The sequence below is a fragment of the Zoogloea dura genome, assembly GCF_012927165.1.
In the GTDB taxonomy this organism is placed as follows: Bacteria; Pseudomonadota; Gammaproteobacteria; order Burkholderiales; family Rhodocyclaceae; genus Zoogloea; species Zoogloea dura.
Map to the genome: position 1 here is coordinate 57,672 of NZ_JABBGA010000004.1, position 57,671 is coordinate 115,342.

The window sequence follows — 57,671 nt, forward strand, 5'->3', positions numbered from 1 at the left end:
ACCTTTCCCCCCCGGGCCGCCGCACTGCCGCGGCGGCCCGCCGATCCGGGCCGCCCGATGATCATCGACAAGCTCTTTGCCCTGATGGCCGAGAAAAAGGCCTCGGACATCTTCATTACCGTTGGCACCCCGATCCACATCAAGATCGACGGCAACACCCTGCCCATCAACCAGCAGGCCATGGATCCGACAATGATCCATCGCATGGCCTACGAGATGATGACGCCCGAGCAGACCGAGCGCTTCGAGAAGCTCAAGGAGATGAACCTCTCCTTCGGCCGGCGCGACATGGGCAACTTCCGGATCAACATCTTCTGGCAGCGCAACAGCATCGCCATCGTGGTGCGCTACATCCTCGGCGAGATTCCGCGGCTCGACTCCCTTGGCCTGCCACCCATCCTCGGCGACGTCATCATGGAGAAGCGCGGCCTCGTGCTGGTGGTCGGTGCCACCGGCTCCGGCAAGTCCACCACCATCGCCTCGATGCTGGACCACCGCAACGAGAACCGCTCCGGCCACATCCTCACCATCGAGGATCCGATCGAGTACCTGTTCAAGCACAAGATGTCGCTGGTCAACCAGCGGGAGATCGGTGCCGACACGCTCGACTGGCAGAATGCCCTGCGCAACGCCATGCGCCAGGCCCCCGACTGCATCCTGATCGGCGAGATCCGCGACCGGGAGACCATGCAGGCGGCCCTCGCCTACGCCCAGACCGGCCACCTGTGCCTGGCCACCCTGCACGCCAACAACGCTTACCACGCGCTCAACCGGATCTTCAGCTTCTTCCCGATGGACGGGCGCGCCCTGCTGTCCCTCGACCTCGCCGCAACGCTCAAGTGCATCATCTCCCAGCGCCTGGTCAAGCGGCCGGATGGCGGTCGCACGCCGACCGTCGAGATCCTGCTGAACACCCGCCAGGTAGCCGAGCTGATCGAGCGCGGTGAGATCTCCAACATCCGCGAAGCCATGGAGCAGAGCCTGGCCCAGGGCTCTCGCACCTTCGAGCAGGATCTCTTCCGCCTCTACAAGGAAAAGGTCATCAGCCTCGACGAGGCCCTAGCCAACGCCGACTCGCCGACCAATCTATCCTGGCTGATCAACAACGCCCAGTTCAGCAACGGCAACAGCGAAAAAACCAACACCCGCACGCCGTCCACCATCGATTTCGAGCAGACCGATCCGGAGGGAGCCTCCTTCCGCGAATTCACCCTCGAACTCGACGACGACTGACAACACGACCCCGACATGACCGCACCCCAGACTACAGGGAACCCCACCCTGGCCCTCGCCTGTGAACTGATCGCCCGCCCCTCCGTCACGCCGGAGGATGCCGGCTGCCTCGAACTCATCGCTACCCGCCTCGCCCCGCTTGGCTTTGTCTGCGAACGTATCGACGGTGGCGGCGTGGCCAACTTGTGGGCCCGCCGTGGTACGGCCCGCCCCCTCGTGGTGTTTGCCGGCCATACCGACGTTGTCCCCACCGGCCCCGTCGAGTCCTGGCACTCCGATCCCTTCACCCCCGACGTGCGTGACGGGCTGCTCTACGGGCGCGGCGCCGCCGACATGAAGTCGTCCCTGGCCGGCTTCGTCACGGCCATCGAGGCCTTTGTCGCCGCCCACCCGGACCACCCAGGATCCATCGCCCTGCTCCTCACCTCCGACGAGGAAGGCGACGCCACCCACGGCACCACGCTGGTGGTCAATACCCTCAAGGCGCGGGGCGAAACCCTCGACTACTGCATCGTCGGCGAGCCCACATCGGTGGACACCCTGGGCGACATGATCAAGAACGGCCGCCGCGGCAGCCTGTCCGGCAAGCTCACCGTGAAGGGTGTGCAGGGCCATATCGCCTACCCCCACCTGGCGAAGAACCCAATCCATCTGGCAGCCCCCGCCCTGGCCGAACTGGCCGCCGTGAAGTGGGACGAGGGCAACGAGTACTTCCCCCCCACCTCCTGGCAGATGTCCAACATCAAGGCCGGCACCGGTGCCACCAACGTCATTCCCGGCACCCTCGAAGTCCTGTTCAACTTCCGCTTCGCCACGGTGCACACCGCCGACGAACTCAAGGCCAGGGTGCATGCCATCCTGGATGACCATGGCCTCGACTACGACCTGGCCTGGACGCTCGGCGGCAAACCCTTCCTGACCCCCCGTGGCACCCTGGTGGCCGCCATGGAGGCCGCCGTGGGCGACACCTTGGGCCTGAAACCCGAGCTATCCACCACCGGCGGCACCTCGGACGGCCGCTTCATCGCCGAGATCTGCCCGCAGGTCGCCGAGTTCGGGCCCGTTAATGCAACGATCCACAAGCTCAACGAATGCATCGCCGTGGACGCCGTTGCCCCCCTGTCGGACATTTACCGACGCATCCTCGAAAACCTGCTGACCCGATCGGAAACGGCATGACCCACGACGCTCACGACGACCACCTCGACGACGACCATCACGAGCACGAACACGGCCCCCTGGCCGAACTCGTCACCGTTCGCGACTGGATCCGCTACGCCGTGACCCGTTTCAACCGGGCCGGCTGCTTCTACGGCCACGGCCTGCAGGATGCCTACGACGAAGCCGTCTACCTGGTCCTCCACACCCTCGCCCTGCCCCTTGATCGCCTCGACCCCTTCCTCGATGCCTGCATCCCCAGCGACGAGCGCGAAGCCATCTACGAAGTCATTGAGAAGCGTGCGGTCGACCGCCTGCCCGCCGCCTACATCACCGGCGAAGCCTGGCTGGGTGACTTCCGCTTCCAGGTGGATCCACGGGTCATCATTCCCCGCTCCTACTTCGCCGAGCTGCTGCAGGACGGCTTCAGCCCCTGGATCCAGGATCCCGAAGCCGTGAGCCTGGCCATGGACATGTGCACCGGCTCCGGCTGCCTGGCCATCCTGATGGCCCATGCGTTCCCCAACGCCGACATCGTCGCGGTGGACATCTCCGAGGACGCCCTCGAGGTGGCCCGTGCCAACATCGCCGCCTACGGCCTCGAAGACCGCATCACCCTGGTGCTTTCCGATGGCTTCTCGGCGGTTCCCGAACAGGCTTTCGACTTCATCCTGAGCAACCCGCCCTATGTGACTCAGGACGCCATGGACGCCCTGCCCCCCGAATACCTGCACGAACCCGGGCTGGCCCTGGGCTCTGGTGAAGACGGGCTCGACCTGGTGCGCAAGCTGCTCGCCGATGCGCCGCGCTTCCTCAAGCCAGAGGGGCTTCTGGCCGTAGAAGTGGGCCATAACCGTCCCATCATGGAAGAAGCCTTCCCGCAGCTGGCACCGACCTGGCTCTCAGCCCCCAGCGGGGATGACAAAGTATTTTTGCTGAATGCCGGTCAATTGTTGTAAAAGTCACCAAATTTGCTAATTTGATCAAGACTTTTCCAGCCGTGCCGTACTTATGATCTTGCTTGGGGCCAAATCAGAAATTCGGCCCCTCAACTGATAGAAATCGACAAAAACACAAAAGCAAGATCAAGGAGTCTATATGGCGACCGATCGCCCCATCCTCCTCGTGGAGGACAACCCCGACGACGAGGCCCTGACACTCAGGGCCTTCAGCAAAAACAAGATCGCCAACCAGGTCGTGGTGGCCCGGGATGGCGTGGAAGCCCTGGACTACCTGTTCTGCAGCGGGCAATACTCGAACCGGGACAGCCTCATCATGCCCGCCTTCGTGCTGCTCGACCTGAAGCTGCCCCGCATCGACGGGCTTGAGGTGTTGCGCCGCATCCGTGCCGACGAAAGGACTGCGCTACTGCCCGTGGTGGTGCTGACGACCTCGAAGGAGCATCAGGACATCTTCGAGGCCTATCGGTTGGGCGCCAACAGCTATATCCGCAAGCCGGTGGACTTCGAGAGATTCCTGCAGGCGGTGGGGCAGCTGGGACTCTACTGGCTGTCCCTCAATGAACCCTCCGACCCGGGCTCACGCTGAACCGCAGGTGCTACAACAGGCTTTCGATGTCTTCACCCAGAGCGGCGGGTGAAGTCGTCGGGGCATAACGACGCACGGGCCGACCCTCGCGATCGACCAGGAACTTGGTGAAATTCCACTTGATGGCCTGACTGCCCAGCACACCGGGACAGGCTGCCTTCAGGTATTTGAACAACGGATGCGCTTCATCCCCGTTCACGTCCACCTTGTCGGCCATCAGAAAGCCGACACCAAAATTGCGCTGGCAGAAGCGCTCGATCTCCCCTGCCCCGGCCGGCTCCTGGGCCCCGAATTGATTACACGGAAAGCCCACCACGACCAGCCCCCGGTCGGCATAGGCTTCATGCAGCGCCTGCAGGCCCGCGTACTGGGGCGTAAAGCCGCAGTGGCTGGCTGTATTCACGATCAGGATGACCCGCCCCCTGAAATCCTCGAACCGGATCAGGCCACCGGAAAGGCTGCGGGCTTCAAAGCCCGAAACCCCCTCCGCCGGCGGGTCAGGATTCACTCCACTTCCTCGATCCAGGCCTGCTGAATCGCCTCCAGCACGCGCTCTCCGCAATGCTTGGGGTCATCATCAAACTCGGGCAAGGCCATGACCCACTGCATGAGATCAACGAAGTTGATCTTCAGCGGGTCGACGTCCGGATGGGTCTCGGACAACTGGATCGCAATTTCCTGCACCTCGGTCCACTTCATCCCCGTTTACCTTCCTTGACCATGTTGATGGAGTACTTCGGAATCTCGACCGTCAGCGGCGTATCACCGACGATGGCCTGACAGGACAGACGGGAAGTCGGCTCCAGGCCCCAGGCCTTGTCGAGCAGGTCTTCCTCCAGCTCCTCGGCCGCTTCCAGGCTGTTGAAGCCATCCCGCACCACCACATGACAAGTGGTACAGGCGCAGGACTTCTCGCAGGCGTGATCGATCAGGACGTCATTGTTCAGAAGCGCATCGCAGATCGATTGGCCGGGTTCGGCCTCGATGACAGCCCCTTCGGGGCATAGCTCCACGTGGGGGAGCACAATCAGTGTGGTCATTTTGTCTTCTTCAATCCGTCCGGATCAGATCCGGAGGTCTTCTATTTTGTGGCCCGCGAGGGCCCCGCGGATGCTCTTGTCCATGCGCCGGGAGGCGAACTCGTTGGAGGCCCGGTTGAAGCTCTCCAGCTGGATCTTGATGGTGCGCACGTCCTGGCCTGCCGCTGCGTCGCGAAGCGCCGCCATTGCCGAATCGAGGGCCGCTCTCTCGGCTGCATCGAGGAGCCCGCTGTCTGCCAGCAAGGCTCTCTCGGTCGCCTCAAGCACCCTCTCCGCCTCAACCTGCTGCTCCTTGAGCGAGCGGACTTCCATATCGTCGCGGGCATGTTCGAACCCGGATTTCAGCATGTCGGCAATCTCGTGGTCGGCCAGCCCGTAGGAAGGCTTGACCTCGACCCGTGCCTCGACGCCGGTGCCCTGCTCCCGGGCCGACACGGACAACAGACCGTCCGCATCCACCTGGAAAGTTACGCGGATCCGGGCTGCACCCGCCACCATGGGTGGAATGCCGCGCAACTCGAATCGGGCCAGAGAGCGACAGGCGGAAACCAGTTCACGTTCGCCCTGCACTACATGGCAGACCATCGCCGTCTGGCCATCCTTGAAAGTGGTGAAGTCCTGGGCGCGAGCCGTCGGAATGGTCGCATTGCGCGGGATGATCTTCTCGACCAGGCCGCCCATCGTCTCAATGCCGAGCGACAGGGGAATCACGTCGAGGAGCAGCCACTCCTCTTCCGCGGCCCGGTTGCCGGCCAGCACATTGGCCTGCATGGCCGCGCCGATCGCCACCACGGTATCAGGATCAAGGTTGGTGAGCGGCGGCTGGCCAAAGAACTCGCCGACCATCTGCTGGACATGGGGCATGCGCGTGGCACCGCCCACCATGACAACCCCCTTCACGTCAGCAGGCTCAAGGCCCGCATCTCGCAGGGCCTTGCGCACCGGCTTGAGGGTCTTGCTCACCAGGTTGCGGGTGATGTCGACAAACACATCCCGGTGCACCACCAGGTCCACCTCGTCGCCGCTTTCGAGGGTCATCCGGACCGGGACCGACTCATCAAGGGTCAGACGCTCCTTGACCTCGCGGGCCTTGATCAGCAGGCGACGGGAATCCCGGTCGGAAGGCAGCGAGATGCTGGCGTTCTCGAGCATCCAGCAGAACAGGCGATGATCGAAGTCGTCGCCTCCCAGCGACGCATCGCCATTGGTCGCCACCACTTCGAAGACACCGCGCGAAAGACGCAGGATAGAGATGTCGAAAGTCCCGCCACCCAGGTCATACACGGCGTACACGCCTTCCGAGGCATTCTCGAGGCCGTAGGCGATGGCCGCCGCGGTCGGCTCGTTGAGCAGGCGCAGTACATTGAGCCCCGCCAGCCGGGCCGCATCCTTGGTGGCCTGACGCTGGGCGTCATCGAAATAGGCAGGCACCGTAATGACCACGCCCGTCAGTTCGCCCCCGAGGCTGCGCTCTGCCCTGATGCGCAGATCCCGCAGGATTTCAGCCGACACCTCGACGGGACTCTTGACGCCCTGCACCGTACGCAGGCGCACCATGCCTTCGGCGTCGACGAAGTCATAAGGCATCGTCTCCACATGGGAGACATCCTTGAGGCCGCGCCCCATGAAGCGCTTGACCGATGCAATGGTGTTGCGGGGATCGATCGCCAGGGCGGCCTGGGCCTTGCGGCCGACCGCAATGTGCCCATCGGGCAGATAGTGCACGACGGACGGCAGCAGGGTCTTGCCTTCATCGTCCTGCAGGCACTGGGGCACGCCATTGCGCACCGTCGCGACCAGCGAATTGGTGGTCCCCAGGTCGATGCCCACCGCCAGCCGATGCTGGTGCGGTTCGGTGGACATCCCCGGTTCGGAAATTTGCAGCAGGGCCATCAGGATTCCAGCGCCGTCAAGGCGTCGTTGATTTCGTGTTGCAGCTTCTCGAGAAACTTCAGGCGGCGCACCGTATCCGCGGCGACCGCCAGGTCCTTGTGCTCATCCAGCGCCACCGCCAGCCGGGCGATCAGGTCACGGCTGCTGGCACGCAGGCGCTGGGCCAGTTCTTCAAGCGTGTCCTCGTCCGCCGCCTCGCGGGCCTCACCCAGGGCTTCCCGCCATTCCATCTGCTCCATCAGGAAGTCGGGCGACATGGCGGTGTTGGTCTCGAAGGCCGGATCGACGCCCTGCATCTCGAGCAGGTACTGCCCCCGCGCCAGCGGCGTCTTGAGCGTCCGGAAGGCTTCGTTGGCATGGGTCGCCCACTGCATCGACAGGCGCTTGTCCGTGTCGGGCATGTGGGCGAAACGGTCCGGATGGACCCGCGCCTGGATATCCAGGTAAGCCTGCTCCAGACGCGTCATGTCAATGGCGAAACTCACCGGCAAGCCAAAAAGGGCGAAATAGTCCTGCTTCAGATCCAGCATGTCAAACCTTCCGCCCGAATGGCCGGGCTAGCGGAAAACGCGGGGGGAGAAAGATCAGACGGTGAAGCTCTCGCCGCAACCGCACTCACCCTTCACGTTCGGATTATTGAACTTGAACCCTTCGTTGAGCCCCTCGCGGACAAAATCCAGCTCGGTGCCGTCCATGTAGGGCAGGCTCTTGGGGTCGATCAGCACCTTCAGGCCGTGACTTTCGAAGACAACATCGTCAGCCGTGACCTCGTCGGCAAACTCCAGCTTGTAAGCCATGCCGGAGCACCCCGAGGTACGGACGCCGAGACGGATCCCGACGCCCTTGCCGCGCTTGGCGAGGAAGTTGCCGATGTGGTTTGCAGCCTTCTCGGACAGGGTCACTGCCATGATCGTGTTTCCTTTCAGCCGTTGTGCTTCTTTTTATAGTCTTCCACAGCCGCCTTGATGGCGTCCTCGGCCAGGATCGAGCAGTGGATCTTGACCGGCGGCAGGGCCAGTTCCTCGGCGATGGCGGTGTTCTTGATCTCCAGGGCCTGATCGAGGGACTTGCCCTTGACCCACTCGGTGACCAGGGAGCTTGAGGCGATCGCGGAACCGCAGCCATAGGTCTTGAACTTGGCGTCCTCGATGATGCCGTCCTTGCCCACCTTGATCTGCAGCTTCATCACGTCGCCGCAGGCCGGTGCGCCGACCATGCCGGTCCCGACGTCCTCGTCTTCCTTGCCGAAGGCGCCGACGTTGCGGGGGTTTTCGTAGTGGTCCAGGACCTTTTCGCTATATGCCATTTTCGTTCTCCTGTCAGTGCGCAGCCCACTGCACGGTGTTCAGATCGACGCCATCCTTGAACATGTCCCACAGGGGGGACAGCTCGCGGAGCTTGCCGATCTTGCGTCGCAGCAGGTCGATGGTGTAATCGACTTCCTCGACCGTCGTGAAGCGGCCGATGGTGAAACGGATCGAGCTGTGGGCCAGCTCATCGTTGCGGCCCAGGGCACGCAACACGTAGGACGGCTCCAGGCTGGCCGAGGTGCAGGCCGAGCCACTGGACACCGCGATGTCCTTGATTGCCATGATCAGCGACTCGCCTTCGACATAGGCGAAGCTGATGTTGAGGTTGTGCGGAACCCGGTGGGTCACGTCGCCATTGACGAAGGTTTCCTCAATGGTGGTCAGGCCTTCCAGCAGGCGATCACGCAGCGCGCCGACGCGCCGGTTTTCCTCGGCCATCTCGAGGCGGGCCAGGCGGAAGGCCTCGCCCATGCCGACGATCTGGTGGGTGGCCAGCGTGCCGGAACGCAGGCCGCGCTCGTGGCCACCGCCGTGCATCTGGGCCTCCAGGCGCACACGCGGCTTGCGGCGCACATAGAGGGCACCCACGCCCTTCGGGCCGTAGGTCTTGTGGGCGCTGAAGGACATCAGGTCGACCTTCAGCTTGCTCAGGTCGATCTCCACCTTGCCCGTGGCCTGCGCGGCATCCACGTGGAAGATGATGCCCCTCTCGCGGCAGATCTCGCCAATCTCGGCGATCGGCTGGATGACACCGACTTCGTTGTTCACGAACATCACCGAGATCACGGTGGTGTCGGGACGGATCGCCGCCTTGAGCACCTCAAGATCAAGCAGACCATCCTCACGCACATCGAGATAGGTCGCCTCGAAGCCCTGGCGTTCCAGCTCGCGCACGGTGTCGAGCACGGCCTTGTGCTCGGTCTTGAGCGTGATGACGTGCTTGCCCTTGCCGGAGTAGAAGTGGGCCGCGCCCTTGATCGCCAGGTTGTTGGATTCGGTCGCGCCGGAGGTCCAGATGATCTCCTTGGAATCGGCACCGACCAGCGCAGCAACCTCCTCACGTGCATCCTCGACCGCCTTTTCAGCCGTCCAGCCATAGGAATGGCTGCGGGACGCCGGGTTGCCGTACAGCTCGGTGAGGTACGGAATCATCTTCTCGGCCACGCGGGGATCCACCGGCGTGGTAGCCGAGTAATCGAGGTAGATCGGGAACTTGAGCATCTTCATCTTCTCCGTACTGCAAAAAATTGGTGTCATTCCAGGAACTTAGACCGCTATGGCAGTCAGGGTTCGAAGCTTGGCGAGATTCTCGCCGAGTGCTGCCAAAAATCCATCCACGTCCTGCCGCGTATTGCCGGCCCCCAGGCTGACCCGGACCGCGGAGCGCGCCAGCTCCGGCTCCACCCCCATGGCCAACAGGGTATGGGACGGCTCGGGGTTGGCGCTGGAACAGGCCGAGCCGCTGGCCACCGCGTAACCGGCCCGGTCCAGCTTGGCCACCAGGGTTTCCCCGTCGATGCCGGCCAGCCCGAAGAAGCTGGTGTTCGGCAGGCGCGGAGCCGACGCCGAAAAGATCTGCGCGCCCAGTGCCGACAAGCCTTCCTCCAGGTGCAGGCGCAAAGCCTCAAGCCGCCCTGCCCGCTCCGCCAGCCCTACCGCAGCCTGCTCGCAGGCCACGCCGAAGCCGACGATCGCCATGACGTTCTCGGTGCCGGAACGCAGGTTGCGCTCCTGACCTCCACCCGCCACCAGCGGCGCCAGTTCGACCCGCTTGTCCAGCACCAGTGCACCGGCCCCGATGGGCCCGCCAAGCTTGTGCGACGACAGGGTCAGCCCATGCACCGCCAGGCTCCGGAAATCCACCGCAACCTTGCCCAGCGCTTGCACCGCATCGCAGTGCATCCAGCCCCTGGCCACCCTGACTTCTGCAGCCAGGGCCGGAATATCCTGAAGCACACCGGTCTCGTTGTTGGCCAGCATCACCGACACCAGCGCCGGAGCTTCGGCGAGGATCTGCCTGAACGCGTCGATATTGATACGGCCATTTCCATCGACCGGGATCTCCTGCCGCTGCCAGCCACTCCGCTGCAGCTGCCGTGCCGGCTCCCGGACACAGGGATGCTCGATGGCGCTCACCGCCAGGCGGCCTGGCTTGAGCAGGGCCGCAGCCCCCTTGAGAAACAGGTTGTTGGCCTCGGAGCCACCACTGGTGAAGATCACCTCAGTGGGATGGGCATTCACCGCTGCCGCCACCCGGGCACGCGCCTCATCGATGGCCTGGCGTGCCGACCGCCCGTACTCGTGCCGGCTGGAAGCGTTGCCGAAACGTTCGCCGAACCAGGGCAACATCGCCTCACGCACGGCCTCGCTGAGCGGCGTGGTGGCGTTGTGATCGAGATAGACCGGCGCGAACACCCTAGGGCTCCAGAACCTCAGGCAGTCAGCGACAGCTTGCTGCCGCTGCGACAGGCCGTTCCACTGCGCTCGTCATGCAACACCGACACCGAGGCCGCCTTCTGGCGCTGCTGCTCGACCAGGCTGGCCAGGGTGACCGAATGGAGGTACTCGTACATCCGGCGATTGAGGTTGGTCCACAGCTCGTGGGTCATGCAGCGGTGCTCGTCCTGACAGTTCTCCTTGCCACCGCAAGACGTGGCGTCCAGCGGCTCATCCACCGCGGCGATGATGTCGGCCACGGTGATCGCATCCATTTCACGGGCCAGGGCATAACCGCCGCCGGGACCGCGCACGCTGCTCACCAGCTCAAAACGGCGAAGCTTGCCAAACAGCTGCTCGAGGTAAGACAGGGAGATCTTCTGACGATCCGCGATTCCAGCCAGCGTCACCGGTCCGTCGGCACAGCGCAGCGCAAGATCAATCATTGCCGTGACAGCAAAACGACCTTTGGTGGTGAGTCTCATGGCGGCTCCCGGGGCTGGTAAGGGAATAGTTGAATATTTCAGTCAACAATACCAAACCCGACAAAATCAATCAACTATTTTGCCGCCCGCCCTGGCGCTCAATCCACCATGCGGCCGAGGCTCTGCGGGTCGAAGGCATCCTCAGCCTTCGACGCCCCCTCCACCGCGATTCCGGCCGCCTCGAGACGCTCGAGCAGCACATGGATGCGGCGGTCGGTATCCACGGCATGATCGAGCAGGCCATGCAGGGCCTTGGACACGGGATCGTCCATGTCACGCGTCACCCCATAGGCGGTGAAGCCCATCTGCTCGGCCTTTGCCTCCCGCGCACGACTCGCTTCGTCACGCCCCGCCTCGATGACCCGCGCCGGATTGCCGACCGCCGTGGCGCCTGCAGGCACGGGCTTGACCACGACCGCATTGGAGCCGACCTTGGCGCCATCTCCCACCTCAAAGCCGCCAAGCACCTTGGCACCGGCCCCGATCACCACCCCCTTGCCCAGCGTCGGATGGCGCTTGGTCCCGCGATACAGGGACGTTCCGCCCAGCGTGACGCCCTGGTAGATGGTGCAATCATCCCCCACCACGGCGGTCTCGCCGATCACCACCCCCATGCCGTGGTCGATGAACACCCGACGCCCTATCGTGGCGCCGGGGTGAATCTCGATGCCCGTCAGCATGCGCCCCACGTGGCTGGTGAAGCGCCCCAGCCAGCGAAAGCCGCGCACCCAGGCCGCATGGGCAAGGCGGTGCCACCACAGGGCGTGCATGCCCGGATAACAGGTGAGGACTTCCCACCGGGAGCGTGCCGCCGGGTCCCGTTCAAGAACGTTGGCCAGGTCTTCACGCAGACGACTGAACATGAAATAACTCCAGGAAAGAGGCTTTTCGTTACAACGGGAGAAAAACGCCCCGGACCACAGCCTCAACACTTTGGGAAGAAAAATTCCCGACTATTTTAGTCTACTTCTTTTCAAAGGCCGTCAACATGCCGCGCAGTATGTTGATTTCGTCCTTCTCCAGACGGATCCGCCCATACAGACGGCGCAGACGCGGCCACAGGCGCTTGGAGTTGCTTGGATGAAAGAAGCCGCTGGCGGTGATGGCCCGATCCAGATGGGTATAGAAGCCCTCCACCTCCTCGAACGTCGCAGGCTCGAACTCGACCCCTGGCGTCTTGCCGGGGTCGAGGGCCGCCATCCTCAATTCGTAGGCCATCACCTGCACAGCGGCTCCGAGATTGAGCGACGAGTAGGCCTCGCTGACAGGAATCTTGACCGGCATATGGCACAGGGTGACCTCCTCATTGGAGAGGCCGACCGTCTCGTTGCCGAACACCAGCGCCACATCGCCGCGCCCGGCAACCGACACCAGCTCGCCAGCGGCCTCCCGCGCCCACTTCATGGGCACGGCCAGCTCACGCTTGCGGGCAGTCATGGCAGCCGCAAAGACAGTCCCTTCAAGCGCCTCGGCGAGGGTCTCAACAACCCGCGCATTCTCGAGGATGTCATCGGCGCCCGCCGCCCTCGCGCTGGCCACGGGATCGGGGAAGGACTGCGGGGAAACGAGTACCAGATGCTTCAGGCCCATGGTTTTCATGGCCCTGGCCGCTGCGCCGATGTTACCGGGGTGACTGGTACGGGAAAGAACGACACGCACGCGCTCAAGCGCGCCATCGATGTTCATATTAAAATATCGGGTTTTCCGAATTAGAGTCGACCGGTGGGCAATTGTGCCCGGGCCGGCAGACCTTGCCAGACACCCATGCATCCCACTCTGAACATTGCTGTCAAGGCCGCGCGCCGCGCCGCCACCGTCATCAACCGGGCCTCCCTCGACCTGGATCAAATCCGCGTCGAGGTCAAAAGCCCCAATGATTTTGTCTCGGATGTCGATCGGGCCGCTGAAGATGCGATCATCCAGGTGCTCCGTGAAGCCTATCCGAGCCACAGCATTTTAGCAGAAGAGTCCGGCGAGACCGGCCCGGAGGCCGAGACCGAGTACCAGTGGATCATCGACCCCCTGGACGGAACCACCAACTTCCTGCACGGCTTTCCCCAGTACGCCATCTCCATCGCCCTGGCCCGCCGCGGCGTGGTTGAGCAGGCGGTGGTCTACGATCCGAACCGCAACGAGATGTTCACCGCCTCCAAGGGCGGCGGCGCCTTCCTCAACGACAGGCGCATCCGCGTCTCCAAGCGCCTCAAGCTGCAGGATGCGCTGGTTGGCACAGGCTTCCCCTATCGCCAGTTCAAGAACGTGGACACCTACCTGGCCATCTTCAAGGAGCTCACCCAGAAGACCGCTGGCCTGCGCCGCCCGGGCGCCGCCTCCCTCGACCTGGCCTATGTGGCCGCCGGCCGCTTGGACGCCTTCTGGGAATTCGGCCTGTCCCCGTGGGACATGGCTGCCGGCAGCCTGCTCATCAGCGAAGCGGGCGGTCTGGTCAGCGACCTGGCGGGCGAATCCACCTACCTGACCTCGGGCAACGTGGTTGCCGGCACCCCCAAGGTCTTCCCCCAGCTGCTGCAACTCATCCAGGGCCACTGCGGCGACAAGCTGCCGGCCTGACGACGTGCGCCATCTGCTGATCCGGATCATGGCCGCCTGCCTGGCCCTGGCCAGCGCATCAGCCTGGGCGGGCACCGTACTGGTCTGGGGAGACAGCCTGTCCGCCGGCTACGGGCTACGCCCGGAGCAGGCCTGGCCCTCCCTCCTCGCCAAGCGCCTGGAAGGCGGCAAGCCCTCGTACAAGGTGGTCAATGCCAGCATCAGCGGCGAGACCACCGCAGGCGGGCTGAGCCGGCTGCCCGCAGCCCTGCGGACCCACAAACCGTCGGTCGTGGTGATCGAACTGGGAGCCAATGACGGCCTGCGCGGCCTGCCGCCAAAGGCCATGGCCGCCAATCTGCAGTCCATGATCGACACCATCGGCAAGAGTGGAGCACGGGTATTGCTGGTAGGCATGCGCATGCCTCCCAACTACGGCCCGGCCTACACAGCTTCATTCGAGGCCGCCTACCGGGATCTCGCAAAGTCCAACAAGATCCGCCTGGTGCCCTTCATGATGGAAGGCTTTGCCGACCAGCGCGGAATGTTCCAACAGGACGGCATCCACCCTGTGGCTGACGCCCAGCCCCTCATCCTAGACACCATCTGGCGGGAACTCGCCCCCCTGCTGCGCTGACACCTGCTTCCGCAGGGATCACGGCAGCCGCAGTGAGGGGGTGTGGCCCTTCACTGCGCAGATGCGCTGCACCACGGCCGGGCGCGGCTCGGCCACCTCGCCCTGCTCATAGGCCAGTACGGTGCAGGCATCGGCCACCCTCTCGAACAGCTCGTGCGAACGCAACAGGAAGTCCGGATTGCTGGGCTTGCCCAGGCGCTCGTTGCCTTCCATGAAGGTTTCGTAGATCAGCACACCGCCGTGATTCAAGGCCGTCAACAGCAGCGGAAGACGCGGTCGGAACAGGTAGTTGGTCACCACGATACCGTCAAAATGCCGCCCTCCGTAAGGCCAGGCGCCCTCCTCCAGGTCTGCCTCGGTAACCTGCAGATGCGGCACACCCGCCAGCAACTCCAGCGCCACGGCATCCCGATCCACCGCCTCGACCCGGAATCCGCGGGCGGCCAGCCACCGCGCGTGGCGGCCGCTGCCGCAGGCAAAGTCGAGCACTTCGCCGCCTGCCGGGATCAGGCCGGCAAAACGGGTAACCCAGGGTGACGGCACCAGCGAGGCCGTGTGTCGCATCATCGATCAAACCCTCCAGCAGGCAGACAAGTGATTGGCCGGCACTCCCCACGAGCGCGGCACCGCATTTCTGATTACGTCGCCCCATGGCAGTTCCCTGCCAGTCGAGCCACGATCCGGACGCCGAAAAAAAACGGGCGCCGCAGCGCCCGTTCTTCTAAACAGACAACCCGCTCTTACTGGGCAGCCTGTTCGTTCAGCAGCGCCTTCATGGACAGACGGACACGACCCTTTTCGTCGGTCTCGAGCACCTTGACGCGAACGACCTGACCCTCCTTGAGGTAGTCGGACACGGCATTGACGCGCTCGTTGGCGATCTGAGACACGTGCAGCAGGCCATCACGGCCCGGCAGGATGTTGATGATCGCACCGAAATCGAGGATACGGACCACCGGACCTTCGTAAACCCTGCCCACTTCGACTTCGGCGGTGATTTCCTCGATGCGCTTCTTTGCAACCTGGGCGCCTTCGGAGCTCACGGAGGAGATGGTCACATTGCCGTCGTCGGTGATCTCGATGATGGTGCCGGTCTCTTCCTGCAGACCACGAATCACCGCGCCGCCCTTGCCGATCACGTCACGGATCTTTTCCGGATTGATCTTCAGGGTGATCATGCGCGGAGCGAAATCGGAGACCTCGCCACGGGCTTCGCCCAGGGCCGACTTCATCAGGCCGAGGATGTGCATGCGGCCTTCCTTGGCCTGGGCCAGGGCAACCTGCATGATCTCCTTGGTGATGCCGAGGATCTTGATGTCCATCTGCAGCGCCGTCACGCCATTCTCGGTACCCGCCACCTTGAAGTCCATGTCGCCGAGGTGATCTTCGTCACCCAGGATGTCGGTCAGCACGGCGAAGCGGCCGCCGTCCTTGATCAAACCCATGGCAATGCCTGCCACCGGGGCAGACAGGGGCACACCGGCGTCCATCATGGCCAGGGAACCACCACAGACCGAAGCCATGGAGCTGGAACCGTTGGATTCAGTGATCTCGGACACCACGCGAACGGTGTAGGAGAACTCTTCCTTGCTCGGCAGCACGCCGGCCAGCGCACGCTTGGCAAGACGGCCGTGGCCGATCTCGCGACGCTTCGGAGAGCCGAAACGACCGCACTCACCGGTGGAGAACGGCGGGAAGTTGTAATGCAGCATGAAGCGCTCGCGGTACTCGCCCGCCACCGCATCGATGATCTGCTCGTCGCGGCCGGTGCCCAGGGTGGTCACCACGATGGCCTGGGTCTCACCACGGGTGAACAGCGCCGAGCCGTGGGCACGGGGCAGCACGCCGACACGGATATCGATCGGGCGCACGGTGCGGGTATCGCGACCGTCGATACGCAGCTCGCCACTCAGGATGCGGCCGCGCACCACCTTGGACTCCAGGTCGAAGATGATGTTGTTGACGGTGTTGGAATCGTATTCACGGCCTTCGGCGGCAAGGGCGGCATGCACCTCGTCACCAATGGCGGACAGGCGCTGGGAGCGCTCCTGCTTGGCGGTGATGCTGAAAGCCTCTTCAATCTTGGCCGCGGCGATCTCGGTCACGCGGGCGATCAGCGCCTCGTCCTTGGCCGGCGGCTGCCAGTTCCACTCCGGCTTGCCGGCCACTTCAACCAGTTCGTTGATGGCGTTGATGGCAGCCTGCATCTGGGTGTGGCCGAACACCACGCCACCGAGCATCACGTCTTCGGGCAGCTCGAGGGCTTCGGACTCGACCATCAGCACGGCGGTCTCGGTACCCGCGACCACCAGATTCATCTTGCTGGTCTGCAGCTGGGTGGCCGTCGGGTTGAGGATGTATTCGCCATTCTCGAAACCGACGCGGCACGCGCCGATCGGGCCCGCAAAGGGGATGCCGGCGATGGCCAGGGCAGCGGAAGCACCGATCATGGCAGGGATGTCGGCATCGACTTCCGGGTTCAGGGACATGACCTGAACAATGACCTGGACTTCATTGTAGAAACCGTCCGGAAAAAGCGGGCGGATCGGACGGTCGATCAGGCGGGAAGTCAGGGTTTCCTTCTCGGTCGGGCGCCCTTCGCGCTTGAAGAAGCCACCCGGAATGCGACCGGCAGCGTAGAACTTTTCTACGTAATCAACGGTGAGCGGGAAGAAATCCTGGCCGGGCTTGGCGTTCTTGGCGGCCACCACGGTCGCCAGCACCACGGTATCGTCCATGTTGACGATCACGGCGCCATGAGCCTGGCGGGCAACCTCGCCGGTCTCCAGGGTCACGGTGTGGGAGCCGTAGGTAAAGGTTTTCTTGATAGCGGTAGGCAAAGGATGTCCTTTCATTCAATCGGCTGGCGGCAAACCACAACCGCACCGTAAAGCCGAGGTAAAGCGCCTGTTTTCCTGGCGCACAGATGTGACAAAGCCGGCGTAGTCACGCGGACTTACACCGGCTGTGCCCATGATCAGACCCGTGCCAAAAACGACAGGGCTGTCACGTTCGGTAACGTAGCGATCTATCCGCTTACTTGCGCAGGCCGAGGCGACCGATCAGCTCACGGTAGCTGTCGACGTTCTTGCGCTTCAGGTAGTCGAGGAGCTTGCGACGCTGGCTGACCATCATCAGCAGACCGCGACGGGAGTGGTGGTCCTTGACGTTAACCTTGAAGTGGCCGGTCAGATCGTTGATGCGGGCGGTGAGCAGAGCGACTTGCACTTCCGGGGAACCGGTATCGCCCTTGGCGCGCTGGTAGTCGCCAACGATTTGCGCTTTTTGTTCAGTGGAGATTGCCATTTATAAACTCGGTTAGATTTAGCCTTGCGAAGCGCGCGATTATATCCAATCGGTACGCAAACACTCAAGACATTTCATTAAGGCCCGTCGCAACGAGCCGGTGGGGAGAGAGGGTTCCGGAGGCGTCGATATTGCCGACCCCCAGGAATCGTCCCTCGTGATAAACGCGGTGCAGGCCGACTTCACCCGTGCAAGCGCGCACGGCCTGGCCATGGGTCAGGACCCGCGCCTGCTCCGCGTCAAGGGGCAGCACCGGCAGATGCACCAGGAGAGCGTCCACCGGGGCCAGCAGCCCTTCCCTGGCATCCTCGGCCAACGCCTCGAAATCGGCCAGGGTGATGCTGCCATTCAGCTCGAACGGGCCGATGCGGGTGCGCCGCAGGGCAGTCAGATGCGCACCGCAGCCAAGCATGGCCCCCAGATCTGAAGCCAGGGTCCGGACATAGGTACCCTTGCTGCAGGCAACCCGCACCTTCAGACTGTCGCCTTCGCGGCCCAGCAACTCAAAACTGTGGATCGTCACCCGTCGCGGCTCACGCGGAATGTCGATACCCGCACGGGCATATTCATACAAGGCCTTGCCATGGTGCTTGAGCGCCGAATACATGGGCGGGACTTGCTCGATCTCGCCCCTCAAACGGCACAGCGTGGCTTCGATGTCCGCATCGCTTGCCGCAACCGGATGAGTCTCCAACACCTCGCCTTCCGCATCGGCCGTGGTCGTCGCAACCCCGAGAAGGATCGTCGCCTCATAGGTCTTGTCGGCATCGAGCAGGGTCTGGGAAAACTTGGTCGCCTCACCGAAGGTAAGCGGCAGCAGGCCACTGGCCAGCGGATCAAGCGTACCGGTATGCCCCCCCTTGGCTGCCTTCAGCAGCCAGCGCGCCTTCTGCAAGGCGTTGTTGGAGCTGAGGCCGGTGGGCTTGTCGAGAAACAGCACGCCGTCGACAACGCGTCGCGGCGTTCGGCGCTGAGGAGTTCGGGACAACGGGATGCTTTCGAAAATATACCGAACCGCCGACGGCGCATACGCGCCGCCTGGCGGATCAGCGATCGGCCGGAGGCGTCCCGCTCTCGTCACCGTCAGGGCGGTCTCCAGCCTCGTCAGCGATAAGCCGGTCGGACTCGAGGGCCTTGTCGATCAGGGCGGAAATGCGGTTGCCGGTTTCGACCGAGGGATCGTAATGAAAATGCAGCTCGGGCAGCGTATGAATGCGCACCCGGCGCCCCAGTTCGCGGCGCAGGAAGCTGCTGGCCCGGCGCAGGCCCTTGAGGATCTCGTCAAGACCCTCGGAGCCCGTCATGGAAGTGAAATAGACCTTGGCGTGGGCATAATCCGGCGTGATCTCCACGTCGGTCAGGGTGATGAAGCCGACGCGGGGATCCTTCACTTCCAGGCGGATGAGCTCGGCCAGCTCGCGACGGATCTGCTCCGCCACGCGCTGACCTCGTGAAAACTCCTTGGGCATGGCTTACAGGGTCCGTGCCACTTCCTGGATTTCATAGACCTCGAGCTGATCGCTCTCTTGCAGGTCATTGAAATGCCGGACTTGCAGGCCGCACTCGTAGCCGAACTTGACTTCCTTGACATCGTCCTTGAAGCGCTTGAGGGACTCCAGCTCGCCGGTGTGGATGACCACATGGTTGCGCAGCACACGGACCAGCGCATTGCGCTTGACCAGGCCTTCGAGCACGTAGCAACCCGCAATGGTGCCGACCTTGGAGATGGTGAAGACCTGACGGACTTCGACCAGACCCAGGACCTGCTCCCGCTTCTCGGGGGCCAGCATGCCGGACAGCGCGCTCTTCACCTCATCCACGGCGTCGTAGATGATGTTGTAGTAGCGCAGATCCACGCCGAAGTTCTCGGCCAGCTTGCGGGCATTGGCATCGGCACGGATGTTGAAGCCGATCACCACCGCGCCTGAGGCCTGGGCCAGATTGACGTCGGACTCGCTGATCGCGCCAACACCGCCGTGAATGACCTGCACCCGGACTTCGTCGGTGGACAGCTTGACCAGTGCATGGGCCAGCGCTTCCTGGGAGCCCTGTACGTCGGCCTTGATGATCAACGGCAGGGTCTTGACCTCGCCCTCGCCCATCTGCTCGAACATGCTTTCCAGCTTGGCGGCCTGCTGCTTGGCCAGCTTGACGTCACGGAACTTGCCTTGACGGAACAGGGCGATCTCACGCGCCTTGCGCTCGTCGGCCAGGGCCACGACTTCATCACCCGCACCCGGGACTTCCGACAGGCCGAGGATTTCGACCGGAATGGACGGACCCGCCTCTTCGATCGGCTTGCCGTTCTCGTCGAGCATGGCACGGACGCGGCCGAAGGTCGCACCGGCCAGGATCACGTCACCGCGACGCAAGGTGCCGGATTGCACCAGCAGGGTTGCCACCGGGCCACGCCCCTTGTCGAGGCGCGCTTCGATGATCAGGCCCTTGGCCATGGACTCACGCGGAGCGGTGAGCTCCAGCACTTCGGCCTGCAGCAGGATGCCTTCGAGCAGGTCATCGATGCCCGCACCGGTCTTGGCCGACACTTCCACGAACATTGCGTCGCCACCGTAGGCCTCGGGCACAACGCCCTCAGCAATCAGCTCCTGGCGAACGCGCTCGGGGTTGGCACCCGGCTTGTCGATCTTGTTGACCGCCACCACCAGGGGCACTTCAGCAGCCTTGGCGTGGTGGATGGCTTCCTTGGTCTGGGGCATCACGCCGTCGTCGGCAGCCACCACCAGGACCACCAGGTCGGTTGCCTTGGCGCCACGGGCACGCATGGCCGTGAAGGCCTCGTGACCCGGAGTATCCAGGAAGGTCACCATGCCACGCTCGGTTTCCACGTGGTAGGCACCGATGTGCTGGGTGATCCCGCCCGCTTCGCCCGCTGCCACCTTGGCGCGACGGATGTAGTCGAGCAGCGAGGTCTTGCCGTGGTCGACGTGACCCATCACGGTCACCACCGGAGCACGGGGCTCCAGCGCGAAATCCTTGTGCTCCGCGTTGTCTTCGAGGAAGGCATCCGGATCATCCAGCTTGGCAGCGACCGCCTTATGGCCCATTTCCTCGACGAGGATCATCGCCGTGTCCTGGTCCAGGACCTGGTTGATGGTGACCATGGAACCCATCTTCATCAGCGCCTTGATCACTTCGGTGGCCTTGACGGCCATCTTGTGGGCCAGGTCGGCCACGGAGATGGTTTCCGGCACGTGCACTTCACGCACGATCGGCTCGGTCGGCGCCACGAAGGACGTAGCGTCCTGGTGACGACCGCCGCGACCGCCGCTGCGGCCACCGCCGCGCCAGCCGGCTGCTCCGCCGGTCGTGTCGCCCCGGGTCTTGATGCCACCACGACGCTTGGCGTCGCCCGGCGCATCCTTGACGACAGCCTTCTTGACTTCCTTGCGGACGTTCTTGTCCTCGGTCTTGGCCGGCTTGTGCAGCGTGCCGCTCTTGGGAGCCGCTTCGCTTTCGGTCTTGGCCTTCTCGACAGCAGCCAGACGCGCCTTCTCGTCTTCGGCACGCTGCAGCATCGCGGCACGGGCGCGGGCCTCACGCTCCTGCTTTTCCTTGAGATCGGCAATCTGGCGCGCCTGCAGCTCGGCAGCACGCTGGGCTTCCCGCTCGCGGGAGGCCTTTTCCTCGGCAGACAGGATGGACCCTGCCACCACGCGACGTACCGGCGCGGCAGGACGCTGCTCGGCCTTCGGTGCGGCTGCGGCCTCCACTACCGGCGCCGGCGCAGGAGCGGGTTCGGGCTCCACGACGGGTGCCGGGGCTGCCTCGACGACCGGCTCGGGAACAGGCTCCGGTTCGGGCTCGGGTTCGGGCTCCGGAACGGGCTCCGGCTCCGGTGCCACTTCAAGCACTGGCGCAGCCTCGACCACAGCCGGCACCTCGACGATCTCGGGGGTCTCGACCAGTTCGACGTCGAATTCCGCATCGGAACCGGCAACCACGCCAGCCGCATCGGCGGCAGATGCCACGGATTCGGGCACCAACGCGTCGTCGCGCTTCACAAAGACGCGCTTCTTGCGGACCTCCACCTGGACAGTGCGTGCACGTCCGGTGGAATCGGTTGCCTTGATCTCGCTGGTCTGCTTGCGCGTCAGGGTGATCTTGGACTTGGCTGCGGTGTCGCCATGCGCACGCCGCAGGAAATCCAGCAGGCGGGTCTTGTCCTGCTCGGAGAGCAGATCGGTTTCCCGTGCCTTGTCCACGCCAGCCTTTTGCAACTGCTCGAGCAACACGGAGGCCGGCATTTTAAGTTCGCCGGCAAATTGTGTAACGGTTGTCTGTCCCATATTGAACCTCCGGGGTATTACTCGAACCAGTGCGCGCGCGCCTTGGTAATCAGATTCTTGGCCCGCTCTTCGTCCAGCCCCGACATTTCCATCAGTTCATCAACTGCGAGATCAGCCAGTTCGTCACGGGAATGCACACCACCCTGGGCCAGCTTGGCGGCCAGGGGCTTGTCCATGCCCTCGAGGCCCAGCAGGTCCTCGGCGACGGTTTCCAGTTGCTCTTCAGTCACGATGGCTTCGGTAAGGAGCACGTTGCGGGCGCGGTTGCGCAGCTCGTTCACCGTATCTTCGTCGAAGGATTCGATTTCCAGCATTTCGGCCAGGGGTACGTAGGCGATTTCCTCGAGGGACGAGAAGCCCTCGTCGATCAGGATGTCCGCCACTTCCTCGTCCACATCCAGCTTCTCGATGAAGAGCTGGCGGACGCTGCTGTGCTCGGCCTCGGACTTCCGCTCCGACTCGGCCTCGGTCATCAGGTTGATGGACCAGCCGGTCAGTTCGGAAGCCAGTTTCACGTTCTGCCCGTTGCGGCCGATGGCAATGGCGAGGTTGTTCTCGTCCACCACCACATCCATGGCATGGGCCTCTTCGTCAACGACGATGGAGGACACCTCGGCCGGCTGAAGGGCACCGATCACGAACTGGGCAGGCTCAGGCGACCACAACACGATGTCGATATTCTCGCCACCAATCTCGTTGCGTACCGCAGTCACGCGGGAGCCGCGCAGGCCCACGCAGGTGCCGATCGGATCGATGCGGGGATCATTGGACTTCACGCCGATCTTGGCGCGCAGGCCGGGATCCCGGGCGCAGGCCTTGATTTCCAGCAGGCCGTCGTCGATCTCGGGCACTTCCAGCTCGAACAGGCGCATCACGAACTCGGGCGCCGTACGGGACAGGATGAGCTGCGGACCGCGGGCACCGCGATCGATGCGCAGCAGATAGGCCTTGACCCGGTCGCCGACCCGCAGGTTTTCCTTGGGGATCATCTGGTCGCGGGGCAGCACGGCCTCCAGGCGGCCGACTTCGATGATGGCATTACCCCGCTCCATGCGCTTGATGCTGCCGGAGATGATGAATTCCTTGCGATCCAGGAAGTCATTGAGGATCTGCTCACGCTCGGCGTCGCGCACCTTCTGCAGGATCACCTGCTTGGCCGCCTGGGCACCGATACGACCAAAGTCGATCGGCTCGAGCCCTTCTTCGACGTAATCGCCAACCTGGATCTCGGGGTACTCTTCACGAGCATCAATCAGGCCCATCTGGGCTTCGTCGTTCTCGACATCCTCGTCGGGCAGCACCTGCCAGCGACGGAAAGACTCGTAATCGCCGGTTTCCCGGTCGATGGATACACGCACATCCGACTCGTCGTGGATGCGCTTCTTGGTGGCCTGGGCCAGGGCGGACTCCAGCGCCGAGAAAACGATATCCTTCGAAACGTTCTTCTCGCGGGCCAGGGCGTCAACCAACAGCAAAATTTCGCGGCTCATACCTGCAAACCTCCAAATCCCTTAAAACCTGGGAACCAGGCGGGCCTTCTCAATTTCTTCAAACGGGATCTCCATCGATCCCTTTTCCGTCTCCAGAGTCACCATGCCTTCCTTCAGACCTTGCAGGACCCCGGAAAAATTGCGTTGATTGGCGATCGGCATGCGAAGGCGGACCTGGACATCCTGACCAGCGAAACGCTCGAAATCGGCAGGCTTGCTAAGCGGCCGATCGAGACCTGGTGAGGACACCTCGAGGCGGTCGTAATCGACATTCTCAACCTCGAAGATCCGCGTCAGCTGGTTACTGACCGTTGCGCAGTCGTCTACCGTGATGCCATTAGGCGAATCGATAAAGACCCGCATCAGACGCCCACGGGGCGAAGTTTCGAAATCCACGAGTTCATACCCGAGGCCTTCCGCAGTCTGCTCGATCAGTTTCAGCAAATCCATTGACTACCCTGCAAATTCCTTGCCCACAAATGAAAAATGGGCGAAACGCCCATCCCTGTTTAATTCGACCGGATGTCGGCTCTTGCGAACCACCCGGTTTTTGAACCGCGCGCCTCTTCGAACCGATAAAACGTGCTGATTATAGCAGCCCGCCGAAGCGGGCGCAATTTGCCTATAACACAAATCCCTTAGAATCCGGGCTGACGACGCGGCTGACGCGCCGGCCGCTTGGGCTTGCCGCCCTGCACATCCGGCTTGGGAAGCCCTGCCAGGGCACAGACCTGCTCCACCGGCATGTCTTCCCACATCCCGCGCTTGAGGCGGGACGGCAGCGCCACGGGGCCGTAGCGGACGCGCATCAGGCGGCTGACAGTGAGCCCCAGCGCCTCGAACATGCGCCGCACTTCACGGTTCCGCCCCTCCGAGAGGGTCACGCGATACCAGTGATTGGCGCCCTCGCCACCCGCATCCAGCAGGGTGTTGAAGCGCGCCGTGCCGTCCTCAAGCTCAATCCCCTTGAGCAAGACCTCGCGCTGAGCCTCGTCCAGCTGCCCCAGGATGCGCACCGCGTATTCCCGGTCGAGTTCGTAGCGCGGATGCATCAGCTTGTTGGCCAGGTCACCATCGTTAACAAACAGCAGCAGCCCGGACGTATTGAAGTCCAGCCGGCCGACGGCAATCCAGCGCCCCTTGCGAAGATTCGGCAGACGATCGAATACCGTGGGACGGCCATCCGGATCATCCCGCGAGACGATCTCGCCTTCGGGCTTGTGATAGAGGATCACACGCGGGATGCGCGGCGCAAAGCGGATCGGCATGAGCTTGCCATTCACGCGCACCCGATCACCAGGCCCCACTTTCTGCCCCACATCCGCGGGCTCGCCGTTCACGGAGATCCGCCCTGCGACGATCCATTCCTCGATTTCACGGCGGGAACCGATCCCTGCGGCAGCCAGCACCTTGTGCAGGCGCTGCGGCTCCGTATAGGCCGCATCCGCGGGCTTGCGGTGACGCTCACCCTCCGCCGGAGGGAGGAGCTCACTGCTGGCGAGTGGGTAGCTCCCCTCCGGCCCCACGACCCCCTGGGGCTTGCGGGCCCGCCAGTTGCCCCGCCCCCCGCGGAGGTCAGCAAGGCCGATGGCCGACGCATTGCTGCGCGGCTGACGCCCTTCCTCGCCCCCACGCGCGGGACGCTCGGGACGATTGCCCTCGCTCTCCTGCGGCCTGCCCCTGCCCTGGCGGCCGCCGCGGGGGGCCGGAGCGCCCGGACGCCCCGATTCGGGGGCCGGTCGGCCCGGCTTGGCCTTGAACGGCCGGTTCTTAGGTTTTTGGGAGGTCGACAAGATCCATGATCCTTCAAAAGTAGGCTTAAAACGTCATTGATCGAGTCTGATCAAAAAAAATGACGGATCAACCGCAACCCTTATGTATCACGGTAAATCAATGCCTTACGTGTAACAAAAACGTCCTGTGCTCACTGGTTGAGCTTCCCGGAACTTGATGGACCCAGCCCGTCAAGCAGGAAAGCAACCATGGCTACAGAAACCCCGGAACAGCCTTCGGGGCACAGCCCAAACCCATCGCGCATCAAGCTGCACACGCTGGACATCGACCAAGCGATAGAGGCCGCACGGCAACTACAAGTGACTGTGGATCAGGGGAAAGACCCCGGCCAGGGAAGACGACAGCAGACCGCTGAAGCAATCGCACGGCTCAGGCGCGCGCACCCTCTACAAGCGTCCGCCCTCGAAGCGTGCGCGCATTATATCCGTGCACGCGGCCATCATTGGGGAGAAGCGCACATCTCCTGCGACGGGGACGCCGCCAACCACGGCATTCCGCTCCCGGCGCTCAACCCAGGCGGTGCTCGATGACATAACGGGTCAATTCCGCGTTCGACTGCACGTCGAGCTTCTCGAGGATGCGTGCCCGATAGGTACTCACCGTTTTCACACTGACATGGAGACTCTCGCCGATCTTCGTCAACGAAGTCCCCTTGCTAAGCATCAGCAGGACTTCGGCCTCCCGCCGGGACAGGGATTCATGGCGCAAGCGGCGACCTGTCGGCGCAACCCCGGCCAGGAGTTTCTCGGCCAGGGTCGGGCTGACATAACGGGCACCGCCGATCACCGTGCGGATCGCGGTAAGAATATGGCTGGGCCGGCTGTCCTTGTTGAGATAACCGGACGCGCCTGCTTCGAGGGACGGAATGGCGAACTCGTCCTCGGAAAACATGCTGAAGATCAGAACCGGCATGTTCGGGCGCAGGCGCTTGATCTGCTTGAGCACTTCCAGGCCGCTCAAGTCCGGCAGACCGATATCCAGCAAGACCAGGCTCCAATCGGACTCCTGAACCAGAGCCACGGCCTCGGCTCCGGTCGCCGCCTCCGCAGTAATTTCGAGGTCGTCGGTATCGGCCAGGAATTGCCGCAAGCCCCCTCGAACCACCGCATGATCATCGACTATCAATATCGTCGCCATCGTCTGCCTTCCTCTTGTCGGACCGCTCTTCCAATGGAATGTGCAGGGTCACAAGCGTCCCTTCGCCTGGAGTCCCCTGGATGGACAGCCAGCCACCCAGGTGCCGTGCTCGTTCGTGCATCCCGATCAAACCGAAGGAATCACTCTTGCGCCAGTCGCTCTCCGCAATGCCGACACCATCATCACGAACGTCCACGATCAGGTAACCCATGTGTTTGCGCATGGCAATCGATACCTTGGTGGCCTGTGCGTGCCTGGCAACGTTGGTCAATGTCTCCTGAACAATGCGGAAGACCGCAATATCGCGAACGGGCGAAAGCCTGAGGTAGCTCGGCATGTGCAGCCCTATTTCAAGGCCGGTCATGCGTGAAAACTCTGCCGTATACCAGTTTACCGTGGCGATCAACCCGAGGGTGTCGAGCGTCGCCGGCCGCAAACCTGCGGAGATGCGCTTCACCGTCTTCAGCGCGGCATCGACCTGGGCAAGCAACTGATCACAGCGGGTCTGCACGGGAGCAGCCAGGTTCAAACTATCGACTGTCGTGGCCAGACCGAGCTTGAGCATGGTCAGCGTACCGCCGAGTTCGTCGTGCACTTCGCGCGCAATCGTCGCATTCTGTTCCTCGCGCACGGTCTCCAGGTGGGCCGCCAGTCCCTTGAGGCGCCTGGCGTTCTTGGCCTGCTTTTGTATCAGCAGCTTGCGTTCGGTTATGTCTTTGTGCAGAACGACCATGCGCACGGGCCCGGCCCACTGAAAACAGCTCAGACTCAGCACAAACCAGCGGCGCTGGCTTGGGGAGTCACATTCGTACTCAATCGAGAAATCCTTTCGCCGCCCTGCAATGGCCGCACGAATTGCGGCAGCCACCCTGGCTGCAACCGGGTACTGTGCGCGCGCAGCCGCGTCACAGATCGTCAGGTAATTGGCCCCCTCGCTCATTTTCTCTGGCTGACCGCCGTTGGCCAGGGAGAACTCGCGCCAGGCCCGGTTCACGGCAATGATGGAGCCCTCGGCATCGATGACGCACAGGGACGACTTGAGCGCATCGATGGTGGCACGCGTCAGGCGCTCTGATTCGAGCAGGGCCCGCGCCCGTTCCTCCGCCTCGAAAGTACGCTCGACCACCCTCTCCTCGAGCGTATCGTTCAGACGCAAGAGTGCGGCTTCCGCGTTCTTCCGCGCGCTGATGTCGGTCAGACTGCCGACCACGCGTACCACCCGCCCTGCGCCATCTCGGATGATGCGGGCACTATCGGAAACATGCACCCAGTGCCCATCGCTGTGCCGCATGCGATATTCCACCTGGACGCGGTCGCGGCGCGACTTTATGCAACGGACGATCTCGGTCCGGATCTGGCGCAGATCGTCCGGATCGACCCTCGCCAGCCACCACTGCCTGCCAAATTTCGATTTGGCGGCATTCCTTCCGAAAACACGGCTGAGGCCGACGGAGCAATAGGCTGAATCGGACTGGCGATCCCAGTCATAGACCAGGCCGGATACCGCCTCCATGGCCAGCCGGAAGCGTGACTCGCTGACTTCAAGGGCCACATCGGCGCGCTTGTGCTCGGTAATGTCCTGGGTGCTGCCGACACCTGCGAGCAGTTGGCCATCGGCACCGAGCTGAAGCTCGACCCGCTCCCGTACCCATCTGACCTCGCCATCTACAATGATCCTGTGTTCGACACAGTAAGGCTTGCCATGCAAGGCGGCCCGCCAGGACTCATCCACGAAGACCCTGTCTTCGGGATGGATCGTCGACAGAAAGATCTCATAGGTCAGCGGCCCGCCCTTTGGGATACCGAAGATCCGATGGTTTTCATTGGACCAGCGCAGCTCGTTGCGCTGGATATCCAGCCGCCAACTTCCAGTTTGGGCGACAGCCTGGGCGAGTTGCAGGTCCTTCTCGCTATCACGCAGCGCCTGCTCCACCCGCTTGAGGCGACTGATGTCGAGGTTGATGCCTGCCCAGTGCGTAATCTCGCCGCGCTCGTTGCGTACCGGGACGCCTCGTGCCAGCACCGCGTGCCAAAGGCCATCGACGCCACGGACGCGATATTCGGCATCCCAGTTTGCGCCGATGCGAACACTCTCCATCCACGCACCGAAGGCGCGGACCGTATCGTCGGGGTGCAAGACGGACACCCAGCCAAAGTCCGCGCACTGCTCCTGGCTCAGCCCGACCAGTTTGAGAAAGGACTCGCTGACATAGCGGATTCGGCCATCAGGATCTGCCACCCAGACACCATAGTCGATCGACTCACCGATGGCGCGATAGAGCCGCTCGCTGTCGCGCAAGGCCGTCTCCATCCGCTTGCGTTCAGTGATGTCCCAGAGGAAGCCGTGCCAGAGAACGCTGCCATCCTGCTCACCCTGCGGCATGGAGTGGCCTTCGATCCACAGCTCGCCTTTGCGCGGATGGTGGACACGGTACTCGGCCCGCCAGGCTGTCAGGGTCCTGGCCGACGCCGCGATGGTCTCGTTGACGTAGCCGATATCGCCAGGGTGAATCCGGCTCAGGATGCGACTCGCGTCCTCGCGAACCTCCTCGGGCCTGAGCCCGTATATGGATTCCAGCGCAGCACTGGCATACGGCATGCTGACCGAACCATCCGGCCGCAACCTGAACGAGCAGATCACCCCCGGCACGGTCGCAGCGGTCTTCATCAGACGCCCCTGCAACTCCAGCTTCTCGCCCATCACAGCCTCGGCCTCTTTGCGGGCCGTAATGTCCTGGATCACGGCCAGCACGCGCAGCACCCGGCCTTGATCGTCACGAAGCGGCGTCATCTGGACATTCGTCCAGACGATCTCGCCGGTCTTGCGGACACAGCGCTTGTCAAAGTCGAGCTCACCCACCTTGCCTGCAATCACATCGCGGTAGGCCTGCCAGCTAGCCCTGCGATCTTCCGGATGCGTGATCTCAATGAAGGACCTGGCCAGCAGCTCGTTCGCATCGTAGCCGGTGATTTCACACAGCTTCCGGTTCACCCGCAGCAGGCGCCCCGTCTGCGGATCGGCTTGCGCGCTGCCCACCATCGACAGATCAAACATGCTGCGGAATTCTGCTTCATTGCGATGCAGAGCCGCCTCCGTAGCCTTGCGCTCGCTGATGTCGCTGAGCGCGATGCGGAGCTCTGGCGCACCGTTGGCGTCCAATGCGGCGCTGGCCTCCATGTGAGCCCAGAACTCGGCACCATCGTGCCTGGCCATACGCAACTCGAACTCCTGGATTTCCCTGTTTTCCGTGGGCCAAGTGTGGCGCTGGAAAAAAAGATCCCGATCCTGCTCTACGATGAACCGGGAAATCGGCAGCCCAGCCAATCCTCCCCCGACGACACCCAGCAGCCTGGCGGCACGGATGTTGGCCTGCACTATCCGCCCCTGCTCGTTGAGCGTCAGAAAGCCCACTGGCGCCAGTTCGTACAATTCGGAATAGCGCGCCCGCGCAGCCTCCAGTTCGAGATGCGTTCGACGCAATTCTTCGTTCTGCAGCTCCAGCTCAATCTGATGCACCTGCAGTTCATGAACAAGGCGCAATGAGTCTGTGGGACCAGAAGGCTGCTTGCTGTGTCTATCCTTGTCGGTCATTCGGCGCATCCATCGTTCACACCCGTGGTGTTTGCGGCCCCCTTCCCCTGTCACCTTCCAGCCTGAAGTGACACGTGCTGCAGGCCATCAGGCCAGACGCGCGCCCTGGTGCACCACCACCTGGTTGCGCCCATGGCGCTTGGCGGAATAGCACGCAGCGTCGGCAGCCTTGAGTAGATCCATCTTGCTGGTTGCGGTTTCATCAATGAGTGTCACCCCGATGCTGACACTCACCTTGAAGCACTCATCCTCCCAGTAAAACGACAGGGCGGCGATCGCCTCGCACAAGCTCATCGTGATGCATTTTGCGTCGTCGCGGGTGCAACCTCGCAGGATGAGGGCAAATTCGTCCCCACCAATACGGCAAATCAGATCCTGGGTACGCAGCCGGTGCTGGATCAACATGGCGATCTCACACAGCAAGGCGTCCCCGGCGGCATGGCCTCCTGCATCGTTGACGAGCTTGAAGTGATCGAGATCCATGAAACACAGGGCACTCTGGTCCGAGGCCCGCCGCGAGGCGGACATGGCTTCGTCCAGCGCTTCTTCAAATGCCCGCCGGTTTGACAGGCCGGTCAGAGGATCATGGCGCACCTGATAGGCCAGGATGCCGGTCGTCTCCTCGATCCTTCTGTGCATTGTCCCCTGCAAATTGGCAATGGCCCTGCCCAGGGCATTGACACCGTCCTGCAGGGACTGCAATTCAGGGCTTACGGCGTCAACGGGAACACTCGCATCGACATCCCCGTCAAGCATGCGCCGCACGGCACGGGCCAGGTGAGCAAGCGGCTCATCCACCTTGTGGGCCAGGTGCAGCGCAGAGCAAGCACTGAAGAGCAGCGTCACCAGTGCAAGAAGCAGGAAGAACAATATGGCGCTATTTTCGCGCTGGGCACTGGCGTGGGTGTCGAGTTCCACATAAACCCATCCCATGGTGTCCTGCGCCAGCGGGGCGTCGGCCGACAAGCCCGCCGCTTCGACGTCATCGAAGGCAACAGGCGCGCTCGTCACGGGCGCGGCGAAGGAAATGCGGCCATTCCGGGCTTCAATCAAGCGTGCCCGGGTGGTCGTGACGATCAGGCTCGGCGTGGCAACTTCTGCACGCCCTCCTTCGGCGATCACCTCACCCGCGTGGCTGTATATGGTCACGGCCACCACGTCTTGCTGATCGAGCACCGTCTGCAACAGGTGATCGAGATGTGCCGGACTCCGGACGGCGATGCCGAACTCGGCGGCAGGAGCCAGCAACTGGACGATGGCCAAGCCGCGCTCCCTGGCCGCATCCTCGATGCTGCGGCTATGGGCATCGCCCGTCAGACGGAAGAATAATGGAATTGCGACCGACGCCAGAAGAAAGGGCATCAGCACGGTCAGCAGAAGGTGCTGCTTCAAGGACAGGCCGCGGAACCATTTCGCAAGAGGGTCCCGCAAGGGAACAAGCCATTTTCCGGCGCGAACAAACTTGAGCGGTTCCATCGCCGGCATCGATTCCTGTCGCACCTCCAAGGCACCCCTGCCAAACGTCCGGTGCGCCCCCGAACTGAACTCAAGGGGGTTTCCTGCTCCGGCTCGTTCAATGAGGGACGGCAACTTCCGACCGTAGGATTACAGCCTCCGCCGCATCATCAACTCCGGAGCAAAGCCCCGATGACGCGACGGCCCCGGGCAGGCGGCTATGCCGTCTTTCTGCCGGCCTTGCTGGTGGTATTGGCTGCAGCCTGCCCAAGATGCGTCGCAACCGTCAGGCTGGATTCGGTAATCTGGCGCGATGTATCGACGATCTTCCCGCAGGCCGTGCCGGCGGTGCTCAATGCCGACATCAGCCACTCCGAGAACCTGGAGCTATCCACCGGACTCCGCTGAAGCATGGCCTCAAACTCGGTGATGAATTTCTTTGCAAGCTCTTCCGCACTCAGCGTCCCCACCTTGAACACCTCGGCCTGGGTAGTGCTGCAGATGGCGCCGATCTCGCTGAAATACTCGCTCGAGCGCTCCAAGTACTGCGCATAGGTGCCGGCAAGGTCACCAAGATCCAGGCCATCCTTGCGATGCGCAGCGGCTTCGGAAAACTCACGAACGAATTCGCAATTTCGAGAAAAGATCTTCTCGGCCGCACTCAGCGAAATTTCGTAAATCGACTTGAAGACAGCTCCGTTCGCGGTCGCAGACTCGGCAATATCTTGCAGATGGGCAATAGAACTCATGTAGAACCTCCGTTGGCACAACAAGGAAACGTATTTCTCAAGACCACTCTCATCAATAGCCCCTGGGCTTGATGGCGTGTCTTTACGGGATCGAATTCGCTTCCAGCAACCCCAGGGCGCATGCGCTGGTGCGGAGAAAGTTCGCCGCATAGGGATTGGCGTAGGGACCAAACGCAAGCATCGCGTGGGGCAGCGAGACTCCGCCTTTCTGCTTCCTTTTCCGCCTCGGTAAAAAGAAACAATTCCCGTCGGATGCGCGGCCTTCGTTGCCAGAAGACGATTTGTCGACGGATGGGAAGATGACGATATTCCCGGTCGGTCTGCCGATAGCCTGGCCTGATCTTGTATGCAAGCTTGTCTCCTCCACTCATTGCACGCTGTGGCCGTAAGCACGGCCTCGATAAAGGAGCTTCACCCCCGGGCTCTCTACGAAGCCATTTATGGAGTGCTGCGATTTATCAACGGTTTGCATGGTGCCATTCGCCCGTCTGACCGTCTGTCGGTGCCCGGCCCTTCTCATGACAGAATTTCACAAAGCTGGCGTCGGATTTATCCTACACACGACCAGCGCTTTACACGCAGATCAGGAAGCAGCGAGGTCAAGGGCAAGCAGATCTGCTGCCACGCGAACCTTGGACAAAAAAAAAGGCGGTAGATCCGAAGACCTGCCGCCCTTTGGCTGCTTGAGGTTTGGGTACCTCATCACTCTGTTTTTTCTACATTTCCTGCAGGAATCCCGGGGATCTCCACGAGATCCATGATCCTCTCGATCTCGGTCAACGGAGGCAGCTCGGTCAGGCTGCGCAGCCCGAGGTCCTCCAGGAATTTTCGCGTTGTGGCATAGAGACCCGGCCGACCGGGGGTGTCCCGATGACCCACCACATCCACCCACCCCCTCGATTCGAGGGTCTTCAGAACATTGGTCGACACCATCACCCCGCGGATATCCTCGATGTCGCCCCGCGTCACCGGCTGCCGGTAAGCAATGATGGCGAGCGTCTCGAGGACTGCCCGGGAGTACTTGGGCGGCCGCTCTTCCTTCAGGCGGTCCAGGTAGGTCTGGTATTCCGGACGGGTCTGGAAACGCCAGCCGCCCGCGGTCTGTATCAGCTCGACCCCTCTGCCCTGCCAATCGTCCACCAGTTCGATCAGGAGGCGGCGCACCAGATCAGGCGCCGGCTCCTCCACGAAGAGGCGGCGCAATTCGCTCACCGGGACGGGGCCGGCAGCGGCCAGCAGGGCTGTTTCCAGCACCCGCTTATAAAACTCAGGCGTCTCCAGATCCATCCGCACGTTTCACATAAATGGGCGCAAAGGCCTCGTTCTGAGTCACCACGACAAGCCGCTCCTTGACCAGCTCGAGGGTGGCCAGGAAGCTCACCACCAGGCTGGGCACGCCCAGCTCCGGATCGAACAGCGACTCGAACACGACATAGGCATCATCCCGCAGCTTGCGCAGGATCAGGGTCATGTGCTCGCGCACCGACAACTCCTCGCGCTGGATGGTGTGATGGCGCTTGAGGCGGGCCTGGCGGGCGATCTTCAGCCACGCCAGCTGCAGGTCATGCAGGCTAACCTCGGGCAGACGCTGCACCACCTTTTCGGCGACAAACACACCGACCCACTCGAAATCCCGACCCACGCGCGGCAATTCATCCAGGCGCATGGCCGCCAGCTTGACCTGCTCATACTCGAGCAGACGCCGCACCAGCTCGGCCCGGGGATCCAGCTCTTCGGCCTCATCCTCCCGCGGCGGTCTTGGCAGCAGCAGGCGGGACTTGATCTCCAGCAGCGTTGCCGCCATCAGGAGGTAATCGGCCGCGAGTTCCAGGTTGTGCGTGCGCATGGCCTCCACGTACTCGAGATACTGGGCCGTGAGGGGCACCATTGGAATGTCGAGGACGTTGACGTTGGCCTTGCGGATCAGGTACAGCAGCAGATCGAGCGGCCCTTCGAAAGCCTCGAGGATGACCTCCAGCGCGTCCGGCGGAATGTACAGGTCCTTGGGCAGATCAAAGATCGGCTGGCCGTACATCCGGCCCACCACCACCTCGAGCGGTTCGGCGGACGGAGCCAGGTCGAGGGCGGCAGTCACCATCACCAATTCACCGGCGAGGTGGGCACGCCGCCACGCCCCGGCTTCGAGCGCTCCACATCAGCTGTAGCTCAAGCCCATGGCGTCACGGACTTCGCGCATGGTTTCCTGGGCCAGCTTGCGCGCCTTGTCGCACCCGTCGGCCACGATGCTGCGCACCAGCGACGGATCATCCAGGTAGGGCTGGGCCCGCTCGCGCATGGCCTCCTGCTCCTTGAGCACCGCCTCGATCACCGGCTGTTTGCACTCGAGACAGCCGATGCCGGCGCTCTTGCAACCCTGGGTGACCCAGTTGCGCGTGGTTTCATCGGAATAGAGCACATGGAACTGCCACACCGGACAGCGCTCCGGATCACCTGCATCCGTGCGACGCACCCGCGCCGGATCGGTCTGCATGGTGCGGATCTTCTTGGCGAGGGGCTCGGCCTCCTCGCGCAGGAAGATGGTGTTGCCGTAGGACTTGGACATCTTCTGACCATCGAGGCCCGGCATCCGGGACGCCTCGGTGAGCAGCGCCCCCGGCTCCACCAGGATCATCTTGCCGCCGCCCTCAAGGTAGCCGTACAGACGCTCACGGTCCCCGTGGGACAGGCTCTGGGCCTCTTCCAGGAGGGCCTTGCCGAGGGCCAGGCCTTCGTCGTCACCATTCTGCTGAAAGCGGGTGCGGAACTCTTCGTAAAGCCGGGCGCGCTTGGAGCCGAGCTTCTTGATGGCTTCCTTCGCCTTCTCCTCGAAACCGGGCTCGCGCCCGTACATGTGGTTGAAGCGTCGCGCCAGCTCACGGGTGAACTCCACGTGGGGCAGTTGGTCCTCGCCCACCGGCACCTTGTCGGCCCGATAGATCAGGATGTCAGCGCTCATCAGCAGCGGGTAGCCCAGGAAGCCGTAGGTGGACAGATCCTTGCTGGCCAGCTTTTCCTGCTGATCCTTGTAGGTCGGCACCCGCTCGAGCCAGCCGAGGGGGGTCATCATGGACATCAGCAGATGCAGCTCCGCATGCTCGGGCACCCGCGACTGGATGAAGATGGTGGCCTGCGACGGGTCGACGCCCGCGGCCAGCCAATCCACCACCATGTCCCAGACACTGTTCTCGATCCCCTTGGGATTGTCGTAATCGGTGGTCAGGGCATGCCAGTCGGCCACGAAGAAAAGGCAGGGGTATTCAGCCTGCAGCTTGACCCAGTTCTTGAGGACACCGTGGTAATGACCGAGGTGGAGACGCCCGGTGGGGCGCATGCCGGAGAGGACACGTTCAGCGAACATGGGTAATCAAAGTCCAATGAAGGTTGCGAGAGCGAAACGGAAAAAGGCCACCAAGGGGCCAAGAATGTCGCCAAGGATACCGGTGAACAGCAAAACCAGCAGGATCGGAAAGCCGTAGGGCTCGATCTGCGCGAACTTGTAGGCCGGGCCGGCAGGCAGAAGACTCACCGCGATGCGGCCACCATCAAGGGGCGGCAGAGGAAACAGGTTGAGGAACAGCAGCACCGCGTTGATCTGCATGCCGGCATCGGCCATCTTGGCCATCGGCAGGGCATAAACGTTCTCGGGGGACATCAGGGCAAAGCGAAACAGCACGGCCCAGGCAAAGGCCATCACCAGATTGGCAAACGGTCCGGCCGCAGCCACCCACAGCATGTCGGCCTTGGGCTTGCGCAGGCGCCCGAAATTCACCGGCACCGGTTTGGCCCAGCCGAACAGCATCGGCGAACCACCCGCCAGGGTGCTCACGGCAACGATCAGACCCGGCACCAGGATCGTCCCCATCGGGTCGATGTGACGCAGCGGGTTGAGGCTGATCCGCCCCGCAAGCTCGGCGGTGGGGTCCCCGAAATGGCGCGCCGCGTAGCCGTGTGCCGCCTCATGCAGCGTTATGGCAAACAGCACGGGCAAGGCCCAGATGGTCAGGGTGACGATGAGTTCCTGCATGGTCTCGATCAGCAAAGGGGCGCGATTCTAACAGACCCGGCACGGAGCCCCCCGCCACCCGTGACGGACAGCCCGCCCAGGCCGCTCACAGGCCGAAGGGCGCCAGGCTGCCCATGCCCTCGCGAATCAGCTCGGGGGTGCCGCTGGTCAGGTCGATCACGGTGGTCGCCTCGCCACGACAGGGCCCCGCCTCGATCACCAGATCCACCTCTTTTTCGAGGCGGTCGCGGATCTCCTCGGCGTCGGTCAGCGGATGCTCCTCGCCCGGCAACAGCAGGGTCGAGCTGAGCAGCGGCTCACCCAGCTCGGCCAGCAGCGCCGACACCAGGGGATGATCGGGAACGCGCAGACCGATGGTCTTGCGCTTTGGGTGCAACAGGCGTCGCGGCAATTCCTTGGTGCCTTCGAGGATGAAGGTGTAGGGGCCGGGCGTCGTGGCCTTGAGCAGGCGGAACTGGCTGTTGTCGACCCGCGCATAGGTGGCGATGTCGGACAGGTCACGGCACAGCAGGGTGAAGTGATGACGGTCGTCTACGCCCCGGATGCGGCGGATGCGCGCCAGCAACTGATTGTCACCTGTATGCCCGCCCAGCGCGTAGGCGGAATCGGTGGGAAAAGCCACCAGACCGCCATCACGCATGATCTGCGCGGCCTGCTTGATGAGACGGAGCTGGGGTTGCTCCGGATGAAGGGAAAAGTACTGGGCCATGTAATCGGGAAAACGAAAAGTCTTAGTTCAGGCGCGTCCAGACGGGGGTGAGGTCCGGCGGCAAGGGATCGGCGCGGCCGAGGTCGATGGGGCTGTCCTCGGGGCCATGGAAATCGGAGGCCCGCGAGGCCATCAGGCCGAACTTTCGGGCCAGACGTGCAAAGGCGAGCAATTGTCCGCCATCGTGGGCACCGCAGGCTACCTCGACGGCGTCACCACCGAGTTCGCGGAAACGGTCGAAGAGAATGTCCATCTCGGCATGGCTGAGGCGGTAGCGCCCCGGATGGGCGATCACGGCCAGGCCGCCGGCACCCTTGATCCAGCCCACGGCATCTTCGAGCGTGGCCCAGACGTGCTCGACATAGCCGGGTTTGCCCCGCGCCAGGTAGTGCAGGAAGACATCATGGACATTGCGTGAGGCGCCGATTTCAACAAGAAAGCGGGCAAAGTGGGCACGGCTGACCAGAGCCGGGTTACCGGCATAGCGCAGGGCGCCTTCCATGGCACCGCGGATGCCGATGCGCTCCAGCTCGGCGGCAATCCGGGCGGCACGCCCATCGCGCCCACCGCGAACCTTGGCCAGGCCCTCGATCAGGGCCGCATTGGACGGATCGATCCCGAGACCGATGATGTGCAGGGTCTGATCGAGCCAGGACACGGAAATCTCGACACCCGGCACAAAGCGCAGCCCGAGCTCCGCCGCCGTAGCTGCCGCTTCCGGCAGACCCAGGAGCTCGTCATGGTCCGTCAGCGCGAGCAGATCAACCCCGTTGGCAGCTGCACGACGCACCACCTCGGCGGGCGTCAGCGTGCCGTCGGAGGCCGTGGAGTGACAATGAAGATCGGCGTTCAGAGCGTTCATGATTCCTTGGACAGCAGGAAAGTCTCAATAATCCGGGCCACTTCCCCCGGCTGGTCGTGATGCAGGTTGTGACCGCAATCCGGGAGCAAGATTTCCCGAAAGTCACGGAAGCACGCCTTGGCTGCCTCGTGTGCCTCATCCGGGATTCCCATCCGCTTGCGCAGATCGGACGCCACCGGTGAAACCCACAGGACCGGAGCGGCAACCCGCTGCCACGCCGCCATCAACTCGGCACGCCGGTAAAGCACGGGATTGACACGGCGATGGGCCGGATCTCCCGCCATACGGATCCCACCCTGCCCATCCGGCTCGCCGAGGTGCTCCGCCAGGAAGGCGGCACGCTCAGGCGTCAGGCGCAGATTATCCCCCTGCAGCCGGGCTGCCAGCGCTGCACGGTCGGGATAGCCCCGAAAACCTACATCCGAGGACAGGTCACGCAACCATTTCTCAAGTCGTAGCGGGGACTGCTCCGGCTCCGAATCAGCCAGCCCGAAGGCATCCAGCGCAACCAGCGCCGCCACCCTTGCAGGCCGGACCCCCGCATACTGGCAGGCCACATTGCCGCCCAGGCTGTGCCCCACCAGACGAACCGGCGCATCCCCGGCGCAAGCGTTCAGGATGAAATCCAGATCGGCCAGATAGTCGGGGAACCAGTAGGCATCCCCCCGCCATTCGGTCTGGCCGAAGCCCCGCCAGTCCGGGGCGATCACGTGCCAACCGCACTGCAGGTGGTCGACGACAAACTGGAACGAAGCCGACACATCCATCCAGCCATGCAGCATGAAGACCACCGGCGCACCCGGCTCCCCCCATTCGCGGAGGTGGTAACGCAGGCCGCGTACAGACAGGAAGCGACTTCTCGACGGGGTCATCCGCGCAAGTGTAACAGACCCTTGCCCCGCCCCGCCTCCGATGGTAAGGTGCGCGCCGTCGTGTGGGAGAGTGTTCGCGTGGATGCATCCGCGAACCGCCGAAGGCGCAACCCCCGGAACCGCTCAGGCAAAAGGACCGCCGACGAAACAACAATCTGGAGAGTGATGCCGCCCGCCCAATGTGCGATGGCCGCATCCACCGAAGGGGCACGCAGCCTTCCGCGAGGAGCCTGCAATCTCTCAGGTACAAAGGACAGATGGGGCCGAGGCGATTTGATGTCGCCTCGGCCCCATTGCTTTTCTACACTTGAACGATTGCTGCGGAGAGCCCCATGGCCCAACAGACCCCCCTTTACGCTACCCACGTCGCCGCCGGCGCCCGCATGGTGGATTTCGCCGGCTGGGACATGCCGGTCAATTACGGCTCCCAGATCGAGGAGCACCATGCCGTGCGCCGTGACGCCGGCATGTTCGACGTCTCCCACATGCTTGCCCTGGACCTGGAAGGCGCTGGCGCCAAGGCCTTCCTGCGCGGCCTGGTGGCCAACGACGTGGCCAAGCTGGGCGAGCCGGGCAAGGCCCTGTACTCCTGCATGCTCAACGAACAGGGCGGCGTCATCGACGACCTGATCATCTACTACCTTTCCGACACGTCCTACCGCATCGTCGTCAATGCCGGCACCGCCGACAAGGACGTGGCCTGGATGCAGGCCCGCCTCACCGCCAGCGGCCTGGTCGCCACCCTGGCCGTACGCCGTGACCTGGCCATGATCGCCGTGCAGGGCCCCAACGCCCGCAGCAAGACCTGGGCCGCCCTGCCCGGCTCGGAAGCCGCCTCGGCCGGCCTCAAGGTGTTCCAGGCGGCGGCCTGGGGCGACTTCTTCATCGCCCGCACCGGCTACACCGGCGAGGACGGCTTCGAACTCACCCTGCCCGTCGGCCAGGCCGCCAGCACCTGGGCCGCCCTGGCTGCCGCCGGCGTCAAGCCCTGTGGCCTGGGCGCCCGCGACACCCTGCGCCTGGAAGCCGGCATGGCCCTCTACGGCAACGACATGGACGACGGCGTGTCGCCCCTCGACGCAGGCCTGGCATGGACGGTGGACTTCAAGGACGAAAGCCGCGACTTTGTCGGCAAGGCGGCCCTCGTCGCCAACGGCGCCAGCAAGCAGGTGCTCGGCCTGGTCCTGGAAGACAAGGGCATCCTGCGCTCCCACCAGCAGGTCTTCACCGCGACCGGCGAAGGCGAAACCACCAGCGGCAGCTTCTCGCCGACCCTGGAAAAGTCCATCGCCCTCGCCCGCCTGCCCCTCGGTGTCGCCGTTGGCGACGCCGTCGAGGTGGACATCCGCGGCAGGCGCCTGAAGGCCCGGGTCGTCAAACCGCCTTTTGCGCGTAACGGCAAGGCCATGATCTGAAACCAGAATCCCCTCTTCAACGACTTGAACAAGGAAGCACAATGAGCAACCCCACCGATCTGCGCTACACCGCCTCCCACGAATGGATCCGTGTCGAAGCTGACGGCACCCTCACCATCGGCATCACCGACCATGCCCAGGAAGCCCTTGGCGACGTGGTCTTCCTCGAGCTGCCGGAAGCCGGCCGCGTGGTGGCCAAGGAAGAAGCCATCGCCGTGATCGAATCCGTCAAGGCGGCCTCCGACATCTACGCTCCGGTGGCCGGCGAGATCCTCGCCGCCAACGACGCTGCGGTGGATGCTCCCGAGTCCGTGAATGCCGACGCCTACGCCGCCTGGCTGTTCAAGATCAAGCCCGCCAATGCCGCCGATGTCGACACCCTGCTCGACGCCGCCGGTTACGAAGCCACCCTGGGCTGAGCACCACGCTCTACCGCGGGCGCACCGGCCACGGTGCGCCCTGTACTCGCTGCCCCCTGCTTGCCCCTGCAGTAAACCAACCCGAGTTTTTCCCATGTCGAAGACCCTTCTCTCCGCCCCGCTCGCCACGCTCGAACAGGGCGACGACTTCATCCGCCGCCACCTGGGCCCCTGTGCCAACGAGCTGCCGGGCATGCTGGCCGCGGTCGGTGTCGATTCCCTCGAGACCCTGATCGGCCAGACCGTGCCCGCTGGCATCCGCCTGCCCGCGCTGCTGGCCCTCGGCGAGCCGACCGCCGAGCATGTGGCCCTGGCCCGCCTCAAGGCCATCGCCGGCAAGAACGTGCTGAAGAAGTCCCTGATCGGCATGGGCTACTACGACACCATCACCCCCAAGGTCATCCTGCGCAACGTGATGGAAAACCCGGGCTGGTACACCGCCTACACCCCCTACCAGGCCGAGATTGCCCAGGGCCGCCTGGAAGCCCTGCTGAACTTCCAGCAGATGGTCATCGACCTGACCGGCCTCGAGTTGGCCAACGCGTCCCTGCTGGACGAGGCCACCGCCGCCGCCGAAGCCATGGCGATGGCCCGCCGCATCTCCAAGGTCAAGGGCCAGGGCTTCTTTGTGGATGAAGCCGTGTTCCCCCAGACCCTCGACGTGATGCGCACCCGCGCCGGCCATTTCGGCTTTGAACTGATCGTCGGCCCGGCCACCGACGCGGCCCGGCACGACGTGTTCGGCGCCCTGCTGCAATACCCCAACGAGCGTGGTGAAGTCACCGACATCTCCGGCGCCGTTGCCGGCCTGAAGGCCAAGGGTGCCGTGGTGGCCGTGGCCTCCGACCTGCTGGCCCTGATGCTGCTCAGGTCCCCGGGTGAGCTCGGTGCCGACATCGCCCTCGGCTCGGCCCAGCGCTTTGGCGTACCCCTGGGTTTCGGCGGCCCCCACGCGGCCTTCTTCGCCACCCGCGAAGCCCATGTCCGCTCCATGCCCGGCCGCATCATCGGCGTCTCCAAAGACGCCCGTGGCAAGACCGCCCTGCGCATGAGCCTGCAGACCCGCGAGCAGCACATCCGCCGCGAGAAGGCCAACTCCAACATCTGTACCTCGCAGGTCCTGCTGGCCAACATGGCCGGCATGTACGCGGTGTGGCACGGCCCCGAAGGCCTGCGCACCATCGCCGCGCGCATCCACCGGCTGACCGCCACCCTGGCCGAAGGCCTCAAGCGGGCCGGCTTCGCGCTGGCCTCCGAGGTCTTCTTCGACACCCTGCAGGTCACCACCGCCGGCCAGAGCAGCTCGATCTACGCCGCAGCCCAGACCGCCGGCTACAACCTGCGCCACGTGGACGGCAAGGCGCTGGGCATCTCCCTCGACGAGAAGAGCACCCTCGCCGACGTCACCGCCCTCCTCCAGGCCTTCGGCGCCACGGCCGACGTAGCCGCCCTCGACGCCACCGTCGCGGCCCGTGGCGGCAACCTGCCCGAAGCCCTGCTGCGCAGCGATGCCATCCTCACCCACCCGGTGTTCAACACCCACCACACCGAGCACGAGATGCTGCGCTACCTCAAGCGCCTGCAGAACCGTGACCTGGCGCTGGACCACTCGATGATCTCCCTGGGCTCCTGCACCATGAAGCTCAACGCCACCAGCGAGATGATTCCGGTCACCTGGCCCGAGTTCGCCGACATCCACCCTTTTGCGCCCGCCGATCAGACCACCGGCTACATCGAGATGATCGAAGGCCTCGCCGCCCAGTTGCGTGAAATCACCGGCTTCGACGCCATCTGCATGCAGCCCAACTCCGGCGCCCAGGGCGAATACGCCGGCCTCGTGGCCATCCTGCGCTACCACGCCTCGCGCGGCGACCATCACCGCAAGCTCTGCCTGATTCCGAAATCCGCCCACGGCACCAACCCGGCCACCGCGCAGATGTGCGGCATGGATGTGGTGGTGGTCAATTGCGACGACAACGGCAACGTCGACCTGGCCGACCTCAAGGCCAAGGCCGAACAGCACGCCGACAAGCTGGCCGCGCTGATGATCACCTACCCGTCCACCCACGGCGTGTTCGAGGAAGCCATCCGCGAGATCTGCGCCACCGTGCACCAGTACGGCGGCCAGGTGTACATGGACGGCGCCAACATGAATGCCCAGGTCGGCCTCACTTCCCCCGCCACCATCGGTGCCGATGTGAGCCACATGAACCTGCACAAGACCTTCTGCATCCCCCACGGCGGCGGCGGTCCGGGCATGGGTCCGATCGGCCTCAAGGCTCACCTGGCCCCCTTCATGGCCGACCACGTGGTCGCCCCCACCGGCCGCGAGGATCGCCCCAACGCCGGTCAGGGCGCGGTCTCCGCGGCACAGTTCGGCTCCGCCAGCATCCTGCCCATCTCGTGGATGTACATCACCATGATGGGCGGCCGCGGGCTCAAGCGCGCCACCGAGGTGGCCATCCTCAACGCCAACTACGTGGCCAGCCAGCTCAAGGATCACTACCCGGTGCTGTACACCGGCAGCCAGGGCCGCGTCGCCCACGAGTGCATCCTCGACATCCGTCCGATCAAGGCCGCCACTGGCATCTCCGAGGTGGACATCGCCAAGCGCCTGATGGATTACGGCTTCCACGCCCCGACCATGTCCTTCCCGGTGGCCGGCACGATCATGGTCGAACCCACCGAATCGGAAGACAAGGGCGAACTGGACCGCTTCATCGACGCCATGGTGAGCATCCGCAACGAGATCCGTGCCATCGAGGAAGGGCGCCTGCCGGCGGAGAACAACCCGCTGAAGAACGCGCCCCACACCCAGGCAGATTTCCTGGGCGACTGGGACCGCCCCTATTCCCGCACGGAAGCGGTGTTTCCGCTGGCCTGGGTGGGCGACAACAAGTTCTGGCCGAGTGTGAACCGCATCGACGACGTGTACGGAGATCGCAACCTGTTCTGCGCCTGCGTCCCGATGGACGAACTGGCCTGACGTGAATACGGCGCGGCCCCCGGGGTCGCGCCGGCTCAGCGGGCCAGCAGGGCCTTCAGGTGATTGATGGGAATGGCGTAGGAGATGCCTGACGGATTGGTCATGGCATTCTCCCGCATGCCCTTCACCAGGACGATGTTCAACACACCGAGGACATGACCGCTTTGCGTGTCATAAATCGGACTGCCACTGTTTCCCGGGTAAGACACGATATCCAGCTGGAGCACATCGAAGCGCGAACCGGCCGACAAACGTCGGATTGTCGCCGCATCAAGCTGCCCTGCAGACGCCAGGGGCTGTCCGGCTGGGGGGATCGCTGCGATGATGCCCCGGTGGGTCACAGGAATGATCCCCAACGACGCCCCCAGGGGAAAGCCGGTCATCGCAATATCCTGTCCATCCCGCGCCGTATCCGAATCGGCCAGCACGAGCGCAGGTAGTGGCGCCCCTGCAATCCACAGCACCGCGAGGTCATGATCCCTGTCGCGCTCATCCCGTTCGACAGCCCTTACGTTGACCCTCCCGACACCGGGCAAGACCACGACAATGCGCTCATTGGGATCCCTCCGTTCAGGAACGGCTTCGAGCACGTGGGCATTGGTGGCCACCTGGCGCCCGTCGCCAACAGCAAAGCCGGTACCGAGAAAACGAAATTGAGGGCTCCGCGTCGGCAGGTAGGTCCCCACCGCAACGATGGAGCGCTTGACGGAGGCAACGGTATCGACAAGATCAGCCAAGGCCTGCACCGGGCTCAGCAGCCCCAGTCCCAGGGCCGCAATCAGGGCACGCCTCGGACCGCTGACCAGCCCTCTCACCGGCCCGCCGTCCGGATCGCCTGAATCATCGGCGATGCAGAGACCACGTGCGGATCAAAGGGGTGCTCGCCGCGCTGAAAGAAATCGAGAATCCGGCGCACGTAGTTCTGCGTCTCCTTGTAGGGAGGAACCCCACGATAACGATCCACGGCCCCTTCTCCGGCGTTGTATCCCGCCACGGCCAGCGCCACGTTGCCCTGGTAATAGGCCAGCAGCCAACGCAGATAGGCCAGCCCGCCCTTGATGTTCTGCACTGGGTCGTAGCTGTCCCGGACGTTGAAGCGCAGGGCGGTTTCGGGAATCAATTGCATCACCCCCATGGCGTTCTTCGGGGAAGTGGCGTTCGGATCGAAATTGGACTCTGTCGTTGCAATGGCCAGGGCCAGCCGCGGCTCAATGGAGAAGCGCGGCGCCAGCGTCGTGATCAACTGCACGAGCTTTCTTTTCTGCTCGGGAAGGGAGGCCAGATACTTCTGGGTGTCCCAGGTGTCCCGCGCCGAAAACGCCCAGTCGGCCGTACGGGCCTGCAGGCAATCGGGCGCAGCACCGGTATACACGCCAACAAACCTGCGGGCCTTCTCAGCCTCGTCATGGCCCTTGAACAGAGCCATCTCGAAGAGGGTCGCCGCATAGCCATCATCACGGGGTACGCCGCGACCGTTGGCATACATCCAGCCGAGGTTGTACATCGCCTCGGCACTTCCGCCCCGGGCCGCATCGCAATACAGATCGGCCGCGAGTTCCGGATCACGGGGAACACCCTCGCCATGCTCGTAGGCCAGCGCCTGATCGACGAGCTGACGAAGCTCCAGGACGCGCGACTCCTCCTGGCTGGCCAGCCCGGGCCCGGCCACCAGGCCAAGCCCTGCGGCCAGGATGCCAAGAAGTGCGCGAAGACCCATGACCCGCCCCCCTGCCGCCCTGCTCAGAGGCGCCAGACCCGGGCGCCAGCAGCTTCGATGACCGCCGGGTCATAGAAGCTCTTCACGTCGGTAAAGACACCACTGGGCAGGAGCTTTTCGCAGATCCGGGCAACCCCCATGTCGGAATACTCCTTGTGGGCCACCGCAGCGACCACGGCGGCAGAACGCGGCAAGGCCTCCCAGGCGGTAAGGCTGACGCCGTATTCGTGCTCGGCCTCGGCCGATTCCGCCACCGGATCGTGGACATGCACGGTACAACCGAAGCTCTGCAGCTCGCGGATCACGTCGATGACCTTGCTGTTGCGCAGGTCCGGGCAGTTCTCCTTGAAGGTCAGGCCCAGGACGATCACGTCGGCACCCTTGATGTTGTGACCCGCCTGGATCATCTGCTTGACAGTCTGCTCGGCCACGTAGCTGCCCATGCTGTCATTGATGCGACGGCCAGCCAGGATGACCTGGGGGTGATAGCCCAGCATGTCGGCCTTGTGAGTCAGGTAGTAGGGGTCCACACCGATGCAGTGACCGCCAACCAGGCCCGGACGGAAGGGCAGGAAGTTCCACTTGGTACCCGCCGCCTTGAGAACCTCCAGGGTGTCGATGCCGATCTTGTGGAAGATCACGGAGAGTTCGTTCATCAGCGCGATGTTCAGGTCGCGCTGGGTGTTCTCGATGACCTTGGCCGCCTCGGCCACCTTGATCGAGCTGGCGGGGTACACACCGGCCGTGATGACGGAACCGTACACCTCGGCAACCGTCTTCAGGGTTTCCGGGGTATCACCGGAGACGACCTTGACGATCTTGGTCACGGTGCGTTCCTTGTCACCCGGATTGATCCGCTCGGGCGAGTAGCCGACGTTGAAATCCTGCTTCCACTTCAGCCCGGAGAATTTTTCGAGGATGGGAATGCAGACTTCCTCGGTGGCACCGGGGTAGACCGTTGACTCATAGACGACGATGGCGCCGCGCTTGAGGTGTTTGCCCACGCTCTCGGAGGACTTCACCAGCGGCGTGAAATCGGGCTGATGCGCATCATCGACCGGGGTCGGCACGGCGACGATGATGAAATCCGCTTCGGAGATGATCTTGGGATCGGTGCTGCAGGTCAGGTGCACTGCCGCCTTGAGGTCCTCGGTACTGACCTCGCCGGTCGGATCCACGTGGCGCCCGTAGGCAGCAACCTTGTCCACGGAGAGATCGAAGCCGACGGTCTTCATTTTCTTGCCGAATTCAACGGCGAGGGGCAGCCCCACATATCCGAGGCCGATGACTGCAATGGTGGTCATGAACTGTTCCTGAAGAAATTAACTTGAATCGATTGATTTAGAGAGAGCTGAGGAGTTGCTCCATCTCCTTGCGGCCGGAGGTGTTCTCCGGCACAACCTTCAAACCGGCCTCCAGCATCTTGCGAGCGCCATCCTTGTCGCCGGTCTTGATCAGCGCCTTGGCAAGGTTCAAGCGTAGCTGAGGCTGATTCGGGCCCAGGCTCACAGCCTTCTTGAGCGACTCCACGCCCTTTGCCGTATCACCGCCCTCCATCTGCAGAACACCCAGCGTATCGAGGACTACAGGGCTGTTCGGCGCCAGTGCCGCCGCCTGCTGAGCGACCGAGAGAGCACTCTTGTCATTGAGCTTGCCCAGCACCCAGGCCAGGTTGTTGAGCAACATGGCGTTCTTGGGAGCGATCTCGAGCATCTGGCGATACTGCTGAGCAGCCGAATCGTATTTCTTCTCGACAAGCGATCGCTCGGCCAGGTAGGTCCGCACCGTGAGGTCCTTGGGGTTGGCCCGCAGCCACTCAGAAATCTGCTTGGACGCTTCCTGCGTCTGCCCCGCAGCAAGACGCGCGTTGTGCAGACGAACAAGAGGTTGCACGCTCTTGTCACGTTTGTAGGCTTCCTCGAACGCGGCGACCGCCTCGAGGGGCTTCTTCAAGGACGTCTGCACTTCGCCTTCCAGCATGTAGCCGATGGGCGAATCCTTGCGCTGACGCTGAACTTCCCGGACCTGGGCCACAGCTGCGTCGCCACGATTGGTCGTGACCAGCACGGCAATCAGGCGTTGTTGCGCGTCGAGGGCATCAGGCTTGATCGCCAGCGCCTTGCGCAGGTTCTGTTCGGCGGAGGAAAGATCCTTGCCGGCGGTGTAGATATCCGCCAGTGCGATCAGCGGAACGATCGAATTGGGGACCCGCGTCGCAAGCTTGCCGTAGGTGCTCTGGGCCTGCTGCATTTCCCCCGCTGCGACCTGGGCGCGCCCCAGCAGGTCGAGTACGGAAGGATCTTCCGGAGCAGATGCCGCAGCCTCCTGGGACAGCACCAGAGCGCGCTTCGTATCGCCGGCCTGCGCCAGCATGCGGACCAGGGCCATACGTACCGGCAGTGAGGTCGGATTGGCTGTCAGGCCTTTCTCGAGCACGGCCTGCACATCCTTGACCTGAGTGCCCGTCATGGCCAGGAACTCGGCGTACTGCAGATACCCCTGCGGGTTGTTGGGGTTCTTGTCGACGAAGGTCTCGAAGCGCTTGCGGGCGCTGTCGAGCTGCTTGGCCTGGATATCCAGGCGCGCCAGGTTGTTGACCGCCGGCAGGAAGTCGGGCTTCAATTCCAAGGCTTTCTCGAAGGCCTGGCGGGCACCGGCAATGTCCTTTGTGGCCAGCAGCACCCCCCCCTTCATGTTGAAGGTGATCGGATCCTTCGGCTTCTTCTTTTCCAGGACCTGCACCGCAGCCATGGCCTTCGCCGTCTCGTTGCGCCGGAGATGCGCCATGATCAGGGTGATGTCTGCCTGGATATTGTCCGCATCGAGCGCCGATGCAGCTTCGAGATCCTGGAAAGCCTGGTCGGACTCACCGCTGGCAAGTCGGGTCAGGCCAAGGCGGGTGCGATAACCCGCGTTGCCCGGATCACTCTTCGCCGCCCGACTGAAAAACTCCTCGGAACGCTTGAAGTCCCCGTTCATGGCATAGACCTGCCCGGCCAAGCTCAAGACGGCGACGTCGTCAGACTGGTCCTTGAGCAGGGGTTGCAGGCCGTCCAGCGCCCGCCCCGTGTCACGCAGGCCCAGATAGGACGACACCAGCAAGCGGCGGGCGTAGACATGGTTCGGCACCTTGGCCAGCACCTTGTTGAGGTTCTCCTGGGCCTGCACGAAATCATTGCGCTGAAGCTGAAGCGCCGAAACCATCATCAGGGACGGTACGTGATCGGGCGCCACGCGCAGGACCTGAAGGATGGTGTCGTAGGCTTCCTTGGTCTTGCCCCGCTTGAAGTCGACGAAGGCCTGCAGATACAGGGCCAGCGGATGGTTGCCAACCGCCTTGCGCAAAGCACCGATCTTGGCTTGGGCATCGTCAAGCTTGTTCAGGCGGATCTGCAACGAAACCACACTCTGGTAGGCGGCGATGTCGGTGGGGCGCGCAGCGATCACCGCCTCGAAATCGGTGATCGCCTCCTGCGGCCGCCCCTTGATCAGCATCAGGTCGCCCCGCAGGGCATGGGCCTCGGGCAGCTTTGGATCGGCCTTGAGAACATCATCGATATCGGCCAGCGCACCATCGAAATCCTTGTCGACAGCTTTCAGGCGGGCCAGGCCGACACGCGCGGGGGCGTAGCCCGCCAAGGCCTTCAGCGCTGCCTGGAACTCTTCCTGGGCCGCCGGACGCTTGCCTTGCACCAGCTGGGCAAAACCCCTGGAGGTAAACAGGCTGGCTTTGGCTTCGGAGGTGATCAGCTTTTCAGTCGACAGCTCGACAACGACACGCTGCCCCTGGCCGGAGTTCAACAGCGCTTGCGCCAGCGCGGGAACGACCAGATCCGGCTTGAAGCCGGCATCGTTGGCCCTCACGAACTCCTTCTCGGCACTCGCGTAGTCTCCCTGGTCCATGTAGACCTTGCCCAGCAGATAGCGGGCCTCGGCGAGGTTGGGATCTTTCTGCAGGGCATTCTTCAACTGAATGGAGGCCGCGCTCCGATCCTCCTTGGCCATGTAGTCCTTGGCCGAGGCGATCATGGACTCAGGACTGTCGCTACAGGCGGCCAGCAGAAGGGCACATAGGGCACTGACGGCAGTATTTCGCAGCCTGTTACGTTTGGTCTGGGAACGCATCTGCATGGATCCTTGAATCACGTTGAAATTTCTTTCTTCAGTCCGAAGCGGTTCATCAAATCGTAGAGGGTCGGCCGGCTGATGCCGAGCACTTCGGCAGCCCTCGCAACATTGCCATTGACCCGGGCCATGACGCGCACCACGGCGCGCCGCTCGGCCTCTTCCCGCACCACGCGCAGGTTCAGCGCCTCGAGGGCTTCGGTCTCGCCCTCCAGGCCAACCCCCACATCCTCGGCGGTGATGCAATTGCCGTCAGCCATGATCACCGAGCGCTTGATGGCATTCTCGAGTTCGCGGATGTTCCCTGGCCAGCGGTGGGTCTCGATCGCCTGCACTGCATCATCCGTGAGAGACAGCGAACCCCTCCCGTGATGTGCCGCGAAACGCTGGACGAAGGCATGGGCGAGCAGTACCGCGTCGCCGTCCCGATCACGCAGCGCAGGAATATCCACCACGATCTCGGCAAGGCGATAGTAGAGATCCTCGCGGAAGCGGCCGGCCTGGATCAGGCCCTTCACGTCCTGGTGGGTGGCGCAGACGATCCGCACATCGACCGGGATCTCCTCGCGACCGCCAATCCGCTCGATGACCCGCTCCTGCAGGAAGCGCAGCAGCTTGGCCTGCAGCGGCATCGGCAGGTCGCCGATTTCATCGAGGAACAGGGTGCCCTTGTTGGCGACCTCGATCTTGCCGAGGGTCTGCTTCACGGCGCCCGTAAAGGCACCCTTCTCGTAACCGAAGAGTTCGCTTTCGAGAAGATTCTCCGGGATCGCAGCGCAGTTGATCGCCACAAAACGCTCGTTGCGGCGGGGAGACAGTTCGTGCAGGCCGCGGGCCAGGACTTCCTTGCCGGTACCGCTCTCGCCGAGCAGCATCACGGTGACGTTGGCCGAGGCCACCCGTTCAATCAGGCGACAGACCTTGAGCATCCCGGCATCCCGCGTGATGACGCCAGACAGGGCACTGCCCTGCTGGATCTTCAGGCGACGGTTATCCTGCTGCAGGTCGTACATCCGCAACGCCCGGTCCAGGGTCAGGGTCAGGAGCTCCGGCTCGAAGGGCTTCGCAAAGAAGTCATAGGCCCCCATGCCCACGGCACGCACCGCGTTCTCGCGGTCATGCTGGCCGGTAAGCACGACCACCTTGGTGTCCGGAGCGAGGGCAAGGATCTCGCCCAGCAGCCGGAAGCCCTCGGTCACATCATCGGGTGCCGGCGGCAAGCCAAGATCCATGGTTACCAGAGCCGGTTCATGGCGACGCAACTGGGCGATAGCCTCCTCCCGGTTGTTCGCCACTACGGTCTCGAACTGATCGAAGGCCCAGCGCATCTGCTTCTGCAGTGCGGGGTCGTCCTCCACGATCAGCAATGTCCTGCGTTTTTCAGTCATATTTCTAGTTTGCCACCGCTTCGTTACCGCTGTTCCTGACGGTCTCGGCAAGAGGCAGGCGAATGTCAAAGCGGGATCCTGATCCGACCTCGCTGTGCACCACCAGATGGCCCCCCAGCTCTCGCACGTACTGCTGCGATTCGTAGGCTCCTATCCCCATGCCACTTGCCTTGGTTGTCTGGAAAGGCTTGAACAACTGATCCCGTATGAATGCTGCAGACATGCCCGACCCCGTATCGCGCACCGTGATGCAGGCCTGCTTACTCTCCTGGGATAGTTCGACTGACACACTACCATGCTCGGAAGTTGCGTCGAGGGCATTTTGCACGATATGGCCGAGGATACGCTCAAGTCGTTCCGCATGGGCAAGCACGGCAAGCTCGGGTGCCCCGTCACTGAAACTCAGCCGCGGATAGAACATCCGCTTCGACTGGACGATATGCTCGAGCAGACTCTTGAGCGCAACCGGTTTGCGCTGATTGATCGGCGTCTTCTCCATCAACTGGGCCATCAGTCCGCGCATGCGCTCCTCCACGTGGCGCACGGTATCCAGCATGTCGGCCTGAAACTCCGGATTATCCTTGTGACGCTCCGCGTTGCGCAGCATCAGGGACATCTGCGCAACCAGGTTCTTCAGATCATGCACCACGAAAGCGGACATCCGGTTGAAGGCATCGAACTTGCGAGCCTCGATCAGGGCTTCGGTGGCCTGCATCCGCGCAAAGTAACTGGCGGCCTGGCGCCCTGCCGTCTTGAGCAGATCGAGAACCTCCCAATTGACATCCACGGGGGTGCGCGGCGTCAGGAGCATCACGAAACCGACCAGGACACCCGACGAAATCAGCGGAACAATCAACCACATGTCGGCAATTTCAGAGGCCCACTCCGGCACGCCGGCTTCGCTCTCCCGGGACATCCCGCTGCGCATCTGCTCAAGATTGACGACCCATTCACGCTCCCTGAGGAAGCGGCAGAAATCAGAATCCTCATGCTCGACAACACCACTATGGGGCATATTGAGACGCGCCTGCTGGCTGAAGTTACCATCCGCCCCTCTCAACCAGACGCCTCCGCCAGGACTCTCCACCAGATCAGACAGCGCCTTGACCACCGACTCCCCCAGACTGGAGCCATCTCCGGCGACAGAAAGCGCCTGGGTCACACCCAACCACTCCGTACGGTAGTCATACCGGTAAGCGAAGAAATGCTTGGCCAGAAGAACACGCAAACGTGCCCTGAACGCCCCCGAAAATGCGAGCACCACCAGCGACAAGGCTCCCCCGAAGAGCAGCACGAGCTGCATGGCTTCGCCCCATTCGCCACCGAAGTAGCGCATGTAGTAGCCCGCACCTGCAATCAGCAGCAGATAGAGCCCCGACGCCGCAAGGGCTGTCGAATGGAAGACCACATGACGGGAAACCGCGATCCGGAAAGTCCATTCTGGATTGCGCGATGCGGAAATCGCCACCAATGGAATGGTGAGGGAGTGAGCCAAGCCGCGGACACTCCAGACAACCGGATCCAGACGACTGAACATCAAGGCGTCCGCAAACATATACACATCGAACGCGAACAAGCTCCCCAGGGCCAGGGCAACCGGCTTGCCTCCCCAGCGGGAACGTTCCGGGATGGAGCGGTAGAAGAACTCAAGCAGGACCAGGCCATAAACAGCCGTGAACAGTGAAGTGCCGGCCCAGGTCCGCAGCGGCGTGCCGTACACCGGAAACCTGAGAGAAAGGCACAGCACACCGAAGGCGGCAAGCGACACCACGGCCATCGTCACCAGACGCGGCCACTGGGGCACCACGACCTCTCCCTCCAGCGCGGAGGGCTGGCGCAGCAATGCCACCAGGAAAGCGAACCACCCCCCCATGCGGAGGACATCCAGCAGATTGGCCAGCTGGAAGAGCCAGGCCCAGCCCAGCACAGCAAAAAGCCAGTTCAGGGCGGCCCAGGCTACGCTGATCCCTACGGCGACAATCAGGAAACCGCCGCGGGACCCCTGTTTCCAGGCGAGCCCCAGATAGATGCCGAACAAGGCATGAGCGACTGCGGCGGCGGCATAGCTCCACACCGGCACTTGCGAGAAAGTGGATTCCATCAGGCCTCGGTCAACGAAAAAAGACGCCCCCGACCAGGTCGGGAGCGTCCGGCTTTACTCCGGGTGCCGGAGCCTTGCCGGGTCAGTGCGCCCCATCGCCGGTCAGCACGACCCGTACTGTCTCGAAGAGGACCACGGTATCGAGAAACAGCGTGTGGTTCTTGACGTAATAAAGATCGTACTGCAGCTTGTTGATTGCATCATCCACCGAGGAGCCGTACTGGTAGCGGACCTGGGCCCAGCCCGTCACACCCGGCTTGACGCAGTGGCGGACGGCATAGAAAGGAATGTCACGGGTCAGCTGATCGACAAAGAAGGGGCGTTCGGGCCGCGGGCCGACCAGGCTCATGTCGCCCTTCAGCACATTGAACAGCTGCGGCAGCTCATCGATGCGGACCTTGCGGATGAACCGGCCGACACGGGTCACACGGTCATCATTGGCCGCCGCCCAACGGGGCTTGCCATCGCGTTCGGCGTCACGACGCATGCTGCGGAACTTGGTCACCTTGAAGAGGCGCCCCCCCAGACCGACGCGCTCCTGACGGTAGAAGACCGGCGCGCCATCCTCGATCACGATCATGAGCGCAGCCAGGATCATCACGGGGGTGGCCAGCACGAGCAGGATCAGGGACACCACGATGTCGAAGACGCGCTTGACGAGAGTGCGTCCCCAGCCCTGCCGGAAACCTTCACCGTAGATCAACCAGCTCGCCCGCAGCGAATCGATGCGCACCTGACCCCGTACACGCTCAAAGAAGCTGGACAGGTCGAGCACCTTGATGCCCGCCATCTTGCAGTCAAGCAACTCACGCAGGGGGATCACTCCGCCACGCCGCTCCTTCAGGGCCACGATGATCTCGTCGACACGCAGATGGTTGGCAGCCGCCAGCAGGTTGCCGTCGAAATGGACGACACGCTTCGGATCGACACGGACATCCTCTCCCGGACCTGCGGGATAGAAGCCCACCACCTGCAGGCTGCTGTTTGCCGGATGCGTCAGAGCATGCTCCACCGCCACGGCGTCCGCGCCGGTGCCAATCACCATGATACGTTTCACCAACACTCCTGCTCCCACACGCCTGACGGCAAATCCACGAACGGCAACGACGAACCCGAGCAGCACCACCACATTGATTTCCATCGCATCGTGGGCAAATTCGCCCCACGGAAGAACCCGGAAGATACCGTAGGCAACGGGAATGCTCAGCGCGATGGACATGACCACCCGCATCAAGGTGTCGCGGAAGTTACCACCAAATCCCGTCCGATAGAGCCCGAGCGCACCATTGAGGATCATCATGGTGACGGCAAATGCCAGCGCCGACGGCACCACTTCCGCCACCAGACCCGCATCCAGCCTGCTCTGAAGGCCAAACACCACCATCACGGCAACAAACAGCAGGAGTGCATCGAAGAGCACCTGCAACACCGTGTTCGACGGAACGTAATGATTGAACAGTTTCAGCATCTCGAGCTCCAGTCGCCCCGCGGGGACGACGATCCATGCAAATCAGATGACCAGGAGAGCCGCAGATTTTGCAACCCTGTGAAAAAGCGGTTAATTGTTCATGAAGATCGAATTCCGACCCTGCATCAAAGACCCGCCCGACTTGCCAAATGCGTGAGAAATCGTATGGCTGCACGATAGCGCGAAGCGGCCGGGACGCCCGTGATCCCCGTCACGCAAAAAAAATATTTCACGGTCGGCACGCCCCCCGGAACAACCCATATCGGGCGCCTGGCGCTCCTCACAATTCAACCTGCGTCCCGAACTCCACGACCCGGTTGGCCGGAATGCAGAAGAAATCCGCCGCACTGTGGGCATTCCGGAACATGAGGATGAACAGACGCTTGCGCCACAGACCGAGGAAAGAGCTGGCCTTGGGGATAAGATTTTCACGCCCCAGGAAGAAGGACGACTCCATCAGCTCAAACGGCAGCCCCTGGCTCTCGCACAAGCCCAGCGCCGAAGGGATGTCCGGGTCGTCCTTGAAGCCATAGCGGACGAAGACCCGGAAGAAACCGAAGTCGAGCTCCTCCACCCTCACCCGCTCACTCGCCGGCACATAGGGCACATCGTCAGTGATCACATTGACCAGCACCACCCTGGCATGCAGCACCTTGTTGTGCAGCAGGTTGTGCAGCAAGGCTCGTGGCACGCCGTCGGGCGCGGTGGTCATGAACACGCCGGTTCCCGGCACCCTGATCGGAGGATCGTGGAACATCGACTGAATGAACAGATCCAGGGGCATCGTATCGATGCGCATGCGCTCGGCCAGCGCCGCCCGGCCCTGCTTCCAGGTCATCAACAGGGTGTGGATGGCAAGCCCCAGGGCCAGCGGGAACCATCCCCCGTCGAAGATCTTGACCGTGTTGGCCGAGAAGAACGCGAAATCGACCGAGAAGAAGAGCAGCAAGAAGGCGAGCGATGCCCCCAGCCCCCAGTTCCACAGGGTCCTCACCACGAAGAAGGCCAGCACCGTATCAATCATCATCGTCAGCGTGACGGCGATGCCGTAGGCCGAAGCAAGGGCACTGGAGGAACGGAAGCCCAGCACCAAGGCTACCACCGAGGCCAGCAGCATCCAGTTCACGTTGGGAACGTAAATCTGCCCGACTTCCTTTTCGGAAGTGTGAACCACGTGGATACGCGGCGAGTACCCCAGCTGGACCGCCTGCTTGGTCAGTGAGAAGGCCCCCGAAATGACCGCCTGCGAGGCGATGATCGTCGCCAGCGTGGACAAGGCCACCATCGGATAGAGCAACGGCTCGGGCACCAGCAGGTAGAACGGGTTCTTCACCGCCTCCGGGTTATCGAGGATCAGTGCGCCCTGCCCCAGGTAATTCAGATACAGCGCCGGAAAGACGAAGCCGAACCAGGCCATCTTGATGGGGCGTCGCCCAAAATGGCCCATATCCGCATACAAGGCCTCACCGCCGGTGATGGCCAGCACCACTGCCCCCAGGGCAAGGAAACCCAGACCGCGGTTGGCCTCGAAAAAAGCCAGCGCATACGCAGGGTTGATGGCCCGCAGCACGTCCGGATGCCGGAGTACGTTGATGGCTCCCAGCACGCCGAGGGTGGCGAACCAGAACAGCATCACAGGGCCGAACACCGCTCCGACCCGCGCCGTTCCCTTGCTCTGGATCAGGAACAGACCGGTCAGCACCACCAGCGAGATGGGCAGCACGTACGGCCTGAACGCCGGGGTGGCCACCTCCAGCCCCTCGACTGCGGAGAGGACCGAGATGGCCGGCGTGATGACCCCGTCACCATAGAACAGTGCCGCCCCGAACAGCCCCACAGCGGCCATCGCAGAAGCCAGGCGGGGCGAACGGGTTGTCCGCAAGGCCAGGGAGGTGAGGGCCATGATCCCCCCCTCTCCCCGATTGTCGGCCCGCATGATGAAGACCACGTACTTCAGCGACACTACAATGGTGAGCGCCCAGAACACCAGGGACAGCACGCCCAGTACATTGTCCGGCGTCACCGCCAGCCCGTGATGTGCGTTGAAGACTTCCTTCATCGTGTAAAGAGGGCTGGTTCCGATATCACCGAACACCACCCCCATCGCGGCCAGGGCGACAGGCATAACCTGGGTTCGCGAGCACTTATCGTGACCTGCGACACTGTTCGCAGACATTCAACTCTCCCGTAGCGATCGGAGCACTATGACAATACGCCACGACGGGCGGCAACCGGGACGAAGACCCGATGTGCCATCCCTCCTGGTGGCAGGCAATCCGGGCGACGGCCCCGGATGGGTGCGAGATACTACCGCATTGCAGCAAAAGCAGAACGGGAAGCGTGATTCTTCACCACCTGTATTGCCGTCCGATTGCTTACGATTACGCCCGGCACGACACTGGGGAGATTAGGACAGACCCAACACCGGAAATCGCGCCAGATCCTGCTCCAGCGGAACACCCAATACTCCAGAAACGACGACAACCCACGCGGATGCCCCTTTCCACCTCGACCCTTCGCCATCTTGCCGGTGTCGCCGCGGCCTATACCATCTGTGGCCTGCTTGCACTGCATATCGCCATTCCGCCTGGCTATGTCTCACCGCTCTATCCCGCTGCGGGTATTGCCCTGGCTGCCGTGCTCAGCTTCGGCAGACAAATCTGGCCGGCAATCATGGCTGGAGCGATCCTCACCAACATCGGTGCCGTGCTACAGACCGGACTGGAAGGCTGGGCGCAGGTCACCCCCCTTATCGTCGGCATCGGCGCCGTCCTGCAGGCCTTCGCCGGCGCCGCGCTGGCCCAGCGCTGGAGCCGCTTTCCCCTCGACACGGCCGGTCCCATCCTGCGCTTCCTGTTTCTGGTCGGGCCCGTGAGCTGCCTGATCGGCGCCAGCTTCGGCACCAGCGCCTTGGTCATATCCGGCAGCCTGCCCCTCTCCGAGGCCGCCTTCACCTGGTGGAACTGGTGGGCCGGAGACGCCGTCGGGATTCTCATCGCCACCCCCCTCGCCCTGGCCTTCATTGGCCAGCCCCGTCAGGACTGGGCTCCCCGCCGGCTCAGCATCGCCCTGCCGATGCTGGTCGCACTGCTCATTCTTGCCGCACTCGAGATCCAGGTTGCACGCTGGGAGCAGGAGCGCCTGCAGACCCGTTTCGAGCGTGATGCCCACTACCTGTCCAGCATGCTGCGCAAGCGCTTCGAGGACTACACCGGCGTTCTCCAGGCGACCGAACGCGTCATGGTCGCGGCACCTGGCATGGATCAGCAGGGCTTCCAGGAATTTGCCGCTCCCTGGCTGGCCCGCTTCGACGGTCTCCAGGCCATCGGCTGGATTCCCCATGTATCCGCCAGCGGACGTGCAGCCTTTGAAGCCGCAGCCCGAGCCTCGGCAAGCACACCAGATTTCATGATCCGCGACCGCGATCGACAGAACATCCTGCACCCGGCCGCGGCGCGCTCCGAC

51 protein-coding genes and 1 riboswitch (2 of these 52 cut by a window edge) are annotated in these 57,671 nt (G+C 63.2%); of the genes, 11 read left to right on the forward strand and 40 right to left on the reverse strand.

Annotated elements, in window-relative coordinates:
• From dapD to HHL15_RS06495, 5 genes are all read left to right on the forward strand, one after another.
• Nucleotide 1, forward strand: partial view of a 2,3,4,5-tetrahydropyridine-2,6-dicarboxylate N-succinyltransferase gene (gene dapD, locus HHL15_RS06475; protein ID WP_235943265.1) — a 1-nt sliver only. The gene continues 851 nt to the left of window position 1, outside the view; a 1-nt sliver of its 852-nt coding sequence is all that appears in the window; its start codon lies off the left edge, out of view; the stop codon is cut by the window's left edge — 1 of its three bases falls inside, at nucleotide 1.
• Nucleotides 2–57: 56 nt separating this feature from the next.
• Nucleotides 58–1,233 (forward strand): PilT/PilU family type 4a pilus ATPase, encoded by a 1,176-nt coding sequence (locus HHL15_RS06480; protein WP_169145025.1) that lies wholly within the window; start codon nucleotides 58–60, stop codon nucleotides 1,231–1,233.
• A gap of 15 nt (nucleotides 1,234–1,248) precedes the next feature.
• On the forward strand, nucleotides 1,249–2,412 hold the full coding sequence (gene dapE / locus HHL15_RS06485) for a succinyl-diaminopimelate desuccinylase (RefSeq protein WP_169145026.1): 1,164 nt from the start codon (nucleotides 1,249–1,251) through the stop codon (nucleotides 2,410–2,412).
• Complete coding sequence (prmB, locus tag HHL15_RS06490) at nucleotides 2,409–3,350, forward strand: 50S ribosomal protein L3 N(5)-glutamine methyltransferase (protein WP_169145027.1); 942 nt, start codon at nucleotides 2,409–2,411, stop codon at nucleotides 3,348–3,350. The genes dapE and prmB overlap by 4 nt, the downstream gene beginning before the upstream one ends.
• A gap of 139 nt (nucleotides 3,351–3,489) precedes the next feature.
• The gene (locus tag HHL15_RS06495) at nucleotides 3,490–3,939 is read left to right on the forward strand and encodes a response regulator (protein WP_169145028.1); all 450 of its coding nucleotides are present in this window, start codon (nucleotides 3,490–3,492) and stop codon (nucleotides 3,937–3,939) included.
• Between the two features lie 10 nt (nucleotides 3,940–3,949).
• Here HHL15_RS06495 and HHL15_RS06500 read toward each other — a convergent pair whose 3' ends face one another.
• From HHL15_RS06500 to HHL15_RS06555, 12 genes are all read right to left on the reverse strand, one after another.
• On the reverse strand, nucleotides 3,950–4,447 hold the full coding sequence (locus tag HHL15_RS06500; protein WP_169145029.1) for a glutathione peroxidase: 498 nt from the start codon (nucleotides 4,445–4,447) through the stop codon (nucleotides 3,950–3,952).
• Entirely contained in the window at nucleotides 4,444–4,638 is a 195-nt protein-coding gene (gene iscX / locus HHL15_RS06505; RefSeq protein WP_169145030.1) for a Fe-S cluster assembly protein IscX, read from the reverse strand. The genes HHL15_RS06500 and iscX overlap by 4 nt, the downstream gene beginning before the upstream one ends.
• Nucleotides 4,635–4,979 carry an ISC system 2Fe-2S type ferredoxin gene (fdx, locus tag HHL15_RS06510; RefSeq protein ID WP_169145031.1) on the reverse strand — a complete coding sequence of 115 codons (345 nt, stop codon included), beginning with the start codon at nucleotides 4,977–4,979 and terminating at the stop codon, nucleotides 4,635–4,637. Before fdx ends, iscX begins: the two co-directional genes overlap by 4 nt.
• Nucleotides 4,980–5,003: 24 nt before the next feature.
• Complete coding sequence (gene hscA / locus HHL15_RS06515; RefSeq protein WP_169145032.1) at nucleotides 5,004–6,872, reverse strand: Fe-S protein assembly chaperone HscA; 1,869 nt, start codon at nucleotides 6,870–6,872, stop codon at nucleotides 5,004–5,006.
• Nucleotides 6,872–7,402 carry a Fe-S protein assembly co-chaperone HscB gene (gene hscB, locus HHL15_RS06520; protein ID WP_169145033.1) on the reverse strand — a complete coding sequence of 177 codons (531 nt, stop codon included), beginning with the start codon at nucleotides 7,400–7,402 and terminating at the stop codon, nucleotides 6,872–6,874. Before hscB ends, hscA begins: the two co-directional genes overlap by 1 nt.
• 54 nt (nucleotides 7,403–7,456) lie before the next feature.
• Entirely contained in the window at nucleotides 7,457–7,780 is a 324-nt protein-coding gene (gene iscA / locus HHL15_RS06525) for an iron-sulfur cluster assembly protein IscA (protein WP_169145034.1), read from the reverse strand.
• 14 nt (nucleotides 7,781–7,794) lie between these two features.
• Complete coding sequence (gene iscU, locus HHL15_RS06530; protein ID WP_169145035.1) at nucleotides 7,795–8,178, reverse strand: Fe-S cluster assembly scaffold IscU; 384 nt, start codon at nucleotides 8,176–8,178, stop codon at nucleotides 7,795–7,797.
• Nucleotides 8,179–8,191: 13 nt separating this feature from the next.
• Nucleotides 8,192–9,403 carry an IscS subfamily cysteine desulfurase gene (locus tag HHL15_RS06535; RefSeq protein WP_169145264.1) on the reverse strand — a complete coding sequence of 404 codons (1,212 nt, stop codon included), beginning with the start codon at nucleotides 9,401–9,403 and terminating at the stop codon, nucleotides 8,192–8,194.
• A 45-nt stretch (nucleotides 9,404–9,448) separates the two neighbouring features.
• The gene (locus HHL15_RS06540) at nucleotides 9,449–10,597 is read right to left on the reverse strand and encodes a cysteine desulfurase family protein (protein ID WP_169145036.1); all 1,149 of its coding nucleotides are present in this window, start codon (nucleotides 10,595–10,597) and stop codon (nucleotides 9,449–9,451) included.
• A 17-nt stretch (nucleotides 10,598–10,614) separates the two neighbouring features.
• Entirely contained in the window at nucleotides 10,615–11,103 is a 489-nt protein-coding gene (gene iscR / locus HHL15_RS06545; protein WP_169145037.1) for a Fe-S cluster assembly transcriptional regulator IscR, read from the reverse strand.
• A gap of 98 nt (nucleotides 11,104–11,201) precedes the next feature.
• Nucleotides 11,202–11,966 (reverse strand): serine O-acetyltransferase, encoded by a 765-nt coding sequence (gene cysE, locus HHL15_RS06550; protein ID WP_169145038.1) that lies wholly within the window; start codon nucleotides 11,964–11,966, stop codon nucleotides 11,202–11,204.
• A 100-nt stretch (nucleotides 11,967–12,066) separates the two neighbouring features.
• Entirely contained in the window at nucleotides 12,067–12,789 is a 723-nt protein-coding gene (locus tag HHL15_RS06555) for an RNA methyltransferase (RefSeq protein WP_169145039.1), read from the reverse strand.
• A 78-nt stretch (nucleotides 12,790–12,867) separates the two neighbouring features.
• Here HHL15_RS06555 and HHL15_RS06560 point away from each other — a divergent pair, with 78 nt between their 5' ends.
• Nucleotides 12,868–13,674 carry an inositol monophosphatase family protein gene (locus HHL15_RS06560; RefSeq protein WP_169145040.1) on the forward strand — a complete coding sequence of 269 codons (807 nt, stop codon included), beginning with the start codon at nucleotides 12,868–12,870 and terminating at the stop codon, nucleotides 13,672–13,674.
• Between the two features lie 4 nt (nucleotides 13,675–13,678).
• The gene (locus tag HHL15_RS06565) at nucleotides 13,679–14,290 is read left to right on the forward strand and encodes an arylesterase (RefSeq protein WP_328824998.1); all 612 of its coding nucleotides are present in this window, start codon (nucleotides 13,679–13,681) and stop codon (nucleotides 14,288–14,290) included.
• An 18-nt stretch (nucleotides 14,291–14,308) separates the two neighbouring features.
• Here HHL15_RS06565 and HHL15_RS06570 read toward each other — a convergent pair whose 3' ends face one another.
• The 20 genes from HHL15_RS06570 to HHL15_RS06665 form a co-directional block, all read right to left on the reverse strand.
• A complete protein-coding gene (locus HHL15_RS06570; protein WP_169145041.1) occupies nucleotides 14,309–14,857 on the reverse strand; it encodes a class I SAM-dependent methyltransferase in 549 nt (182 codons plus the stop codon).
• Between the two features lie 173 nt (nucleotides 14,858–15,030).
• On the reverse strand, nucleotides 15,031–17,130 hold the full coding sequence (gene pnp / locus HHL15_RS06575) for a polyribonucleotide nucleotidyltransferase (protein WP_169145042.1): 2,100 nt from the start codon (nucleotides 17,128–17,130) through the stop codon (nucleotides 15,031–15,033).
• Nucleotides 17,131–17,326: 196 nt separating this feature from the next.
• Complete coding sequence (rpsO, locus tag HHL15_RS06580; protein WP_169145043.1) at nucleotides 17,327–17,596, reverse strand: 30S ribosomal protein S15; 270 nt, start codon at nucleotides 17,594–17,596, stop codon at nucleotides 17,327–17,329.
• Nucleotides 17,597–17,660: 64 nt separating this feature from the next.
• Nucleotides 17,661–18,584 carry a tRNA pseudouridine(55) synthase TruB gene (truB, locus tag HHL15_RS06585; protein WP_169145266.1) on the reverse strand — a complete coding sequence of 308 codons (924 nt, stop codon included), beginning with the start codon at nucleotides 18,582–18,584 and terminating at the stop codon, nucleotides 17,661–17,663.
• A gap of 58 nt (nucleotides 18,585–18,642) precedes the next feature.
• On the reverse strand, nucleotides 18,643–19,065 hold the full coding sequence (gene rbfA, locus HHL15_RS06590; RefSeq protein ID WP_169145044.1) for a 30S ribosome-binding factor RbfA: 423 nt from the start codon (nucleotides 19,063–19,065) through the stop codon (nucleotides 18,643–18,645).
• A 3-nt stretch (nucleotides 19,066–19,068) separates the two neighbouring features.
• On the reverse strand, nucleotides 19,069–21,903 hold the full coding sequence (gene infB, locus HHL15_RS06595; RefSeq protein ID WP_169145045.1) for a translation initiation factor IF-2: 2,835 nt from the start codon (nucleotides 21,901–21,903) through the stop codon (nucleotides 19,069–19,071).
• Nucleotides 21,904–21,920: 17 nt separating this feature from the next.
• The gene (nusA, locus tag HHL15_RS06600) at nucleotides 21,921–23,393 is read right to left on the reverse strand and encodes a transcription termination factor NusA (RefSeq protein WP_169145046.1); all 1,473 of its coding nucleotides are present in this window, start codon (nucleotides 23,391–23,393) and stop codon (nucleotides 21,921–21,923) included.
• A gap of 21 nt (nucleotides 23,394–23,414) precedes the next feature.
• The gene (gene rimP / locus HHL15_RS06605; RefSeq protein WP_169145047.1) at nucleotides 23,415–23,843 is read right to left on the reverse strand and encodes a ribosome maturation factor RimP; all 429 of its coding nucleotides are present in this window, start codon (nucleotides 23,841–23,843) and stop codon (nucleotides 23,415–23,417) included.
• A gap of 188 nt (nucleotides 23,844–24,031) precedes the next feature.
• Complete coding sequence (gene rluB, locus HHL15_RS06610; RefSeq protein ID WP_206198637.1) at nucleotides 24,032–25,186, reverse strand: 23S rRNA pseudouridine(2605) synthase RluB; 1,155 nt, start codon at nucleotides 25,184–25,186, stop codon at nucleotides 24,032–24,034.
• A 508-nt stretch (nucleotides 25,187–25,694) separates the two neighbouring features.
• Nucleotides 25,695–26,324 carry a response regulator gene (locus HHL15_RS06615; RefSeq protein WP_169145048.1) on the reverse strand — a complete coding sequence of 210 codons (630 nt, stop codon included), beginning with the start codon at nucleotides 26,322–26,324 and terminating at the stop codon, nucleotides 25,695–25,697.
• Nucleotides 26,299–29,916 carry a PAS domain S-box protein gene (locus tag HHL15_RS06620; RefSeq protein ID WP_169145049.1) on the reverse strand — a complete coding sequence of 1,206 codons (3,618 nt, stop codon included), beginning with the start codon at nucleotides 29,914–29,916 and terminating at the stop codon, nucleotides 26,299–26,301. The genes HHL15_RS06615 and HHL15_RS06620 overlap by 26 nt, the downstream gene beginning before the upstream one ends.
• An 87-nt stretch (nucleotides 29,917–30,003) precedes the next feature.
• Nucleotides 30,004–31,392 (reverse strand): sensor domain-containing diguanylate cyclase, encoded by a 1,389-nt coding sequence (locus HHL15_RS06625; RefSeq protein ID WP_169145050.1) that lies wholly within the window; start codon nucleotides 31,390–31,392, stop codon nucleotides 30,004–30,006.
• Nucleotides 31,393–31,589: 197 nt separating this feature from the next.
• On the reverse strand, nucleotides 31,590–32,120 hold the full coding sequence (locus tag HHL15_RS06630) for a hypothetical protein (RefSeq protein WP_169145051.1): 531 nt from the start codon (nucleotides 32,118–32,120) through the stop codon (nucleotides 31,590–31,592).
• Nucleotides 32,121–32,822: 702 nt separating this feature from the next.
• Nucleotides 32,823–33,407, reverse strand: coding sequence for an SMC-Scp complex subunit ScpB (gene scpB, locus HHL15_RS06635; protein WP_169145052.1), 585 nt, complete (start codon nucleotides 33,405–33,407; stop codon nucleotides 32,823–32,825).
• On the reverse strand, nucleotides 33,388–34,215 hold the full coding sequence (locus tag HHL15_RS06640; RefSeq protein ID WP_169145268.1) for a segregation and condensation protein A: 828 nt from the start codon (nucleotides 34,213–34,215) through the stop codon (nucleotides 33,388–33,390). The genes scpB and HHL15_RS06640 overlap by 20 nt, the downstream gene beginning before the upstream one ends.
• Nucleotides 34,216–34,275: 60 nt before the next feature.
• Nucleotides 34,276–35,478, reverse strand: coding sequence for a tryptophan--tRNA ligase (locus HHL15_RS06645; protein WP_169145053.1), 1,203 nt, complete (start codon nucleotides 35,476–35,478; stop codon nucleotides 34,276–34,278).
• A gap of 6 nt (nucleotides 35,479–35,484) precedes the next feature.
• Nucleotides 35,485–36,144, reverse strand: a complete 660-nt coding sequence (locus HHL15_RS06650) for a site-2 protease family protein (RefSeq protein WP_169145054.1) — start codon at nucleotides 36,142–36,144, stop codon at nucleotides 35,485–35,487.
• 85 nt (nucleotides 36,145–36,229) lie between these two features.
• Entirely contained in the window at nucleotides 36,230–36,853 is a 624-nt protein-coding gene (locus HHL15_RS06655) for an L-threonylcarbamoyladenylate synthase (protein ID WP_169145055.1), read from the reverse strand.
• A gap of 22 nt (nucleotides 36,854–36,875) precedes the next feature.
• Entirely contained in the window at nucleotides 36,876–37,715 is an 840-nt protein-coding gene (locus HHL15_RS06660; RefSeq protein WP_169145056.1) for a 3',5'-nucleoside bisphosphate phosphatase, read from the reverse strand.
• Nucleotides 37,712–38,497: an alpha/beta fold hydrolase gene (locus tag HHL15_RS06665; RefSeq protein ID WP_235943266.1), complete on the reverse strand. Its 786-nt coding sequence runs from the start codon at nucleotides 38,495–38,497 to the stop codon at nucleotides 37,712–37,714. Before HHL15_RS06665 ends, HHL15_RS06660 begins: the two co-directional genes overlap by 4 nt.
• Before the next feature lie 143 nt (nucleotides 38,498–38,640).
• Nucleotides 38,641–38,735: riboswitch (glycine riboswitch) on the forward strand.
• 184 nt (nucleotides 38,736–38,919) lie between these two features.
• Here HHL15_RS06665 and gcvT point away from each other — a divergent pair.
• From gcvT to gcvP, 3 genes are all read left to right on the forward strand, one after another.
• Entirely contained in the window at nucleotides 38,920–40,002 is a 1,083-nt protein-coding gene (gene gcvT / locus HHL15_RS06670) for a glycine cleavage system aminomethyltransferase GcvT (protein WP_169145058.1), read from the forward strand.
• Nucleotides 40,003–40,043: 41 nt separating this feature from the next.
• Nucleotides 40,044–40,421: a glycine cleavage system protein GcvH gene (gcvH, locus tag HHL15_RS06675; protein WP_169145059.1), complete on the forward strand. Its 378-nt coding sequence runs from the start codon at nucleotides 40,044–40,046 to the stop codon at nucleotides 40,419–40,421.
• Nucleotides 40,422–40,515: 94 nt separating this feature from the next.
• A complete protein-coding gene (gcvP, locus tag HHL15_RS06680) occupies nucleotides 40,516–43,407 on the forward strand; it encodes an aminomethyl-transferring glycine dehydrogenase (protein ID WP_169145060.1) in 2,892 nt (963 codons plus the stop codon).
• A gap of 35 nt (nucleotides 43,408–43,442) precedes the next feature.
• On the opposite strand, the gene HHL15_RS06685 is transcribed toward gcvP, so the two are convergent.
• The 8 genes from HHL15_RS06685 to HHL15_RS06720 all read right to left on the reverse strand — a co-directional run bounded on the left by HHL15_RS06685 (nucleotide 43,443) and on the right by HHL15_RS06720 (nucleotide 56,331).
• Complete coding sequence (locus tag HHL15_RS06685; RefSeq protein WP_328825005.1) at nucleotides 43,443–44,153, reverse strand: S1 family peptidase; 711 nt, start codon at nucleotides 44,151–44,153, stop codon at nucleotides 43,443–43,445.
• Between the two features lie 65 nt (nucleotides 44,154–44,218).
• A complete protein-coding gene (locus HHL15_RS06690; RefSeq protein WP_169145061.1) occupies nucleotides 44,219–45,124 on the reverse strand; it encodes a transglycosylase SLT domain-containing protein in 906 nt (301 codons plus the stop codon).
• A gap of 23 nt (nucleotides 45,125–45,147) precedes the next feature.
• Nucleotides 45,148–46,428 (reverse strand): nucleotide sugar dehydrogenase, encoded by a 1,281-nt coding sequence (locus HHL15_RS06695; RefSeq protein WP_169145062.1) that lies wholly within the window; start codon nucleotides 46,426–46,428, stop codon nucleotides 45,148–45,150.
• A gap of 37 nt (nucleotides 46,429–46,465) precedes the next feature.
• Nucleotides 46,466–49,255, reverse strand: coding sequence for an XrtA/PEP-CTERM system TPR-repeat protein PrsT (prsT, locus tag HHL15_RS06700; RefSeq protein ID WP_328824999.1), 2,790 nt, complete (start codon nucleotides 49,253–49,255; stop codon nucleotides 46,466–46,468).
• Between the two features lie 11 nt (nucleotides 49,256–49,266).
• A complete protein-coding gene (gene prsR, locus HHL15_RS06705; RefSeq protein ID WP_169145064.1) occupies nucleotides 49,267–50,637 on the reverse strand; it encodes a PEP-CTERM-box response regulator transcription factor in 1,371 nt (456 codons plus the stop codon).
• Nucleotides 50,638–50,641: 4 nt separating this feature from the next.
• Nucleotides 50,642–52,738: an XrtA/PEP-CTERM system histidine kinase PrsK gene (gene prsK, locus HHL15_RS06710; protein WP_169145065.1), complete on the reverse strand. Its 2,097-nt coding sequence runs from the start codon at nucleotides 52,736–52,738 to the stop codon at nucleotides 50,642–50,644.
• Between the two features lie 82 nt (nucleotides 52,739–52,820).
• Nucleotides 52,821–54,206 carry a TIGR03013 family XrtA/PEP-CTERM system glycosyltransferase gene (locus HHL15_RS06715; RefSeq protein WP_169145066.1) on the reverse strand — a complete coding sequence of 462 codons (1,386 nt, stop codon included), beginning with the start codon at nucleotides 54,204–54,206 and terminating at the stop codon, nucleotides 52,821–52,823.
• A gap of 280 nt (nucleotides 54,207–54,486) precedes the next feature.
• Complete coding sequence (locus HHL15_RS06720) at nucleotides 54,487–56,331, reverse strand: potassium transporter Kup (protein ID WP_235943269.1); 1,845 nt, start codon at nucleotides 56,329–56,331, stop codon at nucleotides 54,487–54,489.
• 368 nt (nucleotides 56,332–56,699) lie between these two features.
• Here HHL15_RS06720 and HHL15_RS06725 point away from each other — a divergent pair, with 368 nt between their 5' ends.
• Nucleotides 56,700–57,671 carry the start of an EAL domain-containing protein gene (locus tag HHL15_RS06725; RefSeq protein ID WP_169145068.1) on the forward strand. The gene runs 2,349 nt beyond the window's last position, so 972 of the gene's 3,321 nt are visible here — the first part of the coding sequence; it begins with the start codon at nucleotides 56,700–56,702; its stop codon lies off the right edge, out of view.

Bases quoted from the DNA above. Each gene is read 5' to 3' on its own strand.
- infB (WP_169145045.1), bottom strand. From the start codon at position 21,903: ATGGGACAGACAACCGTTACACAATTTGCCGGCGAACTTAAAATGCCG.
- HHL15_RS06495 (WP_169145028.1), top strand. From the start codon at position 3,490: ATGGCGACCGATCGCCCCATCCTCCTCGTGGAGGACAACCCCGACGAC.
- cysE (WP_169145038.1), bottom strand. From the start codon at position 11,966: ATGTTCAGTCGTCTGCGTGAAGACCTGGCCAACGTTCTTGAACGGGAC.
- HHL15_RS06630 (WP_169145051.1), bottom strand. From the start codon at position 32,120: ATGAGTTCTATTGCCCATCTGCAAGATATTGCCGAGTCTGCGACCGCG.
- HHL15_RS06660 (WP_169145056.1), bottom strand. From the start codon at position 37,715: ATGAACGCTCTGAACGCCGATCTTCATTGTCACTCCACGGCCTCCGAC.
- dapE (WP_169145026.1), top strand. From the start codon at position 1,249: ATGACCGCACCCCAGACTACAGGGAACCCCACCCTGGCCCTCGCCTGT.
- prsK (WP_169145065.1), bottom strand. From the start codon at position 52,738: ATGGAATCCACTTTCTCGCAAGTGCCGGTGTGGAGCTATGCCGCCGCC.
- prsR (WP_169145064.1), bottom strand. From the start codon at position 50,637: ATGACTGAAAAACGCAGGACATTGCTGATCGTGGAGGACGACCCCGCA.
- rpsO (WP_169145043.1), bottom strand. From the start codon at position 17,596: ATGGCAATCTCCACTGAACAAAAAGCGCAAATCGTTGGCGACTACCAG.
- prmB (WP_169145027.1), top strand. From the start codon at position 2,409: ATGACCCACGACGCTCACGACGACCACCTCGACGACGACCATCACGAG.
- gcvP (WP_169145060.1), top strand. From the start codon at position 40,516: ATGTCGAAGACCCTTCTCTCCGCCCCGCTCGCCACGCTCGAACAGGGC.
- scpB (WP_169145052.1), bottom strand. From the start codon at position 33,407: ATGGATCTGGAGACGCCTGAGTTTTATAAGCGGGTGCTGGAAACAGCC.
- HHL15_RS06650 (WP_169145054.1), bottom strand. From the start codon at position 36,144: ATGCAGGAACTCATCGTCACCCTGACCATCTGGGCCTTGCCCGTGCTG.
- HHL15_RS06720 (WP_235943269.1), bottom strand. From the start codon at position 56,331: ATGCCTGTCGCCCTGGCCGCGATGGGGGTGGTGTTCGGTGATATCGGA.
- HHL15_RS06620 (WP_169145049.1), bottom strand. From the start codon at position 29,916: ATGACCGACAAGGATAGACACAGCAAGCAGCCTTCTGGTCCCACAGAC.
- HHL15_RS06665 (WP_235943266.1), bottom strand. From the start codon at position 38,497: ATGCTGCATGGCTGGATGGATGTGTCGGCTTCGTTCCAGTTTGTCGTC.
- HHL15_RS06625 (WP_169145050.1), bottom strand. From the start codon at position 31,392: ATGGAACCGCTCAAGTTTGTTCGCGCCGGAAAATGGCTTGTTCCCTTG.
- fdx (WP_169145031.1), bottom strand. From the start codon at position 4,979: ATGACCACACTGATTGTGCTCCCCCACGTGGAGCTATGCCCCGAAGGG.
- HHL15_RS06690 (WP_169145061.1), bottom strand. From the start codon at position 45,124: ATGGGTCTTCGCGCACTTCTTGGCATCCTGGCCGCAGGGCTTGGCCTG.
- HHL15_RS06615 (WP_169145048.1), bottom strand. From the start codon at position 26,324: ATGGCGACGATATTGATAGTCGATGATCATGCGGTGGTTCGAGGGGGC.
- rimP (WP_169145047.1), bottom strand. From the start codon at position 23,843: ATGGATTTGCTGAAACTGATCGAGCAGACTGCGGAAGGCCTCGGGTAT.
- prsT (WP_328824999.1), bottom strand. From the start codon at position 49,255: ATGCAGATGCGTTCCCAGACCAAACGTAACAGGCTGCGAAATACTGCC.
- iscA (WP_169145034.1), bottom strand. From the start codon at position 7,780: ATGGCAGTGACCCTGTCCGAGAAGGCTGCAAACCACATCGGCAACTTC.
- HHL15_RS06715 (WP_169145066.1), bottom strand. From the start codon at position 54,206: ATGCTGAAACTGTTCAATCATTACGTTCCGTCGAACACGGTGTTGCAG.
- gcvH (WP_169145059.1), top strand. From the start codon at position 40,044: ATGAGCAACCCCACCGATCTGCGCTACACCGCCTCCCACGAATGGATC.
- nusA (WP_169145046.1), bottom strand. From the start codon at position 23,393: ATGAGCCGCGAAATTTTGCTGTTGGTTGACGCCCTGGCCCGCGAGAAG.
- iscX (WP_169145030.1), bottom strand. From the start codon at position 4,638: ATGAAGTGGACCGAGGTGCAGGAAATTGCGATCCAGTTGTCCGAGACC.
- HHL15_RS06695 (WP_169145062.1), bottom strand. From the start codon at position 46,428: ATGACCACCATTGCAGTCATCGGCCTCGGATATGTGGGGCTGCCCCTC.
- iscR (WP_169145037.1), bottom strand. From the start codon at position 11,103: ATGAGACTCACCACCAAAGGTCGTTTTGCTGTCACGGCAATGATTGAT.
- HHL15_RS06570 (WP_169145041.1), bottom strand. From the start codon at position 14,857: ATGATGCGACACACGGCCTCGCTGGTGCCGTCACCCTGGGTTACCCGT.
- HHL15_RS06480 (WP_169145025.1), top strand. From the start codon at position 58: ATGATCATCGACAAGCTCTTTGCCCTGATGGCCGAGAAAAAGGCCTCG.
- HHL15_RS06645 (WP_169145053.1), bottom strand. From the start codon at position 35,478: ATGTTCGCTGAACGTGTCCTCTCCGGCATGCGCCCCACCGGGCGTCTC.
- gcvT (WP_169145058.1), top strand. From the start codon at position 38,920: ATGGCCCAACAGACCCCCCTTTACGCTACCCACGTCGCCGCCGGCGCC.
- HHL15_RS06655 (WP_169145055.1), bottom strand. From the start codon at position 36,853: ATGGCCCAGTACTTTTCCCTTCATCCGGAGCAACCCCAGCTCCGTCTC.
- hscA (WP_169145032.1), bottom strand. From the start codon at position 6,872: ATGGCCCTGCTGCAAATTTCCGAACCGGGGATGTCCACCGAACCGCAC.
- hscB (WP_169145033.1), bottom strand. From the start codon at position 7,402: ATGCTGGATCTGAAGCAGGACTATTTCGCCCTTTTTGGCTTGCCGGTG.
- HHL15_RS06535 (WP_169145264.1), bottom strand. From the start codon at position 9,403: ATGCTCAAGTTCCCGATCTACCTCGATTACTCGGCTACCACGCCGGTG.
- HHL15_RS06555 (WP_169145039.1), bottom strand. From the start codon at position 12,789: ATGAACATCGATGGCGCGCTTGAGCGCGTGCGTGTCGTTCTTTCCCGT.
- iscU (WP_169145035.1), bottom strand. From the start codon at position 8,178: ATGGCATATAGCGAAAAGGTCCTGGACCACTACGAAAACCCCCGCAAC.
- rbfA (WP_169145044.1), bottom strand. From the start codon at position 19,065: ATGCCCAAGGAGTTTTCACGAGGTCAGCGCGTGGCGGAGCAGATCCGT.
- HHL15_RS06560 (WP_169145040.1), top strand. From the start codon at position 12,868: ATGCATCCCACTCTGAACATTGCTGTCAAGGCCGCGCGCCGCGCCGCC.